The sequence below is a fragment of the Ferrimonas aestuarii genome, from assembly GCF_005116665.1.
Classification (GTDB): Bacteria; Pseudomonadota; Gammaproteobacteria; order Enterobacterales; family Shewanellaceae; genus Ferrimonas; species Ferrimonas aestuarii.
Genome location: NZ_SWCJ01000025.1, coordinates 1 through 50,868 on the forward strand (window position 1 = coordinate 1; position 50,868 = coordinate 50,868).

The following is a 50,868-nucleotide window of genomic DNA, read 5'->3' on the forward strand; positions in this document are numbered from 1 at the left end:
TACCTGTTCAACCACAGATAATTTAAAGGCCATTGGGTAATCACGCTGCGAGCGTCTGCGTCGCTTGGGCTCTACCTTTTCCATAATAGGTCTCCAATGTGTAAACCTATTTCAGGACGGGTCAGAAAGAAACAAAAAGCCCCGCACTATGGCGAGGCTTCTTTGAGGTGGTTATGCTCGGTTCGTGGGTTCGTTTTCCTGCCTACTGGCCGAGGCGGTTTTAGTATGCAGCACTAAAGCTGACCGCATACCCTGTTGCCGCAGGAATCGCCGAAGCCATCCCCCAATTTCCACCCATAGTAGCGACCTTCGGCACGTTCAGGTTGTAAGTGCTCTCCTGTGTTACAACGTCTTGCCCCAAGGCCATTACAACTTTCCCTAAGTTAGCAGAGCCTTCATTTTAGTCGCTCGCTGACTATTACTTTATGTGGCTGAAGGTGGTTCTGCTGAATGAATAGCTGCTTAAACATTAGCTAGTTATCTTAGAAGCATTGGTTATCGTTCTGTCATTTCTTTGTTTGGCGGTGTTTGTCCAGTAAGTGTCGGAAGATTGCATAAACAATGAAAATTGTCATTGATATTATTAGAGCGATGACACCTTGGAAATCTATAATTAGCACTGAAAGTCTCCACCGAATAATTATCGTGATGCTCAAACTATAGCAATTGCACAGTGGCGAGCGGTAGGTGACTTTTTCAGCATTTAATATATAACAAGTACTATAGGGGGCACTTTTGTTTTCGGAATTACAAGACTCAGAGGCTTCAGAATCGCCGCCCAACCCCAATAATCAGATGATCCCAGTTGAGGAAGCCATATTCTGCATACAGGCTCCACTGATTCTGTGAGCCAAAATCGTAGTTGATGCTAAATGCCAAGTTGTCGGTTTCCTCTTTGGCCAGGTCGATGTCGAATTTTACCTGCTCCATGATGGGTGCCAGCTGTGGCACGTCTGCGAAGCTGTAGCTGCCAGTCACTCGTTGATTGACCTTCTGGTGGTTATAGGCGAGGAACCAAGCCAATTTGTCTCCACCAACGTCAAAACGCTGCCCAATGCGCAGTGAGCCAATTTTGGTGCGTATGGTACTGTCTGTGGTGTCGGTATTGGCTTTAACCGTTGCGCCTACGGCCATCAGAATGAAAGGGTTAAGGGAATCGAAGGGCTGAACTTGACCAGCGAGCACGGTACCGATGCCATAGTTGGTGGCGGTATACTCAATGGGAATTGGCAGCACGATGCCATCAGGAACATTAATGGGCAGCCCTTCGACATTATCGAGTAAGGCTCTGATGTCTTTATTACCTTTGGTTTCACCAAATAGCAGATAGACGTTCCAGAAGGGCAGAATCCACGCGTCGATTTTAAGCTGATAGCTTTCGTCACTGCCGTCAATGCTGACGTCACTGGCAGGAATGAAGTATTGCTCAAACTCACCATCGGGTGCACACCCTCGTATGGTGCAGCCTCCTAGAAGACCACCGTCCACCTGAACAAAAAAGTCATTGTCGGCGACGTAACTGGCATCAATCTTGTTGTAAAAGAAAGTGACTCCAATGGGTAGGGGCAGCTGATGGCCTCGAGCTCGAGCTTGCTCACCAAGTAGCGGCAACCGACTCCAATGCTTAGGATCGGTTTGCTGAGCAACTACGGTGTTGATGTCATCGGCGAGAACGGGAGCCGCCCCGGTACTCGCAGCGGCGAAGAGGCTGCCAAGCAGGGTGCGAGACAGTGAAGAGGGAGATGACGTTGACAAAATTTGCCTCGAACTGGCTGATTAAATGAATAAATTGATGTCGCAACGTTAAGCGTAGGCGATCTCAGCGGTTCAGGGTAACAGGAGCAAACTGAACCCAAGCTGATTCGGATCGGAAGGGGTTAAGGGGCTTTGGTGATAGGCAGTTGCTGTAGCAGGGTTTGAACGGCTTGGTCCATTTGTTGCTGAAGCTCCTCAGGAGCTAGGCCGTCAATGGCGAAAAAGGTTTGTGCTTGCCAACGCTGGGCTCCGGAGTCAAATAGATCCAGCCTCAGGTACTGCGCCGTTACTTCATCACTTCCTACGGGAATGGAGACTCCCCCGCCAATACTTGAGTTGCTGCTGTAACTGCCGCCGCCAATGCCGATACTGAACTGGCTCTGTTTCGCCTGTTTTTGTTGCCACAGGCGCGCCACAAGCTCGATATCGCTTTCGGCTTGAGCTCGCCAGCCAATTGAAGCCAGGGTTGCTGTTAATGCGGTTTGAGCCCGTTTTGCCATGAGCGGGTGATTGTCGTGTTTTGGCTCCGGGATGCTTACGTACTCAATGGCGTCAAAGTCGTAGCTTTGGTCGAAATCCACTTGTGGCTTGGCGCCACAACCAAGCAGGAGCGCCACAGCGATAACGGCTGTGGCACCGAACTTGATTATCTTCATCGCTTAGCGCTTCTAACCTGAGGCAAACTCTCTGGTTGGCTTTGCTGTGATAGTGACACCACCTTCGCTCTGTTTAGCTGTTCAGGCCGATTGAGGTGAGTATCGAGCAATGACAGCTTCTCATGCATCATGTTGGATACTTCAATCATGGACTGATAGGGGTTGGAAGCTCGTTCAATGGTGCGGTCGATTCGATGTTGCAGGCTACGCAGTTGGTTTTGGTTACCGGAACTGGCGTTATTGATGGCGTCATTGATGGCTTGTTGCCGGATCCGCTCTAGCTGCTGTGGATCCTCTTTGGCCATCTGCATCATTTGATCGAAGTTTGGCAGTTCAGTCATGTTACCCCCAAGAGAAAGGTACACGTCCGCTGTTCCGCTTATCGATTCGTCCTGTATCGATGGGCTCAGGTGTGAGCCCTTTGAGGAGTAAGTGTTGACCTAGAATGCTGATTGCGCAAGAAATCAGCAATGGGGGCGTTGGTGATTAATTTTGTGAATCGTAGAAGTAGGTCATGCGATCCCGTGGGCTAAGGTAGCTCAGAGCCTCTGGCGACAGGTTACTGGCCAGCAGGCTGCGTTCAATTTTAATCTCTTTGCCATCGATGGCAACCGATGCGGCTTGCTGCCTTGGAACGCTGGGGTCGTAGACCAATACTTTGGGGGCCAAAAGGTTTCCTGAGTCCACTTCAGTCACCATGGCAAACTCTTTGGTCGATAGCTGCACAATGCTGCCTGGAGGGTACACCCCCATCATCTTAATGAACTGCTGAACATAGTGAGTGTTGAGCTTCTCTTTGAAGCTCTTATACATCAAGCCAAGCACAATACCGGGTGGGCGAGCCTGCTTGGGGTTATCTGGATGACATAGGGTGTCATACAGGTCGACCACGGCGATCAGCTGTGCCAGAGGTTCAATGGCGCTGCCTTTTAAGCCCCTAGGGTAACCGCTGCCATCGAGGTATTCATGGTGTTGACTGACCATGGCCGATACCGAGCGAGAGATTGACGGCTGAGCACGCAGCAGTTCGTAGCCCAAATTGGTGTGACGCTGTCGCTCTTTGCGTTCGGTTAATGTCGGCTGTTTTTTGCTGAACAGTGCCGCGGGCATCATCTGTTTGCCGCAGTCGTGGAGCATGGCACCAAGTCCAATCTCTTTGATCTGTTCCTCGGTCATGCCCACTTGCCGAGCTAACATCATCGCCAATACGGTAACGTTGAGTTGGTGATAGCTGGGATCGCCGGAAGTGACGTCGTCATTGACCAAGTGCAGGGATACCTGGCTGCCCTTGAGTAAGCTGGCGGTCATCTGATCGACCAGTGCTTTTGAGGCTTGAATCGCTTCTTTGGTGCGTGAGGGAAGTTTGTTGTTGACGGTGCGCAGTTGGCTAATTGAGTCGGCGTATTCCCGTTCGTGTTTCTTGAACGATTTTCTAAACTCTTTGAGCTCTTGAATGCCGGCCTGCTTTTCCTGTTCTAACTTTGCTGTCAGCTTGGTCAATTCATCCTGTGAGTCGGCGAGGTTAGGCACTGCTGGGGTACTGAGAATCCCTTGGGTGCTGCGTTGGGTATCCACAAGCACATGGGGCAGACGCAGTCGTTTTAGCAGGGCGATCTGTTCCTGTTTTTTAATCAGGAAGCTGTTGAACATGAAGGGATGGTCTCGCCATGAAATTGGCAGCTTGATGTAGTTACCAACTTGCAGTTGTTCTACCTTAACTTTTTGAACTCGGTTACTCACGCTTCAAATAAAATGCTAACAAGTGTTTAATCTTGTTAGCATTTTATTCTTGGGGGTCCGACCTGTCTAGAACTGATTTTCTGTATCCCACGGGGTGCGAAGGTTATGGGGCACAGGGGCTTGGTTGGCATCGGTCAATTCAAAGCTGGGCGTTCTTGCTAGATCGTCCCCATGTTGTTCGTTATGAGGATCTGGGGCATCCAGAAAGTAGCGGCTATTGCCATCGCTGGTAAATTGCAAATGGTGCGCATCCGAACGATAGAAGCAGTGACTGTCGGAGTCATGCTCTAGTAAGGCATCGTAGCGAACCATGATGGTGTGTTGGCCCTTGGGCAGGTTTAGGCTGTCTTGGTAGCTGGCGACGGGGTCGCCGTTGATGGCAAGTACTCGCACATTATCCCCAAGGTGAAGAACTTGGGCTGAAGCAGGAATGGTGAACAGTAACGCTAAGGTAGCTAAAGTTTTCATCGTATCGCTCCATAATGGGTTCTCCTATAGAGACCGGATTAAGTGCGGTTACTGTTCAGCCATGGCGAGTGGTTTGCAGAATTGTTTTATATCACGCTGATTTAAAACTGATTTTAATTTTGGCGCCCTCAAGCTCTGAGTCGGTGATTTCAATGTCGCCCTGATAGCTGGAGACGATATCATTCACCACTGCTAGGCCAATACCTTGGCCAGGATTACGCCGATCTGCCCGCACACCGCGCTGTAACACCGCTTGGCGAAGCTCTGGCTCAATGCCCGGACCGTCGTCTTCAACAATTAAGGTGAGGCCATCGTGCTCATTTAGGCTGGCATGAACCACCACGGTACTGATGGCAAATCGATAGGCGTTCTCCAGCAAATTGCCTAGCATCTCCATCAGGTCGTCACGGTTTCCTGGAAACATCACCTCTTCGGGAATATTAAGCTGCGCGTTTATTCGCTTCTCCATGTAGACCTTGCTCAGCATGGTGGTGAGCTTGTCCGTTACTTCATGAATAGGGGTGTGCTCACGAGTTAATCCTTGACGGCCAACCATGGCGCGGCGCAGTTGATATTGAATGATCTGATCCATCTGGTTCAGTTGCGCCAGCATCTGTTGGTTACGCTCTTTTTGCTCTATGCCTGGTTCATCCATGATGGCATTGGTGGCTGCCAGTCGGGTTTTGAGGCTGTGTGCTAAGTCTTTCATGGCGTCCTGATAGGTTTGCCGCTGGTGCTTCTCTTTGCTTAGCAGTTCGTTGAGGGCTGAGGCTACGTTGGACAGCTCCACCGGGTAATCTTCGGAGACTTTGCTGGACTTGCCTTTGATGATGTTGCGCACTTCATCAGAGAGCTGTCTTAACGGCCTCAGCCCCCAAAAGCTTGCACCAACGAGCAGCAGCCCTGACAGGGGAATAAACAGCCCGACACGGACGTAGGTTTGACGATAACTGGTGGCCAATTGCTGCTGTACATCCTCAGCGTCGCTCAGCACCAAAATCTCGAACTCTTGCTGATTGATGGTAAGGGGAACCACCACTACGGAGTAACTCTTGCCATCCGCCAGAGACACCACATCGGGGCCGTTATTTTGTTGGCCGAGCTGACGCACACGTTCGCAACTGTCCTGCAGGCCGAGTCGTTTTGCAGCCTCCGAAGAGGAGTAGTGGTCACGCAAGTTATTGGTGCAGGTGATCAGCAGGTAGCCGGATTCATCCTGAACGGGAACTGGTGTGTCGGTCAAAATATGCTGGGGCAGCATGCCTTCCAAGCGCAATTCGGCAGCGATGCTTGGCAAGCGAGCGAGAAGATCATTGGTTTGAGTGACGTGCAGATCTTTGGCTTTTTGCTGGTTGAGGGCCTCTGCCAGTGCCAATGAGGTCAGGGTGATGATCACCAGTGAGGTGAGCATCAATCGTCGCTGCAATCTAGGGCGTTGCCTTAGGAGTCTTTTCATTAACCACACACCAGATTAAATCGATAACCTTGCCCACGAATGGTGACGATGGGGTTGTCTAGCCCGCCTTGGCTGAGCTTTTTTCTTAACCTAGAGATCATCACCTCAACGGTATTGGGGTCGCCTTCGCGGTCTTGATAGAGGATGTCTAACAGACGTTGTTTGGAGATGACCTGCTGATGATGTCGCATCAGGTACTCCAAAATTTGGTATTCGAATGCGGTCAGTTCCAGAGTTTCTTCGCCTAGGGTGGCAGACTTAGCGCCCATGTCCAGCTTAAGGTGCTCGCATTCGATAATGGGCTTAACAAAGCCGGCACTGCGGCGAACCAGCGCGTTGAGCCTGGCGACTAACTCTTCAATTTGAAAGGGTTTTATTAGGTAATCATCGGCGCCGGCATTGAGTCCTTCCACTTTGTCTTGCCAATGATCGCGCGCCGTGAGGATCAGAATTGGTTTACGAAAGCCGTTTTCTCTGAGCTGACGAATCAGGTCAATGCCATCTTGATCCGGCAGTCCAAGGTCCACCACCGCAATGTCGATGGGGTAGTTTTGAGCCAAATACTGCCCTTCACTGGCGGTTTCTGAGTCGAGCACCTGATTGCCCATCTCGGTCAGGCGCACGTTTAAGTGATGGCGCAGCAGCGCATCGTCTTCAATAACCAGTATTTTCATCATTTCCCCAAAGCACGGTTGGCCAATGTGGAGAGTAGCATAATCGACCCCTCCTGAATCCTGCCTGAATCGATTTTTACCGCGGGGTTACTCTATTGGACTCGAGACAAATATGATGTGCATCAATCACTCGCGCAAAACAACTGTATTTATATACATGGTTTGTTATGCTGTACATAAGTTCAACAAACTCTAGGGAGCCGAAATGGCAGTTATTGTTAAGTACGTGGTCGAACGAAATGGAGAAGAGAAGATGACCTTTGCCAGCAAATCCGAAGCCGACGCCTATGACAAAATGCTGGATGTCGCAGACGAGCTTGAGGTGATGCTAAAAGGCAGTGGGTTGTTGGAGAACGATGACAATCGCGAAGCGGTAGCCATGTTCCTAGCAGAGAACAAAGATGACTTACTGCAAGCACTGAAAGGCAAAAAGAAAGCCCCGGTGGTAAAACCTGCGCCTAAGGCAGCCGCGAAGAAAAGTGTGAAGGCCGCATAGAAAAAAACCGGCTCTGTGAGCCGGCTTGCAAAATCTATTGCAGGAAAATAATGATGATACTCGTTAACGAGTGTGCGCATTGTATCATGCTGAGCTAAGGTGAGAAACCTGTCACAGGGTTTTGTGTGCAAATTGACAGGTTTTCATCGGCCTAATTAGCCATGCAACCAATAAGTTAAAGCAGATCATGGTGCTCATGATGGCAATCATGCGCAGATATGGCTGTTCCTGAGCGAGCCGTTGTTGGGCGATCTCCCAGGTGGTAGGTATCCAGATTATCAGCGCTCCTAACACCAAGCCTAATTGAAGTGCTTGGGTTAACCTGCGCTCTTTAAGCAGCAGTAAAATCGGCAACAGTGCGGTGCCCGCCGCTGCAAGCAGGTTACCGTCTCTTAGGAAGTGAGCACCTAGCACGATGTAGGCAAGGAAGGCTAATACAACACGCCACCACATAGTCTGGATTCCTCGAAATTTTTGGAGCGATTATTTTTAACCAGTTCATCGTTTGGGACTGAGAGCTGCCTCAATCTAAAACCGGTAAAATTTACTACTTTGGAGATATATTGGCAGCGGTAATGGGCTAGCTAGCTTGGTGCTCTAAAACCGTTTGGGGGTCTGGCTTAATTACGTAGTGTGCCAGCCAAGCGGTCAGCGGGATGGTCAACACAATGCCGACGCTGCCAGCAAGTGCGTGGACAATGCTGACGGCGATGACCGGCATATTCATAAATTGCGCCGCGGGCATATCGAAGCCCCACACCATCATGATGGTGGTTAATGAGCTACCGGCAAAGGCCAGAATCAGGGTGTTGGTCATGGTGCCCATGATGTCGCGACCAATATTCATGCTGGCGATCATTAGCTGTTTGGGCGACAGTTTAGGATCGGTAATCTGCAGTTCGTTGTACGCTGAGGCGATGGAGATGGCCACGTCCATCACAGCCCCTAGGGCCGATACCATAATGGCAACAAACAGCAACCAGCGGATGGGAATTGGCTGCTCCGCCAAATAGATCACATCCTCCCCTTTATCTAAGTAGATTCCCGATAAGTGCGCCATCTCCCCAAAGGCTTGAGCCATGATGCCGGCGGCGACTACCCCAAGTAGGGTTCCCCCCATGGCACAGATGCTCTTGCGGTTGTAGCCGGATACCAAGATGAAATTCACCACAATTTTAATGCCCATCAATACAATGGTGACCAGCACGGGATTCCAGCCCGCGAAGATTGAGGGTATCAATACGCCGATGATCAGTGCAGCGGTGAAGTAGAGAGATACCACAGAGTTGAGGCCCTCTTTCTTACCGAAGGAGAGCAGCAGCACCATAAAGGCTGCACACATCCAGTAGATCGCCGTTGAGCGTTTGTGATTGTAGGCCCAGTAAACCGTTCCCGATGGCGTATCGCGGATCATCATGATGAAGGTGTCGCCTTGATGAACGTAAACGTTGTGCTGGCGGCTTAAGGGGTTATCCACTTTTACCCGTTTCCCCGCTTCATTGCCCTCAAGAATTTCAGCGGTGAAGACCTGTTTGCCGGTCATAATCGAGGGAACTCGGGCGTCCGGTTGGATGTGGTTAGCGATCACCTCTACCACTTTCGCTTCGACAAACTCCTGTTTTAGAGTTTGTCCTGGACGAAAGTCGTCCCCCCACTTCGGAGAGAAGATGAAAATGAGGGTGGAGAGTAGGGCGATGAAGACCGCAAAACCGTAATCGCGAATCATAATGTTCTCTTTAAACACAGGGCTCAGCCATATTCACATGGGGTAAAATTGCCATGTGAATATGGCTCAGACCTAGGCCAAAAAAAGGCACAGCGAACAGCTGTGCCTTGAGCGTTTAATGTCTTAGTGAGCAGGGCTACAGCCCTGGTACTTCTCTAAATCGGAGGCCGCGCTGGCGTTCGGGTTAGTGAAGTAGGTGGTTGCATCATTCACGTTTACTGAGGTGACGATGGCTGGGTATTTTGGATTATCTTCGTCAATCTTGACGCAGACTTCCATGTTACGCAGCTTGTTCCACAGCGCTTCACCAGCACCGCCGTCATTACGCAGCTGAGTGATGGCACCGTCAGCTGCGTACTGAACGAACTCCCAGTTCGGGTTGGTGAAGTCCGCTGCAGCAACGCCAGCATTTTCGCCTACGTACTCGGTCAACATGTCACGAATGGCATAGGTCTGTTCGTTGACAGAATCGTAGTAAACGTCTGCATCAACGCCCCAACCATACTTCTTGATCTGAGAGCCCCAACGGTAGCTGTTCAGAGCCACTTTGTAGGTTGCATTTAGATCAAAGGCTTCGCCGTTGATTTCGGTGATGGTGATGCGCTCACCTTCGTTGGTTACCTTGTAGTCAGCATCCATCTCCAGTGCTGGCTTGGACAGATCAACGGTGTACTTAAAGTTGCCGTCGAACTGATCGTACAGGTAGGCCGGAGACCCTTTCTTGAAGGAGACGGTCAGATCGCCCGCTTTGTATTCATTGAAGTAGGTGTAAGACCACTCCATGAAGCGCTTGAGGTTCTTACCAGACATGTTAACGCCCAACAGGGTGTTGTCGTACTTGTAAAGGCTGGTAGAGGTGCCTTTGGTGTAAGACTGGCCGTCAGTCAGGTTGGAGGCATCGGAGAATAGGGAAGCCGCAGACACGGTAGCGCCACTTTTCTCGATTTGAACCTGGTTTATGAAATCCATCAGCGGCGTATCGATGACCTTAGCGGTATGGATGGTGGAGTACAGGCGACCCGCATCCTGATTGTAGTTTTGCGCAACGGCTTCATCGGCACCGCCACTGCCATCGAAGGATGGGGTGAAGTTACCGTTTACGGTGCCCAGTGGGGTACGCGCATCCGCTTTGGAAGTGTCGTCAACGTACTGGAACTCAGCAGAGAGATCCGCGTCTTGAGTTACTTCTTTGGTGGACAGGTTGGACAAGGTGGTGTCCACCATGGTCCATTTACCGTCAACTTTCTTCAGCTCAATTTCTGCCAGCGCTAGGTTCGAGCCCCACTTACCAGGCTCCATGATCTTAACGTTGTTGGCTCGAGCCGCTTCGTCGTATACACCAGAAAGGGTTTTATCTTCTACGGTGTTACCGCCACCGACGGAGATATCAGTGGAGGTGTCACTGCCTTTCTCAACGTTTTCAATGTAGGTGGCGTGTTCGTGACCCGCTAGGATGACATCGAACTTGTCTGCCATGGCGGATGCGATGTTGTATACACCGGCGCCAGCTTCGCCGCTACGGCCCAAATGCAGGGCACCTACGATGACGTCTGGCTGGAACTTCTCAATCAGCTCATCAACGGCCGCTTGAGTGGCGGCGAGCTCTTCCTCAAACTTCAGACCTTTGAAGTGGCTAGGTGCTGACGCTTCCCAGTTAGGCACGTTTGATGGGGTTAAACCAACAATGGCCACTTTGGCACCATCCACTTCAAATACCTGATAACCACGAATGTAGTTAACGTCGTTGCTCTCCCACTTAATGTTGGAGGACAGCACGGCACCGTTGAAGTGGTCAAGGTTACGATCGATAAAGGAGCGTTCGAAGTTGAATTCGTGGTTACCTGGAATCCAAGCATCAAAGCCCATGGAGTTGAGGCTTAATACCACAGGGTGGGTTGGATCGTCGTTGAACAGCTGGGCGGAGTTACCTTGAACCGTATCACCGATATCAACCAAGATGATGTTTGGGTTTTTGGTGCGCTCTTGTTTCAGCAGAGTTTCGATGCGGGTTAAGCCAGCGTCTTTGTCCTCAGAGTCCAGCGCGTAATCATAACCAAAGATACGGCCATGAAGGTCGGAGGTGGCACCCACGGTGATGGTTAGCTCATCCACCTCGTTGGCACTCTTAACGACGATGTCGTTGGTGTTGGTCAGTGTCTTACCTTCCATCACGACTGGGCTGTAGTCCGATGGAACATCAACATAGACGGTGTCATCATCTGAACATCCGCTTAATGCGGCAATAATTGACAGACACAGCAAACTGCGTTTTGTAATTTTCACAGGCGTTCCTATTTTCATCAGTTAGAAATTACGTGGCGTATTTATTATTTTGTGGCCACGGATAAATCCTATGCCTGTAAATAATTCACTTCACTATTGGCTTGTAATTGCTGTGACTCAGATCTTCAAAAAACGTGATTCATTTTCAAAAGATTAACAACCCGGTTTGAAAGCTGTTCAATCGTGAAGCCTAGCTACCATCTTAGTTAACATCCTAATTAGGCTAAGCCGTAGGGCGGGGAGCGCGCCGTGGAAACTGAATGATAATTCCAAATGTAATTTAATTACATTATCCGGCGCTTATTGGTCGATTATTCGAGGTCGAAGCTGTAATAAATATCCAGAGTATCTCGCAAGGTGCTATTTACACCTTCCAACCAAAGTCGGCTCTGTAAATAATATCTGATGGTGATCTCAGTATTGGGCTCATATATTCCAAATCCATATTTTAAGAATATTTTTTCACCCAAATAGCCGCTAATTGCGACCTGTTGATCATCTCCATCTCCCTCCGGTGCCACGTTGACATTATTAAAGCCCAGCCCCTCTCCAATGGTATTAATGATGCCGCCGGTTTGGGCTAGCCCCAGATTGAGGGCGGCCATGGTAAGCATGCTGTTGTTGTCACCGGTGCCTAGGCCTCGGCCTTGGGTGATGTAGGAGAGGATCTCCTGTTGCTCCATGGCAGGGTTGGAAAATAGGGTCAGCTGAGGCTCTGTAGCAAGCCCTGACACTCGTACGCCCGCGATGACGTTTTCGGATTTGATCTCTCGAATCGCTTCTATATCCAATGTGGGTAGGGTTGCAGGGCCCGTAAAGCCAACCCGACCTCGGCGGATGGTTAGGTTTTGGCCGAAGGCGGAGAAGCTGCCGTCATTGAGATTGATGTCACCGAATATTTGCGGTACCTGAGTTGGCTTCTGAGTTAATGACAGTTCGCCCCCAAGGCGGCCGTCAACGCCGTTGCCAGATACCAGCACATCGTCTCCCAATGCCAAAGTGAGATCCAAGGTGATCGGCGGTGGTGGTGCTTGCTCCTGTTGAGGGCGGTCGTCGATAAATTGCACATCATCACTCACGGCTACGCCGCCATCGGGCAGTTGAGCTAAGGTGATGCTAGCTTTGGGGATATCAACCCGTCCAGCCACTTTGATGCCGTCATCGTCTTTGGTGAGATGGAGGTCGGGAGAGACTTCGGCAATCACCAGAGGCGGTGCGAACACATCGAGGCGTTCGCCGACAATGGTAAAGTCTAAGGCCAGTTGCGGTTGGCTCCAGTCGAGCCAGCCACCGATCTCGGATTCACCGCCTCCCACTTGCGCATGACTTTCCAGCTCTAGGCGTTGGCCCTGGAAGTTGAGGTCGAAGCTGAGATCGTCTAGGCGCGTTGGGTTGGTGAGAAGCGCCAGATTCGCGTCACTTAAGCTGGTATCGCCGTAGACCAAAGGCACATTAAGATCGCCATCAAACTGCAAATTGGCGTTGATGATGCCGTTGAGTGCTTCCAGTTCCGGAATGGCCTTGGTAAAAGGGGCCAGATCCAGTCGATTGAGAGCCAGTTCGCCAGCGAGAGAGTAGGGCGATTCTGGGCCAAGTAGGAAGTTTGCTCGAATGAGCGGGTGATCGTTATCCAGTTCAAGCCCCACTTCAAAGCCGCTTTTGCCCATGTTGCCTATCAGATCCATCCGCTGCCACGGCAATACCATCGCTTGATCTTGGCGTTGACCAAAATAGCGAATTTCACCGGAGTCACTGTGGAACTGGCTCTGAATTTTTGGCAATTGGCCGAGGGTCCAGCTGGCATCGATGTTGGCGGATACCTGCCCTGAGATGCCGATGTCCTCAGGCAGTATCTTGGCTAACGAGTCCTCCAACTGGGCGTCTAAGCTTAAGCGGGCTGCACCACTGGTGCCTAAGTTAGCTGGGATCGGCAAACACAGGCTGGCTCCAGGACCCTGCCAGCAGTGCTGTTGCATTACAAATGCCTGTCCGGCAAAACTGAAGGTCAGAGGCGCATTCTGCTGTTGCTCCCAGGCTCCCAAGGGCGTTTGAATGACGCCATCGGTGAGCTCCCCTTGCCACCAAGCGAACTGTTCGGATAGGCGGCCATTGAAGTGAACTTCGCCGCCCCAAGGCGTGTCGTCGTCGCCGTCGGTGGCGATAAAAATGCGCTGGCTGCTAAGGTCGCCGCTGGCATTCAGGCTCAGATTGGTAAAGCCGAAGCTATCCACTTGCCAAGGTTGGCCGTCGACGCTCAGTTCAAATTCATGGTGATTCAGTGGCCGATAGCGCCCGCTTATCTTGGCTGAAGACAACGAAACCGGTTGCCAAGCGACATCGGCAACCTCCAGATCAAATTGCACTTCTGGCTGTTCGGTGTCGCCGCGCACCTTGATGTCGCCACTGAGATTCCCCTTAAGGTCGGGAAGCCATTGGCTGGCGTCCTCTACTTGAATGTGGCTATTGACTGACCAGTCAGGGCTTGCGGCTCCCGTCAGGGTCACTGTGCTGCCACGACTGCTTAGGACAAACTGCTCGCCCCACACTTGCCACCGGTGATTGACGCCCAGTTTGCCTTGTAAGGTAAAGGGTTGCTGCTCGAAACTGCCCACAACCTTGGCGTTACTGATCTCCCCATGCCAGTCGTCTGCTTGCCAATGCCCCTGAGTGGCCAGTTGACCGCTTAGGCTTAAGGGCAGGTCGGGAAGCAGGGCTGACAGATTAAGATCTTGGCTGGTGAGCTGAGCCTGCCAAGTTAGGGCATCGCCGTAGTTGAGGCTGCCGGTTACGGCGGCATTACCATGGTCGCTTTGAAGCTGCGCCTGAGTCAGTTGCAGTTGTCCGTCACCATGGCTGCCTTGGGTGGTTAGGTGGAAGCTTGGGTAATCCAGTGCGCTGATTTGGACTTCACCGTTAAAACTTTGCTGCTCTAGGCTGCCTTGGCTTTGAATATCCAGCTCACTGAATCGATATTCTGGGGTGTCGCCAAACGGCCAACCGAGGTGTTCACCGCGGATGGATACGGAGTAGGGCAGGCGTTGGTCTTTGAGGGTGATGCCACCTTCGACCACTGCCTGCTGTTGACCACTGAGCTCAAGATTAAATGCCAGATCCAACAAGCTTTGGCTGACGCTTCCCGAGAGTTTTTGCCCTTTGAGGCCAGGTGTCCAAGGAAGGTCAACTACTTCGCCAGTTAGCGTTGCCGATAGGGGCCAATCTCCTTGGAAGTCCAATTGACCGGAGAGACTCAGCGAGGCCCAGTTGTGGTCCACCTCGATCTGCTCGACTTTCAGCAAACTGTCGCGCCAGTTTGCTCTGGCCTGCAGTGAAGCGACCCGCTGAGCTAGCGTTCCCGTTGTGATTAGGGCGCGCCGCAGGGCAATATTGGGCGCGTTGATGGCGAACGGCAGAGACACCTTGGGCATGGTGGCCATGGCCCAGTCTGACGTTTGGGGAGCGGCGCTGCTCGGCTCAGCCTCGGTGTCTTGTTCATCGCTTGCGGGGATATAAACCGCAATCTGTTCGCCAATGAGGCTACCGAGGGTCAGGGTATCGCCTTTGAATTGAGCGGAGAGAGAGCTTTGTCCTAGGGCGTAGTGCATCTGGTTGACGCGTACGCGCACGCGACTGAGTTCAATATGTTTGGCTCTAATTTGCCAAGGGAGTGTGAATGGCTCCGATGGCGTCGAGCCGCTTTGTGGTTCTGTGGATTCCTCTGAGCCAGTAGAAAGTTGTTCGGTGTCGAGCTCAAACACCACGCCGCTTAGCTGCAAGCGTTCGACGCAGACTGCCTTGGAAAAGAGGCAGCTTGGGCGCCAATCAAGACTCAACCATTCCAGCTCAATGTTGATGCCGGCGATGCCCTGATAGTGGATCTGCTGCAGCAGCAAGTTGCGGTTTAGGCGACCTTGGGCGTCTTGGATTGAGAGCCCGGGCACGAGATTGGCGGCTCCGACCACCAGCTGAGTCCCCACCGGAGTACCAACGACTAAGGCGATTAGCATCAGCAGCGCCAGAAATATTAGGCCGATTCTTTTTATCATTTTCATCGTTATTACAGCCCTGAGCCGATGGTGAGGTGCAATCTAAACGGCGGATCGTCTTCGCTTATCCCGTAACCGAAATCCGCTTTAATGGGGCCGACAGGGGAGATCCAATGAAGCCCGATCCCCACGGAGTACACCGGACTAAAGTCTTGAGTATTAAAGGCGTTACCTGCATCAATAAAGGTGGCCACTCGCCAGGAGTCCGACAGGTAATATTGGTATTCGGCACTGCCAACCATTAGGTAGCGGCCGCCGACCACCAATGATACCGTCTCGCCTTGATCGTTAATGGTCTCCTCTTTAGGGCCCAATGATTGATAGCCAAAACCACGGATGCTGATGTCACCGCCGGCGAAAAAACGCATGGATGGGGGCAGATCCAGCAGCTCGGCGTTATCAACCTGGCTAGCCCCAAGATCCGCCCGCAAAACGAAGCGGTGGCCAGCAAAGGGGGTATCTATCCACTTTAGTTGGCTGCGGGCTTGAGTGATGCGGGTATCGGCGCCCCAAATGGTATCGGCATGTTCAATGCTGTAGCTCTGGCGAAAGCCGCGTCTTGGATCCAGAGGGCTGCCCCAACGTTTGGTCTTAGACCAGCTTATTCCGGGCAGAAGCAGCTGGGCATCGAAATCTTGACCAACGGCTTTCCACTGCTCCTGAATCCAGCGAAGGTAATACTCCCGGACCCAGCCGCCACCAAGGTGAGTTTGTCGGGCAACACGAAGGCCATATTGTTCACTGTCGATGTCGCCATACTGGTCTTGGTCTATCACCGCATTAAACAGCAACTGATCTTGTGTGGGGTGTTCCAGTGGTATGCGATAAACCCAGTTAAGCTGTGGATTTTTAGACAGTTCTAACGTGAGCTGTTGGCTGTGGCCTGCGCGATTGATTTTAGGGGTACGCCAGGTTGTGGTGGCTCGCGGGCCATTATCCGTGGTGTAGCCGACACCAAGATCGACGGTATGTCGGGATGCCGCGGACAGCTGAACATCGATAGGAATACGCTGCTGCTCTGCTTTGTCGACCAACGGCAGTACCCGCAGATCGCCAAAATAGCCAGACTCCAGCAGCGAGCTGTTAAAGCTGGCGATGGCGTCACTGGTGTACGCTTGACCCGGCTCAAACGGGATCAGGGCCTCAAGCAGTTCGGGCTCCAGATCAAACTCATTAAATCGAACTTCACCGAGCAGGTAACGCTCGCCGCTGTCAAATACCAGAGTTACGTCGGCCAGATTCTGGTCTCGATCAACCTCCAGTGACGATTGAACAAATTTGCCGTCAAAATAGCCCCGGACGAGAGCCTCGGAAAGAATGCTGTTTTTGAGGGTTTGGTATTGCCCATGATGTAGCGGTTTGCCCGGGGCAATGGCGCTATTTTCTAAAACCTTACCAAGCTCTGGATCGCCGCTGGCTTCCCCTTCGACCCAGATCATTACAAAGCGATAATGAACTTGGGGGCCGGGCTTCACCTCTAGGTTGATGGGCCAGATTTCAGAGTCTTGCTCAACCACGAGGCTAAGCTCGGCATTGTAGTAGCCAAGAGCTTCAAGCGCTTGTTGAGCTTGCTTTTCTAGGGTGAATACAAAGGCGCGGCGCTCCGCTGCGGTCGTGGGGAGCGGAGTCAGGTACGCTTCAATGTTGGCGGTGATTCTATCGGAAGCGCCGCGTATCGCCAGCTGAACCAAGGGCTCTGGTGCCTTTTCTCGTTTTTTAAGCAGGCGCGGGCGCTCTGAGTCTTCGGCGTGAGCCAAGTTCATGCTCAGTAGGATAAACAGAGCGGCTAACCATAGGTTGGGCTTAAGTTGGCGCCAGAAAGTCACGGAATCAGATACTCATAGGGTTGAGATTGGTAAAGCATAGACAGTTGCTGGGAGGCAAAACCTTATAGAGTTGACACCGGCTAAAGTGGCTATAGGTTGAACTGTGTACCCCAAATCAGACCATCAAGTTAACTATTTAAATTATATGAGAAATGGAACATGATGGCGAAGCATTGTTTTTGAAAAGGATTCCCATGAAGCGAAAATACTCTCTGTTGGCTGCGCTGATTTCGCCGCTGCTGTTTGGCTTTCCTGCATTCGCTGCGGACGTGGCCATTGCTATTCATGGCGGCGCAGGCGCCATCGCCAAGGAGAAGATGACTCCGGAGAAGGAAGCCTTAGTACGGCAAAAGCTGGAGCAGGCGGTGAGGGCCGGGCACCAGGTGTTAACGCAAGGGGGGGACAGCTTGAAGGCGGTGCAAGTGGCCGTGCAAGTCTTGGAAGCCAGCCCGCTTTTCAACGCCGGTGTTGGGGCGGTGTTCACCTATGAAGGCGCCCACGAATTGGACGCTTCCATCATGGATGGTCGAACTCTAGAAGCGGGCGCCGTGGCCGGTGTTAAACAGGTGAAAAGCCCCATTGAGCTTGCCTACAAGGTGATGACGGACTCGCCTCACGTCATGCTCTCAGGTGCTGGAGCGGTGGAATTTGCTCTCGAACAGGGATTGGAATTGGTGCCCAACCACTATTTTGATACCGATGCCCGCTACCAAGGGTTACTGCGAGCGAAGCAGAAGATTCTTGATAATCAAAAACACACCGACAGTTACAAAGCTGCGGTGGGTAAGCTGGACGATGGTTATAAATATGGCACCGTGGGCGCGGTGGCGGTTGATATCAACGGCAACCTCGCGGCGGCTACCTCCACAGGCGGTATGACCGCGAAGCGTTGGGGGCGAATTGGCGACTCACCGGTGATTGGAGCTGGCACCTATGCGGACAACCAAAGCTGCGCCGTGTCTGCCACTGGTCATGGGGAGTATTTTATTCGCTATAACGTCGCCGCTGACATTTGCGCCCGAGTCAAATACCAAGGGCTGAATATTGAGGAAGCGTCCTCCACCGTCATTCATGAGGTGTTACTGCCCGCAGGCGGCACCGGTGGAGTGATTGTGGTGGACGCTAAAGGCAACATCGCCATGCCCTATAACACTCAAGGGATGTATCGAGCCAGTGTCGATACGGATGGCAAGGTGACGGTGTCTATTTGGGATGAGTAATTGGCAAGGGTAATAAATCATCGACCACGGTAAGGCTGTGGTCGATGGGAGTTTAATTTATATTTAGAACTTCTTGTGGGCGAAGCCGGTCATTTCGGTTAGCCCCATCTCTTTGCCTAGAGCGGTCATAGGGTGAACGACAACTAAGCCACGCACTTTCTTCTTCAGCGCACCTTGGTCCGCTTGCTCCTCTTTTGTCAGCGGGCGCTTAAATGCCATTTTGGCAATGTCGGCGCCTTTTTTGCTGAGCTGGCGGTCGACGGTGGTTTTGGTGCTGTCGATCTTTTTGGTTAAGGCTTGAACTTCATCCATGAACTTCTCGATCATCGCCATATCACCGCGCTCATGGGCGGCATTGAGTTTACGGCGCGCCTTTTCCAGACGATTATTGAGTTGGTGAAGTTCGGTTTTTAAATTCATGAATCTACCTATCGATTGGAGCCTGTGGTGGCGATCACGCCTAGGTGCGTGAGCAATGGGGTAGTATATCAGTTTCCTTTGGCAGAAGTGGCTTAAATCACAAAGGTAGCGACTTGAGCATAGGTTTATAAACATGGACGATTACAGTCAGCACTATTCAGAGTCCTCCTTCTGGGAGAAGCTTGGCCGTTATGCGGGGCGCATTGGCCGAGAAGCGGTCGAGAAAGCCTTAGTGCTCTATTACTGCCTAATGGATCCGCAAACCCCGTCTCAGGCTAAGTTAGTGATTGTGGCGGCGCTGGGCTACCTCATTATGCCGCTGGATGTGATTCCGGATTTGATGCCGGGCACCGGTTTCAGTGACGATGTGGGCGCTTTGTCGGTGGCCATGGCCACCGTGGCAGCTCACCTGACCGACGAGCACTGGCAGCAGGCCAAAGCCAAACTGAGTCAATGGTTTGGTGAAGAGGCTCGCTGACATTTGTTTTAGATCAGTGCGTATTATCAGTGAATTCAATAGCATAAAGGCATTCCAATTGAGAAGGATGCCTCAATGTTTCAGTGCCTTTGCTCCCTGCATGTGTGTTTCTTCGGGTTAATCAACCAAGCCATTGTTAATGCTGAGTCACTCTCTTTAGACAGTCGGTTTGGCGCTGCAGAGTTGCCATCTCACGTTAAGTACTACGAAACCGACTCTCGACTTAATGTCCTGCTAAATCCCTACCTTCAGGTGGCCAGCTCGACGTGGCCAGCAACCCTTAACCCCAAGGTCAGCGCTTACGATTGGTGTATTGATGTCAGTGGTCGCCTGTTGGTGATTCAGCCAGTTGCACACCCGAAGGGGCGCTATTTTGAGTCAGACTTTGTGCGCCCAGAGGATGGTTATCATAAAGCGCAGGGGTATCAGGAGAAGTACGGCCATGTATCGGCGACAGCAGGTGCGCCGGCGCGGATCTGCGGAGAGATCATTAATACCGGAGAGGGGCAGTGGCGGGTCAACAATAAATCTGGTCGATACAGCAAAAATATTGACGACAGGACGCCAGATAAACTGATGCATGCCACCAAATTGATTCGTTCGCAGGTTGAGGTTGGCAGTATGAGCTGGGGAGCGAGTGTTTATCTGTTTGATTACGGCCCTAAGGCCAGCTTTGAGATGGCTTTATCCCATGGAGTGGTGAGCTACGGTGATCCCAAGTTGGGGTTGATGCCCTTTATGATGCTATAGAAAAAGCCGCAACGAATTGCTTCGCTGCGGCTTAATACCCTAAAGGTCTACTTTAGGCTTACGGTAACGAATGGCTTTTTCTTCTTCTTAGTGTCGAGGTATTGAATCTCTTTGCTGTCTTTAAACTGGGCTTGAGTGGCTTCGTTGCCATAGGCCAAGCGATAGCGCACTTCGCCCCAAGGCTTACCCGCAGGATCCACGGTTTGCTGGATTAGCTTAGCCACGTTGGCAAGCTGCTCTGGGGTGCGATCGATATTCTTTTTCGAGTAGCGGCCAGACTTGTTATTGATGATCCACACGCCATCTTCAAACAGGATTTCACCACCTAGGCGCGCAACGCCACCGGCAACGCCAGAGGTGTGGCCATATTTCTCTTTTGGATACTTCTTCTTACCGCCTTTTACCTTGACCTTCTTTTTACGGCCATCTTCAGGGCGCACGTAACCATTTTTGTATTTGCGTCCCATAGGGTGAGTGGCTTCTTGCACTACGGCAACCTGACCCTCGGCGTTGACAATGTAGTTGTAGACGCCAATCTCTGGATCAAGAATCGCAGGGTGGTCTTTGCTGGCCACTTGCAGGTAAGGGTTTAGCATAATCTGGTCATCAGCATTGACCTCATAATACTTAATGTAGGAAGGCAGGCTTAGGGTGCCATACAACTCATCCAATTGGCTGTCGCCTTTAGCAGGCAGGTTGGCGTATTTGTAGCCGTTGTTCTTTGAAGCTGGCCAGTAGTGCAGCTTAGGGTTGCCGTTGGCTTGCAGAGGCACCTTGTCGGCCTCGCCGGTGTGGGAGTTTTCAAAGGCTAAGATGGAGTCACCAATGAGCTGAATGGCTTGGTTACGATCCTTAAAGTCTTTGGCTTGCAGTTTGAAGTTGCCCTGTTCATCTCGCCCCTTGTAGGAAGTAAACCAAGTCTTAACTATGGTGGTGATGCCAGGGAAGTTGGTATCCAAACACTGGACATCATGGCAGACAGCTAAGGGTGAGCCATCTTGAACCATTAGGATCTTGTAATCCGCTTCACCGCCATCCACCAGATCCAGCACGGCAATAGGGCGCGCTTTGATGATGGAGCCAATAGGCTCAGCAGGACCCAGTACCAATACGTCCATTGGATCGCCATCACCGCCTTGATCTTTAGGTAGTAGCGTACGAGGGATCATGCCGTAGTTACCTGGGTAACCCAGATATTTTACAAAGCGTGGCTGACCATTTTTCTGTTCTAATTCCAGCATGCCGGTTGTTTTATTGACTTCATATTTTGCAGTTTGCCCAGCGGGAATTTCCACAACCACATTAATAGTGCCATCGAGATTGTGGGCACTATAGCCAGTTAAAAAATGCTTTTCACCTTTTAATATTGAATTATGAGGTGTGACATTGGCGCTGGCGGCAAAAGATAAACTAACAGCGGTGGCCACTAAAGTGGACATTATAATCTTCTTCATTGTAATTTCCTTAATTATACGATGAAAACTCTGTTGTTACTGCAGTTAGGATGGATCGTCATTAAAAGCAACCGTACCGTCAGGTAATGGTTTGGGTGCTTTATAAAATCGTAAGTCTGATGCTTTTAAATTTTTAAATGGAGGTATTTCTAAACCTGAATTTCTTAAAAAGCTCGCTTTTGAACCTCGCCATTTAGGGTTGTCTTTTAGGCCTAAAGTCGTATCGACGTGCTGATAGAGCTTTTGCATAAATGACTCTGCGGCAATATGAGTCGACTCCATATCGTAGTAATCTCCAGTAGGGTAACCAAAAGAGAAGTCATAAATGAGCGCTTGCTCACCGGAGTCGATAGGTAGCCAGGCTTCCATGGATATCCCGGATGGGAAAGGCAGCCCGGGCAGAACAACATAACCCGGCTTCATGCGGATGCTATAAACGCCGGTTCCGATTAGCTCTATATCGTGAGCAATGCTGAGTTCACTGAGTAGTGGCGCCAGCTCAGCAAACTCGCCAAAGGTGCTGGGGAGGCTGCTAGGGTCAGCGTCGACTTTCAGGGATTTTTCGAGATAGGTATCTAGTTGATAATTGTGAGCCGGACCCACGTTCTCCTCTAATGCGGCGTCCTCCTCATCCAGCATTGCACCAAATACCCGCTCAGGATGGTTTCGGTCGAGGTACTTCACGGTTAGAGCGGATGACGCAGGTTGGCCCTGCAGATATTTGGTGGTAATACGAACCAAATATCCTTGTTTGGCGAGTTGTTTGTCTACGGTGTCGTAATATACTTTGGTAGAATAGGTCAAACCATCGAAGTTATAAGGCTTCTCTTGAATGGTTAAATTATTGCTTTCAGCAAATGCTTTAACTTTATCCCATATTTTGTGTAAACCAATTTCTGGAGAGTAACCGACTTTATTTGGATCGAGCAGAAGCTTCATCTCTCGAGCTTCAATAATCTCTAGAGCTTCCGGATGTCGATCTATTTGCTTTTTATATGCAAAATCAGATTCGGCAGACACATTCCATGTTAAAAGCATAAGCAGAGCCGATGCCGGTAATAGACTTACCTTCATTATTTAGGTTCTCATTTGTTGGTTAGCATGTGAGAAATTAAAAATCACATTCCCAAATTCTGAACTTTATTTTTATTTCTCTTGTTTATCGAAATTTAATTTATGGGTTGAGCTGCCGTTAATCTTTGATCTAAATCAATCGCTTTTCCGAGAGTTAGGCCTTAACTGGTAAAGGGTGATACCGATCTGGTTTTTAGTTGTTCTGACATGGGTAGCGGTAAGTAGCTATTGAAATAAGCTCGTTAAGGTGGTGGTGTCATAAAAAGTTGAAACTTAAGGGCGATGATAAAACACCGAATTGACTGAATTCTTTGAATAATTAGGAAGTTATGCCAATTCAATAAGTATCTACCTGATTGAGATCTGCGATCTACCTAGTGCGATGAAGAGAAGAGAGCAATCAAGGCACAAGACTGATTGCTAGTGGCCTTAACAATCAGTCTCGCAATGAAGTTGGAACCGGTTTAAGCCAGTAATGATGACCAAGTCTTTCGTTTACTGTGTATTACAACGGCCTCGAATCGATATCCAAACTGGAAAGTGCGATAACCGCTTGGGTTCGATTGCGTACCCCTAACTTTTTGAAGATGGCGGTTGCATGGGCTTTGATGGTGGCTTCTGAGACCCCAAGATCGTAGGCAATTTGCTTGTTGAGCAAGCCCTCGGCAAACATCTGCAATACTCGATATTGCTGTGGTGTGAGCTCCGCCAGCTTGTGGCCGATGTCTGCGTGGTCTGCAGCACTGTTTTGGTCGGTGAGCGAATCAGGAAAACACAATTCCCCTTCAAGCACTTGGGTAAGGGCACTGATCAGTTGCTGTGGCTGGGCCGACTTAGGCAGAAAGCCTTGGGCACCGTAATGGGCCGCTTTAGCAATGGTTTGGCCGTCTTCATGGGCGGAGATCACCACGACTGGAGTGGCAGGGTAGTGGCTACGAAGGTGAATCAGGGTGGAGTAGCCATGGCTGCCTGGCATTTGGAGGTCCAGTAGAATCAGGTCTAGATCTGGGTGCTTTTGCAGTTGCTGCTCAATGGCATCGGCGCTGTCGGCTTCCAGCCACTGAATCGCCTCCATTCCATGAGATAGGGATTGTTTGAGCGCTTGACGAAACAGAGGGTGATCGTCGGCGATGAGAATGGTGTGTGTTGCAAGCGCCATGGCGTTGTTATCCTTGTTATGAGCCAAGTCGGGCTGAGCCTAGACTAGATTAGTAGGCTCTACTTTATGCAATCTTGGGACAAATTCAAAGGGACAGACAAACTGTCCCTTTGAATTTTAAAGGAGATTAGCCGTTGGTCTGTTTGATACGGCGAGCGCGGCTGGCGGCGGCGAGGTCGCGAAGCAGTTGCTCGCTGTCGTGCCAGTGAAGACAGGCATCGGTAATGCTCTGACCGTACTCTAGTGGTTGACCCGCAACCACTTTTTGGTTGCCCTCTTTGATAAAGCTCTCTGCCATAACGCCAGCAATCATTGGCCCATGGGCCTGAGTGAGCTGCTCCATCACATCCGCAGCCACGTCCAGTTGGCGTTTGTGGTTTTTCTGGCTGTTGCCATGGGAAAAATCCACCACCAGTCGAGGACACACTCCGGCATCGCTGAGTTTGTTGGACGCGTCCTGAACAAAATGGGCTTCGTAATTTGGCTGTTTGCCCCCACGGAGAATCAGATGGCCGAAGGGGTTACCGTGGGTACGATAAACCGACATCTGTCCAGATTTGTCTGGAGAGTAGAAGATGTGGGGCACTCGAGCCGCACGCACGGCATCGATGGCGATCTGAATCGAGCCGTCGGTACCATTTTTAAAGCCCACAGGGCAGGAAAGCGCTGAGGCCATCTCTCGGTGAACCTGGCTCTCCGTGGTGCGGGCACCAATGGCGCCCCAAGTGATGAGGTCGGCAATGTACTGGCCGTTCACCATGTCGAGAAACTCGGTGGCGATAGGCAGTTTCAGCTCGCTGATGTCAACCAACAGCTTACGGGCTAGACGCAGGCCCTTGTTGGCTTCGAAGCTGCCATCAAGATCTGGGTCGGAGATCAGGCCTTTCCAGCCAACGGTGGTGCGAGGCTTTTCAAAGTAGACTCGCATTACAATCATCAGATCTTCAGCCAACTCCTGCTGCAATACCGCCAGTTTACTGGCGTAATCTAATGCGGCATCGGCATCGTGGATGGAGCAGGGGCCGATCACCACCAACAGGCGAGAGTCTTGTCCATTGAGAATCGCCTCGACCTGACGTCGAGCACTAAGTAGGGATTCGGCAGCGTCATCGGAGAGTGGGAACTCTTCGGCCAGTTCTACAGGCGAAATCACTTTACACAACAGTGAAGTGCGTAGTTCATCGGTTTTAAATGTCATGTGTGCCTACAACAGGAAGAGCATCGCTCTTCGTTTTGCAACTAATTAGCGGGATTATAACGGAAGATGAGCGATAGGGCGACGGCCGCCGCCCTATCCGTTGTGTTTTGAACGTTCAGTTACAAGATTATCTGTGCCAATTTACAGGTTTGGCTTGTAGTCAAAGCCAGCTTGAGCCTCAGCGTCGCTGAAAGCTTTGATAGGCTGTTTCTTGTTGAACATGGCGTTGACGATGGAGCTTGGGAACATCTGAATGCCGTTGTTGAACTCTTCCACATTGCGGTTAAAGATGCGGATAGCGGCGCCCACTTGCTCCTGTTGCTCAGAGATCTCTGCCATTACCTTAAGGTAGGTGTCAGAGGCTTTTAGATCAGGGTAGGCTTCCACGGCCACGCGCAGCCCTTGCAGCAAGCTGGCGGTGTGCTTCTCAGTGGCGACCAGTTTGCTGGCATCCACTTGGCTGTCGCCCAGTTCGCTGATGGCGTTACGCAGCTTGGTGACCTCGGTCAGCACAGAGGCTTCATGAAGTTTGTACTGCTCAACCATCTTCTCAACATGAGGAATGATTTTGTTTTTCTGGCGCTCTTGGGTCAGCACCGATGCCCAGGCACGGTCGACGGCGTTATAGCGGCCAACGATGCCGTTGTACATCAAGATGACGGCAATCACGATTACCGCGATGACGGCGAAGATGATTAGGGTTGGTTCACTCATATCAGTTTCTCTTTTGTTAGGTATTGAGGCCTTGGATACCAATGGAATTGGTGTGAGGCTCTCGGTTAAGCAAAATTATTGTCAGATAGACGCATTAGGTTATGGATGGTTGCCAGCAGTGCGTCGAGTTTCTCCAGTTTGGCGTGGCCGGCAATCTCCTCTTTAAAGGCATCGGGCTTATCTAATCCAAAACGACGGCGCAGGCTAAGCAGGTCTTTGTCTTCAAAGGCGATGCAAGTGTCGCTGTTGCCGATAATCTCAATCACTGGGCGCGTAAAGTCATCTCCAAACTCACTTAGGGCTTCCACCACCGCTGGGCTAAGCAGCCTTGCGGCTTGCATCTCATCTCGGGTACGCACTTTAAACATCCGGTTAAAAGCGTTGGATGCAGTGGTGTACTTTTTCCCTGGGAAGCTGATTCTCGGATCGCTATCTAAAGAGACCGACTTCGCAAACGGGAAGTTCAGTAGCACACCGTAACGATCGAAGTGATCATAGCGAGTTCGGGTTTTGGTATTGCCCTCGGAATCCTGATAGGTTTCCGTGCGTTTATCCACGTAGTGGAAGTGGTACAACTGAAACGCAAACTGATGCACCTCCCCTTGATACTCGCCTGAATACATCGCCTGAATCTCCCGGCGGTGATTGCCTCGGTCAAACTCACGGAATTTAGATTCCAGTTCACGGGCTTTACTCTCAGGTTTGACCTTCTGTTCGGTCAAATTGTTGTTGAGCAAAATATCACGCATGTGGATGCGGTCAGACACTGGATTACGCCAGTATTTGCGTTTACGTAGCCAGTAATAGAGTAGCGCGGCCAATATCAGGGTCACAGCCGTAATTTCAAGGGGATAGTAAAACTGCCCCTGATTGGTGATCATGATCGTTAGGTTAGCCACGAGGAACCAGTAGCCTTGGAACCACATGGGAACAAACGCCAGTAACCCCACTGCAACACCAATCATTGCTGGTACAACCCAAGGGCGATCCAGAGGCGGCTTCAGCATGGGTAACTTGCCCTGTTTACTGAACTTTTGGCTCACCAGGAACGCAATGCCACCGGGCACCCAAATGGCGGAGTAGTGCATGGCGTTGTACATGACCGCGCCTATCGCGCTGTAATTGCCCCCGATCATGTAGTTCATCATCATCCCCACGGCCGTAATGGCGAACAACACCCACATGAGCGCGGTGGGTAACTGGTCGTTGTAATCCAGTGGCCCAGTATGATGTTGAACGGAGTCGATGACATTCATCAGATGATCTTGGGAGGTGGCGGCTTCCACATCGGCTTTGATCTGCTCGATGTTGGCCTTTACTTGGCTATTGTGGCTCATGAAACCTCTTATGAGTCTTAATTCTCTACTTGAGAAAGGCGACAATATTACCTAAAAACTATTGATGTAAAAGGATAAAAGTTTATTTTTGAGAGCGAATTTCGCTATTGGCTACCCTTGGCCCCTGAGAACAGGGGCTAGGGTAAAAGCCCAGTGAATTACTGCTTTTGGGCTTGCAGGTTCCACAACACGTTTTGGTCGGCGCCCATCATGGTAGAAGGCATCTTGCCATCCCAGCTTTGGGCTCGAACGTATTCCACCAGCAGCGGACTTTTGCTGATCGCTTCGGCCTTTTTCTTCATCGCTTCCGCTTCAGCCAGACCTTTAATGCGAATCGCTTCAGATTCCGCCTGAGCTTCGGTGATGATGGCGTAGGCGTTACCGTCTGCACGAGCTTTCTCAGCATCACGTTTGGCCTCGGCGGTGTTTACCTCCCGTTGCGCTTCCAGCTTCTGACGCTCCAAACGGTGTTTTTCAGCGGCGGCGAGGTTTTTCTCAGTCTGCTTAGTTTCGATGCTTTGCAGATACTTCGCCGGTAGGCCCAGGTTTTCAATCTGAACGCTGTCCAACTTCACTGGGAATTCACTCATGGTCTGCACCACAATCTCTTCGATTTTGCCAATCACCTGTCCACGGTTTTGCACAATCTCTTCCGCTTTATAGCGAGCGATGGCGTCTTTGGCGGCGGAGCGCAGCCTTGGATCCAGAATGCGGTTCTCAAACTGTTCCAAGCCGCCGTAGTTCCGGTAAAGCTCAAAGGCTTCTGAGCGCACCACGGTCCAGTTAATTGACACGTCAATATCAACAGGCATCTGTTCGTGCGTGGCGGCTTTGAGTACCTCGACGTTTTTACGGGTTCGAATCTCAAGTTTCTCAACGGTATCCGCCATTGGCACCTTGAAGTGCAGCCCGGGGTTCACTTGCTGCTGCGCTTCACCGAAGCGCTTCACAATCCCTACGTGGCCTTCATCAATGGTGTAAAACGATGAAAACGCAAAGACAACGCCAACAAAGGTGGTGAGGCCTAGGCCGATAACGCGGCCGGGTTTTTTCACTTGAACTTTGGTTGGGTTTGGTAAAGCTGACATAATGATCTCCTTATATTTCAGCTAATTGAATCATTTACTCACTGATGATTATGATAAGAATTATTTATTTATCAATCAATTGTTATTATGAAAATATTTTATGGTATTTGTCTGTTAAATATTCGGTAATTCCGATAATTTGATTCATGGGTGATGGCAATCAAATTTGCACCTTTGCCAATAGCCGCTAGCTTCAATGAGGGAAAGCAACTGGAAAAAGGATGCAAAGATGAAGTATTGGATTTTGTTGGCGGCACTGTTGGTTCCGAGTTGGGCATGGGCGCACTGTCAGGTGCCCTGTGGCATCTATGATGATCATGCTCGGGTACAGCAGATGCTGGAAGATGCAGCCACGGTGGAGAAGGCGACCACCATGATGGCGGAACTGGCGGGCAAGAGTGACGCCCAGTCGCAAAATCAGATGGTGCGCTGGGTGATGAACAAAGAGTCCCATGCACAAAAAGTAATTGAAACCATTAGCGATTACTTTTTAACTCAGAGGGTTAAGCCATCACAGAAGGATTATGCAACTCGGCTTCAAAAGCATCATGGGGTGATTTTGGCGGCGATGAAAGCCAAACAGAATGCCGATGGCAAGTATGCGGCGGAGTTGATGGCGGCGATTTCAGGACTCAAAGGCTACTATCCAGAGCACAAACACTGAGTTAACGGCGTTTAAAGATGCAAAGGGCGTCACCCAGTGTGACGCCCTTGTTGTTTCATCGCGGTTAACCGGATGGTCGACAGAGCCTAAAACATACTCCGTTCCAGTCCAGTTTTGGACAGAATCTTAGTGGCGATCTCTTCAACCGAACTGTTGGTGGTGTTGATGAAGGGGATGCGCTCTCGTTTGAACAACATCTCTACTTCTTTGACCTCCATGCGGCATTGACGAGGTGAAGCGTATTTGGAATCGGCCAGACGAGACTGTCGAATCTCCTGTAATCGCTGTGGGTTGATGGTGAGGCCAAACAGCTTCTTCTTATAGCGCTTTAACTCTGGGGGCAGTTTCAGGTCTTCCATATCTTCGGCGATGAAGGGGTAGTTGGCGGCCTTGATGCCAAACTGCATAGATAGGTAGAGGCTCGATGGGGTTTTGCCGCAACGAGACACCCCAATCAAGATAACGTCGGCTTCCTCTAGATTTTTCATGGTAACGCCATCGTCGTTGTCCATGGCATAGTGAATCGCATCGATACGCGCATTGTAGGAATCGTTGGCGATGCTGTGGGTTCGGTGCGCTTTTGGCTCGGCTTTGATCCCTAGCTGCTGCTCAAGGGGGGCAACGAAGGTGTTAAGGAAGTCGTAATCTAAGCCTTCCGAGGAGTAGATAATGGCGCGAATTTCTGGATTAACAATGGAATGAAAGATAAGTGGCCGTTCACCCGTTGTTATAAAACTATCATTGATTAGATTTCGAACTTCTTCTGCTTTGGCCAAGGTTTCGATGAAAGGGTACGTTTTTTGTTCAAAATCAACGGGAAATTGGGACAAAACAGCATGCCCGAAGATCTCTGCAGTGATCGCTGTACCGTCGGAAATGTAGAACACTTTGCGGGTCATAATGGCCTCTTGTAGTAATAAAATTACAGAAGAAAATGAGTCTTTTACGCTTGTTTGGCGCAGTGTATGATGCCCGCACTCTCTTAGCAAAGAGTGATAAAAATAATCTGAGGTTGTGAGGACAGAACAGTGACCCAATACGTACTCTGGTACCAAGAACTTGGCATGAACGACGTCAACCGAGTTGGCGGAAAAAATGCTTCTTTAGGCGAAATGATCAGCAACCTGGCTAATGCCGGTGTTCAGGTCCCAGGTGGCTTCGCGACCACCGCAGAAGCCTATGATGAGTTTTTGGAGCAAAGTGGACTCAACGAGAAGATCCATACCGTTCTGGATACCCTAGATGTAGATGATGTAAATGCTCTGGCCAAAGCGGGCGCTGAAATCCGCCAGTGGATCATCGACACCCCATTTCAACCAGCTCTCGAAGAAGCCATCAACCAGGCTTATGGCGAACTGAACCAAGGTGGCACCGAAGATGCTTCCTTCGCTGTGCGCTCCTCTGCGACCGCAGAAGATATGCCAGACGCGTCCTTCGCGGGCCAGCAGGAAACCTTCCTGAACGTGCGCGGCATCGATGCTGTGATGGTTGCCATCAAGCACGTATTTGCTTCCCTATTTAATGACCGCGCCATCTCTTACCGTGTGCACCAAGGTTACGACCATCGTGGTGTGGCTTTGTCTGCAGGCATCCAGCGTATGGTGCGCTCCGACAAAGCTTCCTCCGGTGTGATGTTCTCCATCGACACCGAGTCCGGCCACGAAGACGTGGTATTTGTGACCTCCGCCTATGGTCTGGGTGAGATGGTGGTACAGGGTGCGGTTAACCCTGATGAATTTTACGTTCACAAGCCAACTTTGAAATCGGGTCACAAGGCGGTTCTGCGTCGCAACCTAGGCTCTAAGCTGGTTCAGATGATCTACTCTGCCGATGAGTCTCACGGTAAGCAGGTTGAGATTGTTGATGTGGACGCCGATCTGCAAAAGCAGTTCTCCGTTACCGATGAAGAGGTACTGGAACTGGCCAAGCAAGCGGTGATCATTGAGCAGCACTACGGCCGTCCAATGGACATCGAGTGGGCTAAAGATGGCATCGACGGCAAGCTGTACATCGTACAGGCTCGCCCTGAAACCGTACGCTCTAACGAAGACGCTCAGGTAATGGAGCGCTTCACCCTAGAGGGTAAGAGCGACGTGGTTTGTGAAGGCCGCGCCATTGGTCACAAGGTGGGTGCAGGTACTGCGAAAGTACTGGATTCCATCGAAGACATGGACAAGATCCAGCCAGGTGATGTACTGGTTACCGACATGACTGACCCAGATTGGGAACCAATCATGAAGCGTGCCAGCGCCATTGTTACCAACCGTGGCGGTCGTACCTGTCACGCGGCGATTATCGCTCGTGAACTGGGCATTCCAGCCGTCGTTGGTTGTGGCGATGCTACCGCTAAGATCAGCAATGGTCAGGAAGTAACAGTTTCCTGTGCCGAAGGTGACACCGGTTACATCTACGAAGGCAAGCTTGAGTTCTCTGTAACTTCGTCTCGCGTTGATGACCTGCCTGAACTGCCGATGAAGATCATGATGAACGTGGGTAACCCGGATCGTGCCTTTGACTTCGGCCGTCTGCCGAATGCCGGCATCGGCTTGGCTCGCCTTGAGTTCATTATCAACCGCATGATTGGTGTGCACCCTAAAGCGTTGCTGAATTACGACGATCAAGATGCCGACGTGAAGGCGGAGATCGACGAGATGATGGCCGGTTACGCCAACCCAGTTGAGTTCTACATTGCTCGTCTGGCTGAAGGTGTGGCTTCCATTGCCGCTTCTGTATACCCACAGCGCGTTATCGTACGTCTGTCTGACTTTAAGTCTAACGAATACGCCAACTTGGTGGGTGGTGAGCGCTACGAGCCGGAAGAAGAGAACCCAATGTTGGGCTTCCGCGGTGCGTCCCGTTACATCGATGACAGCTTCCGTGATTGCTTCGCCCTTGAGTGTGAAGCCATTAAGCGAGTTCGCGGTGAGATGGGCCTGACCAACGTCGAAATCATGATTCCATTCGTTCGTACTTTGGGCGAAGCGGAAGGTGTGATTGCCGAGCTGGGTAAAAACGGCCTGAAGCGTGGCGAAGACGGCCTGAAAGTACAGATGATGTGCGAGCTGCCTTCCAACGCCCTGCTGGCGGATCAGTTCTTGGATCACTTCGATGGCTTCTCCATCGGCTCTAACGACATGACTCAGTTGGGTCTGGGTCTGGACCGTGACTCTGGCATCATCAGCCACCTGTTCGACGAGCGTGACCCAGCGGTTAAGAAGCTGCTGTCCATGGCGATTCAAGCGGCTAAGGCTCGCGGCAAGTACGTTGGTATCTGTGGTCAGGGTCCATCCGACCACGAAGATTTCGCCGCATGGCTGGCAGAAGAGGGCATCGATTCGGTATCTCTGAACCCAGACACCGTGATTGAAACCTGGCTGTATCTGGGCAAAACCCTGCCTAAGAAGTAAATTGTCGGGCTGATAACCTCAGTCAATTTGAAGATAATCCCAAGGGCCGCTGCGAAAGCGGCCCTTTTTTTATATGATGCAAGGATAATAAATCAGGGACAGGGTGTTAGATGATCCCAGCACTTATAACGACGCAAGGATTAGATGCGTCTTACAGCAGCTACTTAGCGCAGCTCAAGCAACAGGGTTTTCACGGCGACATCGACGCCAGCTATAGCGGTCGTCTGGCGATGGCGGTGGACAACAGCGTCTATCAATTTATGCCTCAGGCGGTGGTATTCCCCAAACATCAGCAGGATCTGCAGCTAGTGATGCAGCTGGCCAAAGCGGCCGAGCATCGCCAGATCCAGTTTGCTCCTCGAGGCGGTGGCACCGGTACCAATGGCCAGAGCCTTAACTTTGGCATCATCATCGATACCAGTCGTTACTTTACCGGCATCGGTCAAGTGGACAGCGCCAATCGTCAGGTTGAGGTTGAGGTTGGGGTGGTTAAAGATGCCCTGAACGATGCCCTGCGTCCGTATGAATTGTTCTTCTCACCGGATCTTTCTACCTCGAATCGCGCCACCGTTGGCGGTATGATAAGCACCGATGCCTCCGGTGCCGGCTCGTTGGTGTATGGCAAAACCTCAGATCACGTTCTGGGGATCACCTGTGTGCTGGACGACGGCACGGTATTGACCACTGGCCCTTGGGATGAGGCCGCTCGTAGCCAGCTTTGTGGCCGAGCTAAGCAGTTGGCGGATGCGGTGCTTGAGATCTGTCAGTCTAAGCAGCAGCAGATCTGCGATACCTTCCCCGAACTGAACCGATTTTTGACCGGTTACGATCTTAAACACGCCTATGATCCTGAAACCGATATTCTGGATCTGACCCGAGTACTTTGTGGCAGTGAGGGCACCTTGGCCACCTTGGTGTCGGCACGGCTGGATCTGACCCCAATTCCGAACCAACGTCAACTGGTCAATATCAGCTATGACAGCTTTGACTCGGCGCTGCGTCACGCCCCCATTTTGGTTGAGGCCAATGCCACCGTGGTGGAGACCATCGATTCCACCGTGCTTGGGCTGGCCAAAGAGGATGTCATCTGGCACTCCGTTGGAGAGCTGGTGCCCAATGCCTTTGATGAGGCGATGGCCGGCATCAACATGGTGGAGTTTGCCGGCGAGACCGATGAGGTGCAGGCCAAAGCCAAGGCGCTGATAGAGCGCCTTGAGCAGGGCGGCCATGGCGTGCTTGGCTACCGGCTTTGTGAGGACGGCGCCAGCATCGCTCGGGTTTATCAGATGCGTAAAAAGGCGGTGGGGCTGCTGGGTAACGCCAAAGGGCCACGTAAGCCGCTGCCCTTTGCTGAGGATACGGCGGTACCACCTGAGAAGCTGGCGGATTTCATTGTCGAGTTTCGTGCCTTGCTGGATAAACGTGAGCTTAAATACGGCATGTTTGGCCATGTGGATGCTGGAGTGCTGCATGTGCGCCCTGCGCTGGACATGTGCGATGAGGCCGATGAAGCCCTGTTGCATGATCTCTCCGATGAGGTGGCGGCACTCACCCTCAAATATGGCGGTTTGATGTGGGGCGAGCATGGCCGCGGCGTGCGCTCTGAATATGGCCCAGAGGTGTTCGGTGAGCTATTCGATGAGCTACGCCGAGTCAAGGGTGCCTTTGATCCCAACAATAAACTCAATCCAGGTAAGATCTGCACTCCGCTGGAGTCCGATGCCAAGCTGATGCCGATTCAAGCGCAAAAGCGGGGCTGGTTGGATCGCCAGATCCCAGTTAACACTCGAGCGCAGTTTGATAAGGTGATCAGCTGTAACGGCAATGGTCTGTGCTTTAACTACGATACCAACAGTGCCATGTGCCCCTCCTATAAGGTCAGTGGCAATCGGGTGTGGTCGCCGAAAGGTCGAGCCACCTTGATGCGCGAGTGGCTCAGGCTGCTTGCCAATCAAGGGGTGGACACCAACAACCTTAAAGACCTGCCGATGGCGTCGTTAAAGGAGAGAATTCAAGCCACCTTATCGAGTCACAAACAGCAGGATTTCTCTACCGAACTCTATGGCGCCATGCAAACCTGTTTGGCGTGTAAGGCCTGCTCTGGGGGCTGCCCAGTTAAGGTGGATGTGCCAACCTTCCGTGCTGAGTTTCTCTACGCCTATCACAAGCGCTATTTGCGCCCGGCTAAGGATCATCTGGTTGCTGGCATTGAATCGGCACTGGGCTGGATGGCCAAAGCGCCAAGGCTGGTGAATGCCATTACCCAAAATGGGGTGTCGAGTTATCTGGCCAAACGCTGTTTTGGTTATGTGGACACGCCGAGCCTTTCTTATCCCACTTTGGCGCAGACGCTGCCATCAAGCTGGTGGCTGGATGAGGCTGAGCTTAGTCAACTGACCCCTGACCAATGTGCCAATACGGTGGTATTGGTGCAGGACCCATTCACCAGTTATTACAACGCCGAAGTGCTGAGCCAAGCGGCGCAACTGGTGGACGCGTTGGGCTATCGAGTCCGAGTGTTGCCGTTTTTGCCAAACGGCAAGCCGCAGCACATCAAAGGTTTTTTGGATCGCTTTACTCTAACCGCGGCTAAGGCGGCGGCCAAACTCAATCGCATTGGGCAATATGGGGTTAATCTCGTTGGGGTTGATCCGGCGTTAGTGCTGACCTATCGAGATGAGTATCAGCAGGTACTGGGAGACAATCGTGGTCAGTTTGAGGTGCTGTTGCTCAATGAGTTTTTGGCCTCACAACTCAATCGCTGGCCCAAAGCGAGCTCTGGGGAGCGAGTTTATCGCTTGATGAGCCACTGTACCGAAAATAGCTTACGCCCTGGCGCCGTGGCCGAATGGCAAAGTCTGTTTAATCATTTCGGCGCCACGTTGGAATACAAAGCCAGCGGCTGCTGTGGCATGGCCGGTACCTTTGGTCATGAGCAGGGCAATCTGGAGATGAGCAAAGCGCTATATCAAACCAGCTGGCAGCCATTGATTGAAAGCTCTGGCGTGGAAGTGCTGGCGTCGGGGTACTCTTGCCGCTCTCAGGTAAAACGGATGCAACACCGTCAGCTTCGCCATCCACTGCAAGCTTTGCTTGAACTGGTACGGGCACAGCGCTAAAAGTGTGAAGTTGATCGATTTGAAAATGAGTAAGATTAATCTGAATCACATTTTGGAATGTGAGACGATTAATCTTATTCGGAGTGACGTTAAATCCGGATGGACCTTAGCCACAAAGGGGATGATAAGAGGACGCTGGGGCACTCCATTGCCAACATAGCGCTCTGACAAGCTGGTAAGACCTGTCTATCGACCGAGATCTTCGGTGCTAACTCGAACGACTCGGTGTGAGCCTGATCTCGCTGTCGATGAAATTATAGTACGGTTACTTGCGTCCCCCCACCAGCGAATTAATATTATCCTCGAATTAACGGCATTAATCCGAGGTGAGTATGCTAAACGGCGCTATTTTGTCTTCTCTGCACTGTTTTGAGTGTGCGGCCCGCCACTTGAGTTTTACCAAGGCGGCACAGGAGTTGTACCTGACTCAGTCCGCAGTGAGTCACCGCATTAAGAAGTTAGAGGAGCAGCTTGGCTTTAAGCTGTTTCTGCGATTTAACCGCCGTTTGCAGTTGACCGAGCAGGGGGCTGGGTTGTTGGCTGAGTTGGGACAATCTTTAGGTGGTTTGGAGATTGCTATCCGCGATCTGCGTCAGCAGGATTTCTCTTCCACCCTCAGTGTTGCGGTGCCCCATAGTTTCGCCCGGTGCTGGTTGGCTGAGCGTCTGGGAGATTTACACAGCAAATACCCCAGATTAACCCTGCAGGTTCGTGCTCGCTCGCGCATCACCGACTTTCAGCATGAGTCGGTGGACATCGCCGTTTACTATTCCGATGAGATGCCCACAGGCCTTCATGGCATGCCGTTGATGGATGAATCCTTGGTGCCGGTGTGTTCGCAGGAGTATGCGGATAGCCACGACCTTTGGGACAACCCGGAGAAGTTTGCTGAATGCCTGCTGCTTCACGATGAAACTGCGTGGCAGGGTAGCGGCTTTTATACCGAATGGCAGCACTGGGCTCGAGAGGTGGAGATGCCAAATCTGGACGTTTCCCGTGGCTTTGTATTCAACCGTGCTGATCTGGCTTATCGAGCGGCGATGTCCGGGCAGGGCGTGGCCATGGGACGCTGGAACATGGTGGCGCCTCAGGTGGAAGCGGGCAATTTGGTGGTGCCCATTGAACGTTTCGCTTCTGCGGGTCAGCATTACTACATGGTGTGCCATCCCGACCGTAAAGAGACTCCGGGAGTTAAAGCGATGTTTGAGTGGATGCAGGAGCAAGCCGAGCAGCGCTTGTCTCTCAATGAGGCCAGCAAAGCCAAGTTGAAAGAGTTGGCGCACCACCGAGCGTTCTAAAGCTGAATCAAATCGAGATGTTTAGGCCACCGCAACCCTGTTACGGTGGCCTTTTTGTTGGAAGGGGCTGTGATTGCTGGAGAAGGCAATGGCCCGCTTTGAGGCGGAAGCGCTAAAAATACTGTGTCCATCCACCTCGGCGGCGGTGTTTGTAGTGTGAAAATGCCTTGGTTGGCCAGTAGAGCACAGCGGCGAGCACTGCGGTCATCAGCCAGATCTGCCATAGGTGATCAAAGCCGAAATATTGCCCCTTATTGGCGCCATAGAGCCCATGAAATACCGTGTACAACAGCAGTAGCAGGTACAGGTGAGCGATGTAGAAAAACATCGGCGCCGAGCCAAAGGTTGCTAGAATCGCGGTGAGTCTAGACTGCGTTCGCTCAAAGTAAACCATCAGGCCAAAACCGATCCCCAGAGTCAGTAAAATGAAGTCCAATGACGGCGGGTATTTGGTGAAGTTCACCATGTCCATGAAGGTGGTTAAGGCGTCGGCTTGGATCTGCCAAGCTAGGGTTTCCCCATACAGATTCCCTCCTCGAAGCAGCGCAAGAAGTGCCAATAGGGCAAAACTGAGCTGAATGAGACGACGTTGCCGGCGCTGTGGCTCTTGGTTTTGTGCAAACAGTGGACCGGTTACATAACCCAGTAAGATCACCCCAATCCATGGCAGCACTGGATAGGACGCCTTAATTTTCACTAAGCCTTGCTCTATCAGGTAGCCCCGGTCGTGCAAGATAGTCCATAGGCTGTAGCCCCACTCACCGGGTTGAAACTCAATGAATGACAGGGCGTTATGGCCTGCGACTATGGCGACTCCTAGGGTAAAAATGGCAACGCGAGGTAATGCTGAGACCAGTGCTAGGGCAATCATGCTGATGCCGATGGCCCAGATAACCTGCAGGTAGAGCGTGTGATAGGCGCCAAACCAAGAAAAGTTGACCAAGGTGGCTTCCAGCAAGATCAGAATGAGGCCCCGTTTGAGCAGAAATGGGCTGGGATCCCGAGGGGCTCGGTTGATGGGGTTGGCGTACAACCACGCCGATAGACCAGTTAAGAAGACAAACACTGGGGCGCACAAGTGGGCTGCCAAACGACTGAAAAACAGCGGCGCGGAGGTGGTATCCAGATCCATTGGATCTGAGACCTGATGGTGCAAGAAAAAACGCTCTCTGACGTGATCCAGCAGCATAATAACCATTACTAGGCCGCGCAGTATGTCGATGGATTGAATGCGTTGTTTGATTTGCGTTTGGGTCATTGGGCTACCAAGCAAGGAGGTTGAGTGATGCCGCCGCTGTCTTGATAGCCTGTTGTGGTGTTTAGGCAAGGAGCAGTCGACGCGGACGGTGATGTTACAATGTCACTCACTTGCAGTAAACCGCAATAGGGCCTGTTGATCGATTACTGGGGATTTGCGCCGATTTTGATGGTGAGGCTAGACCTTATTTTGACAGTCGGCGCAAAGGCCAGAGAGTTCCAGTTGGGGAGCCAGCAGTTTGAAATCAGAGTCAGCAACGGCTTGTTGCAGTTGCGTCATCAACTGAGGATCGATGTTGATCTCTTGAGTGGTACCGCAGTTTTCACACACCACAAAGTGCTGAGCGTCATGGTGGTGGTGACAGCCGATGTGAGCACAAGCCACGTATTTGTTCGCCGAATTCAGTTTGTGGGCCAACTGCATCTCCACGAGAAAATCCAGCATGCGATAGGCCGACATCGGTTGAATCTTGGTATCGGATTCTCGGTTAAGCAGTTCAAGCAGTTCGTAAGCAGACAGCGGTTTATTCGCCATCAACAGGGTTTTGAGCACATTGGCTCGTTTGGGGGTAAGTCTGCCTCCGGCGGCATGACATTTCTGCTGGGCTTGCTCTAATAGGGCGTCAAACTGCATTGGTGAACTAAAACCTGAACAAAATTGATAACGCTGTACTGTATCACAACTGGCAATAGACGCACTTTAGCTTATTTGATTTCAGTGACTTTTTTCTCAGAGTTGCTGTAACTGGTGAGTTTATTGTTATCGCTGATGGTGATCGGCTTTAACAGTACGAGTTACTGGTGAGTGGCGTAGGGCAAATTTTTTTTGATTTCAATTAGAACTTTCAATTGGATTTTCCGATTGGCAACTGTGCGGACTAACCGAGGAATCGCCGTTAAAACGGGCTCCGGGTGCGTGTCAACCTAGGTTGGCAGGGTAAGCATTCTATTCCAATCCCTAAGAAACTCGCCATAGACTCGTGTGTAGAATCAATGAGTTAAATAGGGTAGTCTGGTTTTGTAGGCTAAGTTGTAAGCAATAAAACACAGACTTTCGAGTTGGGAATCATCGACACCCATGTTGAAGCTGAGCGACACCAATGCCATCAAAGTGATTCGCCTGTTACCCGTGATTTTGGTGACGGTGTTTCTGGTGATCGCCATTCCCATCGGTTTCACTCAGATCAATTACCGCCTAGAAAATCTCGAACAGAACATCTATCAAACCCATCACTATCGCCAAAAGCAGCAGATGCGCCACCAAGTGGACTCGGCGATGAAGCAGATCCAATACGAGCATGGATTGATTCGAGGGCAGTTGCAGCAACAACTGAAATCACGCATCGATGAAGCATACGCCATTGCTGAAAACATCCATCTTAACAATCCGCAGCTGTCAAAAGCAGAGCTGGCCAGCCGCATTATTACCGCTTTACGCCCCATACGTTTCAATCAATCAAGAGGTTATTACTTTATTTATCAGATGGATGGCGTTGCGGTGATGCATCCATTGCAGCCTCAGATTGAAGGCAAGCAGATGATTGATAGAGAGGATCTGCACGGCACTCGCATTCTGGATGAGCACATCAAACTCATTCGTCAGTCCGATGACGGAGGGGCTTTTTATAACTGGTGGTTTGAAAAGCCTGATAGGCAAGGGGAGTTCGAGAAATTTGGTTATGGTCGTCAATTCAAACCACTGGATTGGTTTATCGGCACAGGGGAGTACCTAGAGGACATCAATCAGGATGTGCGGGAGAAGTTGCTCAAGTGGTTGTCCCATTTCAAATTTGATGAGAATGGCTATGTCTTTGTTCTGAGCGGTAATGGCACTATTTTGGCACACCTCGACAACCAGTTAGTTGGCACCTCGGTGGCCACACTGACGCAGGCGATTCGGCAGTTGAGTAGAGGAGGGGGGCAAGAGGAGTTCATTCGCTATCAATTCTATAATCCCGAGGCCGATTTCAAGCTGGACTCTAAGATTGGCTATGTGCGGCTGATGCCCGAATGGCAGTGGTGGGTTGGCGCAGGCTTTTTCCAGAGCGAACTGGCAGATCGGATTGAACAGGATCTGGTTAAGGCCCGCAAAGAGCACAATCACTCTTTGATTCAGCTCTCCTTTTTGTTGTTGGTGACCGGTTTTTTAGCGGTGCTCCCGTGCATGAAGTTGTCTAACGCCATCGAACGGCGCGTTAGCCAATATCAAGCGCGCATATTGCAGGATCTGAATCTGCTCACAGAGCATCGCAGCCAACTCAAACATCAAGCGGAACACGATGCGTTAACGGAGCTGCCAAACCGGCCACGCATCCGGTTTGAGATTGAGCGTGCCATTGTCGATGCTCGAAATGGCCACCATCAGATGGCGTTGGTGTTTCTGGATGTCGATAACTTTAAACGCATTAACGACAACTATGGCTACGACGTGGGCGATCAACTGCTGCGTTATTTTGCTCAGCTGTTAACTCGGCACATCGGTTACACTGGCATTGCCGGGCGATTTGGTGGGGATGAGTTCGTAATCTGCATTCCCCACTTTCAAGATAAGTCTGCGTTAAGTCAGCTAATTAACGAGCTTTGCAGTGAATCGGTACAAACTACCGAGATAAACGGCCATAGCATCAACAGCGGACTGACTGCCGCCATCGCCATCTACCCTGATGATGGGGCCATGGCGGAGGAGCTGCTATCGAAAACGGATCTGCTGCTTTCTGATGCCAAAATCAGAACCAACGATCGGGTGCATTTTGTGGATGCAGCCTTAAGTGCTCAGTATCAAGAACAGCTGTTGCTGGAGAGCGAAATGCAGCTGGCGCTAGCAGAGCAGCAGATAGAGATTTTCTATCAGCCTCAGGTCGATGGGGCGACTCATCATATGACCTCAGTGGAGGCGTTGTGCCGTTGGAACAATCCACGGCTTGGCTACATTCCTCCCGATGTGTTCATTGCCATTGCCGAGAAGACCGGCGGCATTCATGCATTGGGTGATTATGTGCTAAGTCAGGCGTGTTCGGAAATACATTGTCTTAATCGTTCGTTGCAACAGCCGCTGATGTTGTCGGTGAATATCTCTCCGGTGCAGTTGATGCAGCCCGATTTTGTTGAGCGAATTGCTCAGATAGTGACACAGTCGCAGTTGCCTGCCGAGCTGCTTACTCTCGAGGTAACGGAAAATGTACTGATAGACGATACCGATAAAGTGCGGCAAACCTTAAATGAACTGAAAGCCCTGAAGCTCCATATCTCACTGGACGATTTTGGCACCGGATTTTCATCGTTGCGTTACATCAACAGCCTGCCCATTGATGAGATTAAAATCGACCGCGCCTTTATCAATGACATGCTGCAAAATCCTCACAGCATGAACGTTACCCGTACCATCATCGCCATGGGACAGTTTAATCAGATGAAGGTGGTTGCCGAAGGGGTTGAGACCGACGAACAGCAAGCATGGCTGACCGAAATGGGCTGCCAGCTGCTGCAGGGGTACTTCTTCTCAAGACCGGTTCCGCTGGATAAGCTCAAGCCGATGTTGACCCTCAAGCAGACCACCCACTCCACTTAACTGCGCGACTTTCGGCGATAACCGACTAAACCCAGTATCGCCAGTAGCCCCCATAAGGGCAGGCTACCGCTGTGGTGGTGATGCTCTTCATAGCCGGGATCATCGTAGTCGTAGCTCTCCAGTGGCAAAGCGTACAGTGAATTACTGTCGAAGCTGCTGATGGTGGCGACGATGTCGCTGTAACCAACCTCATACAGATCAATCAACACGTCATAGTGATCGGTGCCATAGCCTTGCTCTAATGAGGTCAGTACTTCAAAGCGGTCTTCGGTAGTCGAGCCATACAGAGTAAAGATATCGGTGCTGTAGTAATGCTCCCAAGGTCCGCCGTTACGGCTTAGGTAGAGTTCGGCGTAAACGTCCGCCACCGCCGCCCCGTTTGGGTTGTAGACATCGGCATCAAAGGAGACGCTGAAGCTGTGGTAAAAGCCATCGTAGTCCAGATCGTCAAACAGAAAGCTGCCCACATCAAAGAAACTGAACTCATTGTAAAACGAGTGGGCAATGGCGGCTTGACCCGAGGTGGGGTTCAGCTGTTTCTGACGGGAGGTGATGCGCTGTTGCCGGGTTTGGGTCATGCTCGGTGATGTTAACGGTTGCAGTTTTAGCTCCGCCAGAGCCTGTTGGCGTTCACCGAGAGACTGGGCAACGCCACCGATGGATTTGTGTTTGATTTGGGCAGTCTCGGCGACGGCCATGTGGCTGGCGGCCAGCAGCAGTGCCAGAGACAGCGCTGGTTTAAAGAAGGTTGTTGTCGCGTAAGTCATAGACGCCTCACTGCAGTTACTAAGAGTAAGTTCATTAGAGGCCAGTGAAAATGAACATGGGCTGAATGCCATAAAAATCATTCGTTTGAGAAATAAATAGCCCAAGTTTGCGTTCAGGCTACGGTCATTTTTCCTTGGTTATAACGGATCTGGTGGGAGTGTTGAGGGAGCGTCAATGGCTGGGTAAGATGCCGCCATTGTTTACGTGCTTAACTTTAAAATAGGTTTGCTCTGATGTTGGGCTGCAGTCTTGGGAATCTCCTCTGCCGTTTTGCACCAGATTCAGGTAACGTAACGGCAGAGACGAACTAAACCAACCGACGGAATTGATTCATGAAACCTGGCTTTTTGCATTGTGCCGCGTTACTGGTGTTGATGACATGCCTGCTGCTTCCCAGTGAATCGGCATGGGCGGCCATGGCCCCCAAACATCAGCAATCGGTGAAGGCCGAAAAGCCCCGCAAAGCCGATAAGATTCAGTCGGAACAGCAGGCGGTCAGAGCGGCGAAAAGTAAGTATCCGGGCAAACTCCTTAAAGTGAACGCCAGTGGTAAGGGCTATCGAGTCAAACTGCTGTCCAGTAATGGCACCGTATTCAGTGTCTATGTGGATGCCCGAACTGGGCAGGTTCGCAAGAATTAAACGCCAACTGAGGAGAAGGTATGCGACTGCTGTTGGTAGAGGACGATCTCAGTCTTCAACAGAACTTAAAACAACATCTTGAACGGGAGCGCTACAGCGTCGATCTGGCATCAGACGGTGAAGAGGGGGCGTTTTTAGGTCGAGAGTATAACTACGATGCCGCCATCATCGACGTTGGTTTGCCAAAACTGGATGGCATCGCGCTCATCACCCAATTGCGTCAGTCCAATATCGATTTTCCAATCTTAGTGTTAACGGCTCGCTCTCGCTGGCAGGATAAAGTGGCGGGGCTGGATGCGGGGGCCGATGACTACCTAACTAAGCCGTTTCAACCGGAAGAGTTGGTTGCCAGATTAAAAGCGTTGATTCGCCGCTCGGCGGGAAAAGCCAGCCCGATCATCAATAATGGCCCCTATCGCCTGAATACCAGCAGTTTAGAGGTGCATTGTCACGGCAAGCGAATTAACTTGAGCAGCTCGGAATACAAGTTGTTTGAATACTTAATGCTGCACCCCGGAGAGGTGAAATCCAAAACCGTGTTGACCGAACACCTCTATGATCAAGATTTTGATCTGGACTCTAATGTCATCGAGGTGTTTATTCGCCGTCTTCGCAAGAAGCTGGATCCGGAAAACCGCTATGGGTTGATTGAAACGCTTCGGGGCCAGGGCTATCGGGTGGCGCCTCTGCCTGAGAGCGGTGATGATCAAGGTTAACTCTCTTAAATCTCGCTTGGTGATCAGCGCGCTACTGATGGTGGTGGTGTTGCTGCCTCTTGTTGGATTTGCGTTGTTTGATGCCTTCTCCCAACAGGTGAAACGCTCCGCAGAAAATGAGCTAAAAGCCTATCTGTATTCCATCTTGGCGGTTGCTGAGGTGGAGCAGGGGCAGTTGTGGATGCCGGAAGTACTGCCCGAGCCTAGGTTTAATCTGCCGGAATCGGGGCTGTATGCTTGGATTGCCGCTCGTGGGAATAACCAGACTTCCGAGCCATTGTGGCACTCTGGATCTTATCTGTTTGAGCAGCCACCACGTCTTAACGGCGAGCCGCAATTGGGGCAAGGGCACTATCAATGGCTTGAGCTTGAGCAAGTTCCACACCTTGTTTATCGCTACACTGCGGCGTTTGAATCTGCTGGTCAATCCCTTGACGTCACCTTAAATATTGCCGTGGCCTGGCAAGGTTATCAGCAGCAACTGGATACCTTTGCCGAGCGCCTGATTCGTTGGATAGGGGTGTTGATACTGGTGCTGTTGTTGGTGCAATTGGCCTGGTTAAACTGGACCTTAAAGCCGCTGGCACAGTTTCGGCGACAGCTGGCGCAGGTTGAAAGTGGTGAGCTAAATCAGTTAAGCACTAGGTATCCTAAGGAGCTCAGTGTGGTGGCCAGTCAGCTCAACGCACTGTTAACCGCCGAGCAGCAACAGCGAAATCGATATCGAAACTCCCTGTCGGATCTGGCTCACAGCATGAAAACACCGCTGGCGGTGATACGCAGCCAATCCAATTTGGATAGTGCCATCGCCGAGCAGGTACAACGTCTTCACGAGATCATCGACCATCAGTGTGCCCGAGCACAAACCGCAGGAGCCAGTGCTTGGCATCAAGGTGTTGAACTCAGTCAGGTCATTGCGCCGCTGCAGCGCAGCTTGGAAAAGATTCATGCTGGCAGTGGCAAAACATTAACACTGGAGCTGGACCCAAAGCTTAAGTTTCGAGGCGACGACGGGGATTTGATGGAGCTACTGGGCAATCTGTTGGACAACGCCTTCAAAGCCGCCAACACCCAGGTGAGACTAAGCGCCAAGGCGACTGCCAATCAGCTAACCATCACCGTTGAGGACGATGGGCCAGGGATCACCGAATCCCGCAGAGAGGAGATCTTTGCTCGAGGCAAGCGTGCCGATACCTATCAACAGGGCCATGGCATCGGCTTGGCCATCGTTCGCGATCTGGTGGAGGATTACCAAGGCCAGTTGGTGGTTGAGCGTTCGAGTGCCTTAGGCGGCGCCAGCTTTACCCTGAATTTCCCGCTCTAACATGGCGCTGTTATCCCCGTGCAGACGCTGCTGGGGTTTTGCTGAGCACCTCCAGTAGCTTGTACTGATAGCGGCTGGCATCCGCTGGAATTTGGCCGTCAGTGAACGCTTCAATTCGCTGTATGCGCAGCTTGTATTCAAACCCTGGCTCAAACTCAAAGCCGATGATGGGCTCGTAGAACAGTTGGTCATCGACCACTAGGCACTGCATGGGGCCAACGCCAACGCAGTGAGTTTTCTGTGGGGCGACGTTAACCACATAACCCGGCTTAGGAGCAGCTGTGCACCCTGTTACCAGAGCCAAAACAAGTGCTGAAAGCAGCATTCGCATCCCATGATTCCTTAACTTGATTTTTCCTCACCGAGTGTACTCTTTTTTAGGATTCGTCGCCGAGACAAAAATCTGGCGAACTCGCTTTTGTTTTTTTCTCAATCATCAACTTAGAGCATTCACCAGTGATTTACCCAGCCAATGGACAATGGCCTTCAATGTTCATTGGAGGATCAACTATGAGTCGTCGCTGGTTATGTTACCCACTGCTGTTTCTTTGCCATACGGGAGCTTATGCCCAAGGTGATCCCTTTGGCGATGAATCAGAAGGGTTAGGGAAAGGGGGGTTTAGTGGAGAGCTGGGGTTGTTGGTGGGTTATGGCGAAGGCGTCGATGAGGATCGCAGCGTTAAGAGCGGTCCACTGAACAGCAAAGCGGATACTAAGTCGGCAGCCATCGTTATGCCCCTTGGGCAGCTTCGTTATACCTTGGGGGAGCACAACGATGAGCAGTTTTTTTTCGGCATGTCTCCGGGAGATCTGGTGGAGGGGGTTGTGGCGTTGGAGTTAGGCTACGCCTTTCAGTACGGCCAAGGCTCAAGCCTGGCGTTTTCTTACCTTCCCACTGTGGTTAAGGGAGAGGTGTGGGCGGATCCATTTATCGTTGGTGAGGCGCGTAAAAAGACCGACGTGTCTGGTAACGCTTTTCGTATGCAGGCCGAGAATCTGTTTGACATCGGCTTGTCCGCTGAGCTGGCTTATTACGATCAAAATGTCGTGGATGAACGTTCAGGGATGCATCAGGGGGGCGACACTGAATTGCTCAGCCGCGATGCCACAGGATACTACGTTAGCGTTTCTCAAGAGGTGCCTTTGAGTGAGCGGCAGATGCTGGGGGTGTCTCTGGATTATCGAGTTCACGATGCCGATGGTAAGGCGCAGGCGTTTGATAGCTATGGCGCATCGCTGATGTATATGGCTATGGTCGGTCAGCATCGGCTGTCTTTAAATATTGAGTACAGCAAACGGGATTACGATGCGCAAAATCCGGTTTTTTCTCTAACGCGAGACGACTCCGAGTATGGAGCCACCTTAGTTTACGGTTACGACAAGATCATGGGATGGGAAGACTGGAGCTTTAATGCGGTTGCTGGCTACTCCAATCTCGACTCTAATATTAATTTTTATGATGTGTCTGACTACTTGTTTGGGGTAGGGCTCAGTTATCATTTTTAGCCGTTCTGGAAGAGGGCGTTTGCGTTTTAACACCGAGCCTTCGGCAATGTAAGGGATGGAAAACCAATGGGCTTTTTAGGTGCCAGATAGGATCGAGAAACATGGTAAGAGAGATGAATTCAGAAGCAACCGCCAGCGTACTGTTGGTGGAGGACGATCGCGATCTGGCGGCCTCGGTGTCGGAGTATTTGACTCTTGGAGGGGTTAATTGCGATCACGCCTACAACGGTGACAGTGGCTACCAACTGGCCAAGCTGAACTATTACGACGTTATCTTACTGGACCTTATGTTGCCGAAACTGGCTGGCCTCAGTGTGTGTAACAAGTTACGAACTGAAGGCATCGATACCCCGATATTGATGTTAACCGCAAAGGACACTCTGTTGGACAAGGAAGCAGGGTTTGAATCTGGAACCGACGATTACTTAGTTAAACCCTTTGCGCTGAAAGAGCTGCTGCTTCGAGTTCGGGCCCTAGCTAAGCGACGCAGCAGTCAAACTAAAAAACTGACCGTAGGGGATCTTGAGTTTGATCTGCAACATCAGGCGGTGTTCCGAGCTGGGGAGAAGCTGACGCTCACTCCGCTGAACATGAAGCTGTTAGAGCTATTGATGCGCCGCAGCCCTCAGGTGGTTAGCCGCCGTGAGATTGAGGAGTTTATGTGGCCGAATGACGTACCGGAGAGCAACAATCTTAAAGTTCAGTTGTACCAATTAAGGCAGAAGGTGGACAAACCCTATCAGGTTAAGCTTATTGAGACCGTGGTTTCCCACGGCATCAGGCTGGGCTGAGTATGAGTGACGCTTTGGTTCGGTTGCCGATTCGTCAGCATCTGGTGACCTTCTTTATGTCGGTTTCCATCTTATCGGTGCTGCTGTTTGGCTATCTTCTCGGTCAACATTTTGTCTTTGGACTGGAAGATTCGGTGCGATTACGATTGCTGGCGGAGTGGCGAAGCTATCAAGAGATCCATCAAGACGATCCGAATGCGCCGCTGCCTAAATCCTATGTGGTCTCCTTCCATCGGGAACAACTGCCGGAAATCAACATTGATGGTATCGATGTGCTGGCAGGGCTGTCGCTTAAGGATGATCAGTTTGTGATGGTGTTCATTGATGAGCAGGTCACCGACAGCTTTCACAAAGAGGGCATTATCGGTGTGTCTCGTTTCCGGCTGAACGCACAGCAGGTGGTCTATGGCATCGCTCGATTTGAGCACCGACTGATCAGTGATGTGGCGGATAGTTGGTTTGAGAGCCGCGCTCAGGTGATAATTTTAATCGGTGTTGTCTATATCCTCGCGGTGTTGCTGGTGCTGTGGGGCTACAACCACAGGCTAAGAAGGAAAACCGAGAAACTGGTTGATTGGTCCGAGTGGGTATCGAGTCGCTCATCCACTGAGACGCCGCCAGATTTTGGCTTCGATGAATACAACCGAGTTGCTCAATGTCTGTCAACGTCGATTCGCAAAAACACTGAGCTGTTGCAACGGGAGCAGAAATTTCTATCTCATGCCAGTCATGAGTTAAGAACTCCGGTTGCCATAATCAGCGCCAATCTGGAAATTCTGGAGCTGACAGCAACCAGTGCCAGCCAGCATGCACCGCTGGCGCGAATTACCCGTGCCAGCGATAACATGAAACGCATCATTGAAACCATGTTGTGGCTGGTACGAAAAAGCGACACTCCGCCGATGCAAGCTGAGGTTGCGATACCGGCCCTGCTGGATGGCCTGCTGGAGGACCACGGTTATCTGCTCAGTGACCGTGATGTTAGCGTCATCAAGGAGTATGACGTTGCGCCAACGCTGCGTTTACCCGTAACGCCGTTTCGGGTGGTGGTCAGTAACTTGGTTCGTAACGCCTTTCAATACAGCTATTCGGGAACCGTGACCATTGGTTATTACACAGAGTGTGTGGTGGTGGAAAATCGTAACCTAGAGCCTTTGGATACCCAGCTTCGAGAGGGGTTCGGCTTTGGCCATGATTTAACGGCCAAAATCTGTCGGCGGTTTGGTTGGCGCCTTGATACCCAAGAAACGGACGTCGGTTACATCGCTAGGCTGTCGCTTTGCAACATCTCTTCTGATTAAAAACGGGTTATCGGCTTGCTGACCTTTATCTGAAAATCGTTGTTGAGCGTGCCGGCTCTCTTGTTGTGAGGGGCGTAGCCACTTTCAGGTTGTGTTCATTTTGGTTTCTTCATACTGACCCTGAGATAAATGCCATCGAGGGAAGTGTTATGAACTGGAATAAGCGAAAGCAGAACTGGCGACGTCTAGTCAGCATGTTGGCGCTGGTGTGCACCCTGGGTATCAGTGGCGCGCTAACAAGCTCTATCGCCAACGCTGCCAGCTTTAGCGCCGGGGAGCGGGCGCAGATTTTGGCCCCAATAGCCCTGTATCCTGATAGCTTATTAAGCCACATTCTTATCGCTTCAACCTATCCTCTTGAAGTGGTGCAGGCTTGTCGTTTGCAGTTGGCCCATCCGAACTGGTCAGTGGAGCAGCTGATGGCGTCCCCAAAGGCATTGGAGTGGGATCCCAGCGTGGTGGCCCTGTTGGCGTTCCCTACGGTGCTGGATAAGCTCAGTAGCGATCTGGAGTGGACGCAGCGTCTTGGGGATGCGTTCTTAGACGATGAAGTTCAGGTGATGGCCAGCATTCAGAGTCTGCGTCAGCAAGCCTACGAGGCAGACAGCTTCGATGACATGGCGCACATGAAGGTGACTCGGGTACAGCAGCAGATCATCATCGAGCCGGTTAACCCACAGATAGTTTACGTTCCCTACTACAGCACTCGAGTGGTGTACGGGCATTGGCACTGGGCTCATTATCCGCCGGTGTATTGGCGTCCTCATCCGCATTATTACTGGGGCCATCATGGACATTGGCGCTGGAACGCCGGTGTCAGCATTCATTTCAACTACTTCTTCACCGCGTTTCATTGGGGGCATCACAGCCATCATTTAGTGGTAACGCACCACCACCGTTCTCATCATTACAAGCATCACCGTAAGATAGCGGTGAGCAAGGGAGCTCAGCGTTGGCAGCATAAGCCTCACCATCGTCGGGGAGTGGGGTACAAAAGTCGCTCGGTGGCCACCCGTTACGGTATGCACAGCAAAGCGCATCGAGCCTATGGCGGCAAGACGGCTCATCGCTCGGTATCGGTGACTCAATCGACTCGCTCCTCCTCTAAAGCGATGGCTTCGTCTGGCAACCGAGCGACGGCGAGTCAGCCTCAGGCGAGGGTTCACAGGGTTAAGCCGCCAAAGAAACCTTATGGAGGCAAGAGTCATCAGATGGTTCGATCGCAGCCATCCAAAGCCGTTAACGCTAAGGCCAGCCAGAAAAAGTCGTACGCAGCAACGTCAACTCGTCAAACTAAGGCATCACGGTCTCAAGTGCATCGCCAACATCAGGGCAAAAACCGGGCGCAATCTCATGGGAAAAAGCACAGCCAAAGCGCACGGAGCAAAGCCTCTGCACCCAAGCGCTCTCAGCGTCAGGTACGGCCTTAAACTGGCTGGGCAGGTCACTGGTCTGTCCATGCTAACGAATAATCTCGGTATGCTAGTGAGTCCTATCGTGTTTAAGCTCTAATTTGAGGACTGGCTGTGCTGCAATACTCTGCTCAACAAATACCAACCACTATTCCGTTATTGGCTAAGGCCATTCTAAAGCGAGGTGAAACAGCAGAGCTGCCTGAAAAGTCCATCCACATTAAGGACTTCTATTTCGACAAGAGCAAACTGGCCAGTTACAACGGCTTCTGTGGTTTCGCGGAAACGAGCCTACCTCTGAGCTATCTGTTTGTGGCAACCCAGCCGGTACAATTGATGCTGCTGACCCAACCGGACGTGCCTGTTAAGCCACTGGGCATGATTCATCTGGGGGTGGAGTTCGAGCTGCATCAACCGATGTCGGTGGAGACTCGTTACGACTTTTGCCTGTCCGTTGGTGAGCAGCAGCACACCATTAAGGGGCTGGAATTTGAACTGATCGGAGAGTTTCGCCAGGGGGATGATCTGGTTGCTCGTTACGTAAGTCGCTGTTTGCTTAAGGTGTCAGGTCCTCGTAAACGTGGCCGACCCGCCCGTGAGCCTAAGATTGCTTATGAGTGGAAGCCGGTAACGCCCCTGAACTTGGTGGAAAACGACGCTCGCCGTTATGCCAAATTGTCTGGCGACTACAACCCCATTCATCTGCACCGCCTGACGGCCAAGCCGTTTGGCTTTGAGGCCCCAATTGCCCATGGCATGTACATGGTGGCCAAGATGCTGGCCAGTGTGAATGAGCCGGTGACTAAGGCGAAATTTACCTTCCAGCGACCAGTGCTGATGCCATGTCAGACCACCATTGAGCGTGATGGTGAAGGGCTACGCTTGGTCAATGACGCCAACAAAGCCTTGGTGTCGGCGACAGTATCCTAGCGCCACTGATTGACAGCCAACGCTTGTGTCGTCCTGAAATGCGTTGACACTTTTCAGTTAGAGCCAGTTGCATCAGCAACTGGCTTTTCCATGCACCTCGTTTGGGGTTTTCATTCCCAGGCTAAGGTGCGGTCTCAAGTTGTTATAGGTC

At 51.3% G+C, this 50,868-nt stretch carries 42 protein-coding genes; 17 read left to right on the top strand and 25 right to left on the bottom strand.

Annotated features, from left to right (window positions below; translation table 11 throughout):
- Positions 1-765 precede the first annotated feature (765 nt).
- The 7 genes from FCL42_RS20060 to FCL42_RS20090 form a co-directional block, all read right to left on the bottom strand.
- On the bottom strand, positions 766-1,755 hold the full coding sequence (locus tag FCL42_RS20060) for a hypothetical protein (protein WP_136865215.1): 990 nt from the start codon (positions 1,753-1,755) through the stop codon (positions 766-768).
- Positions 1,756-1,877: 122 nt separating this feature from the next.
- Positions 1,878-2,411, bottom strand: coding sequence for a DUF4136 domain-containing protein (locus tag FCL42_RS20065; RefSeq protein WP_136865216.1), 534 nt, complete (start codon positions 2,409-2,411; stop codon positions 1,878-1,880).
- Entirely contained in the window at positions 2,408-2,752 is a 345-nt protein-coding gene (locus tag FCL42_RS20070; RefSeq protein WP_136865217.1) for a DUF3135 domain-containing protein, read from the bottom strand. Before FCL42_RS20070 ends, FCL42_RS20065 begins: the two co-directional genes overlap by 4 nt.
- Positions 2,753-2,897: 145 nt before the next feature.
- Positions 2,898-4,151, bottom strand: a complete 1,254-nt coding sequence (locus tag FCL42_RS20075) for an HD-GYP domain-containing protein (RefSeq protein WP_136865218.1) — start codon at positions 4,149-4,151, stop codon at positions 2,898-2,900.
- Positions 4,152-4,217: 66 nt separating this feature from the next.
- Entirely contained in the window at positions 4,218-4,619 is a 402-nt protein-coding gene (locus FCL42_RS20080; RefSeq protein ID WP_136865219.1) for a DUF2057 family protein, read from the bottom strand.
- A 91-nt stretch (positions 4,620-4,710) separates the two neighbouring features.
- Positions 4,711-6,075, bottom strand: a complete 1,365-nt coding sequence (locus tag FCL42_RS20085) for an ATP-binding protein (protein ID WP_136865220.1) — start codon at positions 6,073-6,075, stop codon at positions 4,711-4,713.
- Entirely contained in the window at positions 6,075-6,749 is a 675-nt protein-coding gene (locus FCL42_RS20090; RefSeq protein WP_136865221.1) for a response regulator, read from the bottom strand. Before FCL42_RS20090 ends, FCL42_RS20085 begins: the two co-directional genes overlap by 1 nt.
- Positions 6,750-6,954: 205 nt before the next feature.
- On the opposite strand from FCL42_RS20090, the gene FCL42_RS20095 reads away from it, so the two are divergent.
- Positions 6,955-7,245: a YebG family protein gene (locus FCL42_RS20095; protein WP_136865222.1), complete on the top strand. Its 291-nt coding sequence runs from the start codon at positions 6,955-6,957 to the stop codon at positions 7,243-7,245.
- A 111-nt stretch (positions 7,246-7,356) separates the two neighbouring features.
- Here the strand turns inward: FCL42_RS20095 and FCL42_RS20100 are convergent, their stop codons facing one another.
- From FCL42_RS20100 to FCL42_RS20120, 5 genes are all read right to left on the bottom strand, one after another.
- A complete protein-coding gene (locus FCL42_RS20100; RefSeq protein ID WP_136865223.1) occupies positions 7,357-7,698 on the bottom strand; it encodes a hypothetical protein in 342 nt (113 codons plus the stop codon).
- Between the two features lie 127 nt (positions 7,699-7,825).
- On the bottom strand, positions 7,826-8,971 hold the full coding sequence (locus FCL42_RS20105; protein ID WP_136865224.1) for a YibE/F family protein: 1,146 nt from the start codon (positions 8,969-8,971) through the stop codon (positions 7,826-7,828).
- A gap of 123 nt (positions 8,972-9,094) precedes the next feature.
- Positions 9,095-11,254, bottom strand: coding sequence for a bifunctional metallophosphatase/5'-nucleotidase (locus FCL42_RS20110; RefSeq protein WP_136865225.1), 2,160 nt, complete (start codon positions 11,252-11,254; stop codon positions 9,095-9,097).
- Positions 11,255-11,565: 311 nt separating this feature from the next.
- Positions 11,566-15,303 (bottom strand): autotransporter assembly complex protein TamB, encoded by a 3,738-nt coding sequence (tamB, locus tag FCL42_RS20115; RefSeq protein WP_136865226.1) that lies wholly within the window; start codon positions 15,301-15,303, stop codon positions 11,566-11,568.
- Between the two features lie 5 nt (positions 15,304-15,308).
- Entirely contained in the window at positions 15,309-17,123 is a 1,815-nt protein-coding gene (locus FCL42_RS20120) for an autotransporter assembly complex protein TamA (protein ID WP_136865227.1), read from the bottom strand.
- A gap of 194 nt (positions 17,124-17,317) precedes the next feature.
- On the opposite strand from FCL42_RS20120, the gene FCL42_RS20125 reads away from it, so the two are divergent.
- Positions 17,318-18,343 (top strand): isoaspartyl peptidase/L-asparaginase family protein, encoded by a 1,026-nt coding sequence (locus tag FCL42_RS20125; protein WP_136865228.1) that lies wholly within the window; start codon positions 17,318-17,320, stop codon positions 18,341-18,343.
- Positions 18,344-18,406: 63 nt separating this feature from the next.
- On the opposite strand, the gene FCL42_RS20130 is transcribed toward FCL42_RS20125, so the two are convergent.
- Positions 18,407-18,763, bottom strand: a complete 357-nt coding sequence (locus FCL42_RS20130; RefSeq protein WP_136865229.1) for a YibL family ribosome-associated protein — start codon at positions 18,761-18,763, stop codon at positions 18,407-18,409.
- Between the two features lie 133 nt (positions 18,764-18,896).
- Here FCL42_RS20130 and FCL42_RS20135 point away from each other — a divergent pair, with 133 nt between their 5' ends.
- Both FCL42_RS20135 and FCL42_RS20140 read left to right on the top strand, forming a co-directional pair.
- Positions 18,897-19,241 carry a YkvA family protein gene (locus FCL42_RS20135; RefSeq protein ID WP_136865230.1) on the top strand — a complete coding sequence of 115 codons (345 nt, stop codon included), beginning with the start codon at positions 18,897-18,899 and terminating at the stop codon, positions 19,239-19,241.
- A 75-nt stretch (positions 19,242-19,316) separates the two neighbouring features.
- Complete coding sequence (locus FCL42_RS20140; protein WP_136865231.1) at positions 19,317-19,991, top strand: hypothetical protein; 675 nt, start codon at positions 19,317-19,319, stop codon at positions 19,989-19,991.
- A 47-nt stretch (positions 19,992-20,038) separates the two neighbouring features.
- Here the strand turns inward: FCL42_RS20140 and FCL42_RS20145 are convergent, their stop codons facing one another.
- From FCL42_RS20145 to FCL42_RS20175, 7 genes are all read right to left on the bottom strand, one after another.
- Positions 20,039-21,445: an inorganic diphosphatase gene (locus FCL42_RS20145; RefSeq protein WP_136865232.1), complete on the bottom strand. Its 1,407-nt coding sequence runs from the start codon at positions 21,443-21,445 to the stop codon at positions 20,039-20,041.
- A 45-nt stretch (positions 21,446-21,490) separates the two neighbouring features.
- Positions 21,491-22,519 (bottom strand): hypothetical protein, encoded by a 1,029-nt coding sequence (locus FCL42_RS20150; RefSeq protein ID WP_136865233.1) that lies wholly within the window; start codon positions 22,517-22,519, stop codon positions 21,491-21,493.
- A 505-nt stretch (positions 22,520-23,024) separates the two neighbouring features.
- The gene (locus FCL42_RS20155; protein WP_136865234.1) at positions 23,025-23,678 is read right to left on the bottom strand and encodes a response regulator; all 654 of its coding nucleotides are present in this window, start codon (positions 23,676-23,678) and stop codon (positions 23,025-23,027) included.
- A gap of 127 nt (positions 23,679-23,805) precedes the next feature.
- A complete protein-coding gene (locus tag FCL42_RS20160) occupies positions 23,806-24,876 on the bottom strand; it encodes a 3-deoxy-7-phosphoheptulonate synthase (protein ID WP_136865235.1) in 1,071 nt (356 codons plus the stop codon).
- 141 nt (positions 24,877-25,017) lie between these two features.
- Positions 25,018-25,590: a LemA family protein gene (locus FCL42_RS20165; RefSeq protein WP_136865236.1), complete on the bottom strand. Its 573-nt coding sequence runs from the start codon at positions 25,588-25,590 to the stop codon at positions 25,018-25,020.
- Positions 25,591-25,655: 65 nt separating this feature from the next.
- Positions 25,656-26,927 carry a DUF3137 domain-containing protein gene (locus FCL42_RS20170; protein ID WP_136865237.1) on the bottom strand — a complete coding sequence of 424 codons (1,272 nt, stop codon included), beginning with the start codon at positions 26,925-26,927 and terminating at the stop codon, positions 25,656-25,658.
- Between the two features lie 158 nt (positions 26,928-27,085).
- Positions 27,086-28,015, bottom strand: coding sequence for an SPFH domain-containing protein (locus FCL42_RS20175; protein ID WP_136865238.1), 930 nt, complete (start codon positions 28,013-28,015; stop codon positions 27,086-27,088).
- Positions 28,016-28,244: 229 nt separating this feature from the next.
- Between FCL42_RS20175 and FCL42_RS20180 the strand changes: the two genes are divergently transcribed.
- The gene (locus FCL42_RS20180; RefSeq protein WP_136865239.1) at positions 28,245-28,679 is read left to right on the top strand and encodes a superoxide dismutase, Ni; all 435 of its coding nucleotides are present in this window, start codon (positions 28,245-28,247) and stop codon (positions 28,677-28,679) included.
- A gap of 86 nt (positions 28,680-28,765) precedes the next feature.
- Here the strand turns inward: FCL42_RS20180 and ppsR are convergent, their stop codons facing one another.
- A complete protein-coding gene (gene ppsR / locus FCL42_RS20185; protein WP_136865240.1) occupies positions 28,766-29,578 on the bottom strand; it encodes a posphoenolpyruvate synthetase regulatory kinase/phosphorylase PpsR in 813 nt (270 codons plus the stop codon).
- A 129-nt stretch (positions 29,579-29,707) separates the two neighbouring features.
- On the opposite strand from ppsR, the gene ppsA reads away from it, so the two are divergent.
- The 3 genes from ppsA to dsdC all read left to right on the top strand — a co-directional run bounded on the left by ppsA (position 29,708) and on the right by dsdC (position 36,503).
- A complete protein-coding gene (gene ppsA / locus FCL42_RS20190) occupies positions 29,708-32,086 on the top strand; it encodes a phosphoenolpyruvate synthase (RefSeq protein WP_136865241.1) in 2,379 nt (792 codons plus the stop codon).
- A 110-nt stretch (positions 32,087-32,196) separates the two neighbouring features.
- A complete protein-coding gene (gene ydiJ, locus FCL42_RS20195; RefSeq protein ID WP_136865242.1) occupies positions 32,197-35,205 on the top strand; it encodes a D-2-hydroxyglutarate dehydrogenase YdiJ in 3,009 nt (1,002 codons plus the stop codon).
- 332 nt (positions 35,206-35,537) lie between these two features.
- Positions 35,538-36,503, top strand: coding sequence for a DNA-binding transcriptional regulator DsdC (dsdC, locus tag FCL42_RS20200; RefSeq protein ID WP_136865243.1), 966 nt, complete (start codon positions 35,538-35,540; stop codon positions 36,501-36,503).
- Positions 36,504-36,615: 112 nt separating this feature from the next.
- Here the strand turns inward: dsdC and FCL42_RS20205 are convergent, their stop codons facing one another.
- Positions 36,616-37,761, bottom strand: coding sequence for a DUF1624 domain-containing protein (locus tag FCL42_RS20205; RefSeq protein ID WP_136865244.1), 1,146 nt, complete (start codon positions 37,759-37,761; stop codon positions 36,616-36,618).
- Positions 37,762-37,938: 177 nt separating this feature from the next.
- Complete coding sequence (locus tag FCL42_RS20210; RefSeq protein ID WP_136865245.1) at positions 37,939-38,394, bottom strand: Fur family transcriptional regulator; 456 nt, start codon at positions 38,392-38,394, stop codon at positions 37,939-37,941.
- Positions 38,395-38,838: 444 nt separating this feature from the next.
- Between FCL42_RS20210 and FCL42_RS20215 the strand changes: the two genes are divergently transcribed.
- Positions 38,839-41,328 carry a bifunctional diguanylate cyclase/phosphodiesterase gene (locus FCL42_RS20215; protein WP_136865246.1) on the top strand — a complete coding sequence of 830 codons (2,490 nt, stop codon included), beginning with the start codon at positions 38,839-38,841 and terminating at the stop codon, positions 41,326-41,328.
- Here the strand turns inward: FCL42_RS20215 and FCL42_RS20220 are convergent.
- Entirely contained in the window at positions 41,325-42,095 is a 771-nt protein-coding gene (locus FCL42_RS20220) for a choice-of-anchor H family protein (protein WP_136865247.1), read from the bottom strand. The genes FCL42_RS20215 and FCL42_RS20220 overlap by 4 nt on opposite strands.
- A 333-nt stretch (positions 42,096-42,428) precedes the next feature.
- Between FCL42_RS20220 and FCL42_RS20225 the strand changes: the two genes are divergently transcribed.
- From FCL42_RS20225 to FCL42_RS20235, 3 genes are read left to right on the top strand one after another with little or no spacing between them, the layout of a single operon-like run.
- Entirely contained in the window at positions 42,429-42,737 is a 309-nt protein-coding gene (locus tag FCL42_RS20225) for a PepSY domain-containing protein (protein WP_229359920.1), read from the top strand.
- A 20-nt stretch (positions 42,738-42,757) separates the two neighbouring features.
- Entirely contained in the window at positions 42,758-43,453 is a 696-nt protein-coding gene (locus tag FCL42_RS20230; RefSeq protein WP_136865248.1) for a response regulator transcription factor, read from the top strand.
- Positions 43,440-44,777 carry an ATP-binding protein gene (locus FCL42_RS20235; protein WP_136865249.1) on the top strand — a complete coding sequence of 446 codons (1,338 nt, stop codon included), beginning with the start codon at positions 43,440-43,442 and terminating at the stop codon, positions 44,775-44,777. The genes FCL42_RS20230 and FCL42_RS20235 overlap by 14 nt, the downstream gene beginning before the upstream one ends.
- Before the next feature lie 10 nt (positions 44,778-44,787).
- Here FCL42_RS20235 and FCL42_RS20240 read toward each other — a convergent pair whose 3' ends face one another.
- Positions 44,788-45,108, bottom strand: a complete 321-nt coding sequence (locus FCL42_RS20240) for a DUF4377 domain-containing protein (RefSeq protein ID WP_136865250.1) — start codon at positions 45,106-45,108, stop codon at positions 44,788-44,790.
- Between the two features lie 179 nt (positions 45,109-45,287).
- Between FCL42_RS20240 and FCL42_RS20245 the strand changes: the two genes are divergently transcribed.
- From FCL42_RS20245 to FCL42_RS20265, 5 genes are all read left to right on the top strand, one after another.
- Positions 45,288-46,283 (top strand): DUF2860 domain-containing protein, encoded by a 996-nt coding sequence (locus FCL42_RS20245; RefSeq protein ID WP_136865251.1) that lies wholly within the window; start codon positions 45,288-45,290, stop codon positions 46,281-46,283.
- Positions 46,284-46,396: 113 nt separating this feature from the next.
- Entirely contained in the window at positions 46,397-47,074 is a 678-nt protein-coding gene (locus FCL42_RS20250; protein WP_136865252.1) for a response regulator transcription factor, read from the top strand.
- Positions 47,075-47,076: 2 nt separating this feature from the next.
- Positions 47,077-48,375 carry a sensor histidine kinase gene (locus FCL42_RS20255; RefSeq protein WP_136865253.1) on the top strand — a complete coding sequence of 433 codons (1,299 nt, stop codon included), beginning with the start codon at positions 47,077-47,079 and terminating at the stop codon, positions 48,373-48,375.
- 149 nt (positions 48,376-48,524) lie between these two features.
- Positions 48,525-49,805, top strand: coding sequence for a DUF3300 domain-containing protein (locus tag FCL42_RS20260; protein WP_136865254.1), 1,281 nt, complete (start codon positions 48,525-48,527; stop codon positions 49,803-49,805).
- Between the two features lie 96 nt (positions 49,806-49,901).
- Entirely contained in the window at positions 49,902-50,717 is an 816-nt protein-coding gene (locus FCL42_RS20265) for a MaoC family dehydratase (RefSeq protein ID WP_136865255.1), read from the top strand.
- The last annotated feature ends 151 nt before the right edge of the window (positions 50,718-50,868 follow it).

What these genes read in the sequence shown, in the direction of transcription:
- FCL42_RS20080 (WP_136865219.1), bottom strand. Translation starts at nt 4,619, where the DNA reads ATGAAAACTTTAGCTACCTTAGCGTTACTGTTCACCATTCCTGCTTCA.
- tamB (WP_136865226.1), bottom strand. Translation starts at nt 15,303, where the DNA reads ATGAAAATGATAAAAAGAATCGGCCTAATATTTCTGGCGCTGCTGATG.
- FCL42_RS20175 (WP_136865238.1), bottom strand. Translation starts at nt 28,015, where the DNA reads ATGTCAGCTTTACCAAACCCAACCAAAGTTCAAGTGAAAAAACCCGGC.
- FCL42_RS20145 (WP_136865232.1), bottom strand. Translation starts at nt 21,445, where the DNA reads ATGAAGAAGATTATAATGTCCACTTTAGTGGCCACCGCTGTTAGTTTA.
- FCL42_RS20150 (WP_136865233.1), bottom strand. Translation starts at nt 22,519, where the DNA reads ATGAAGGTAAGTCTATTACCGGCATCGGCTCTGCTTATGCTTTTAACA.
- FCL42_RS20090 (WP_136865221.1), bottom strand. Translation starts at nt 6,749, where the DNA reads ATGAAAATACTGGTTATTGAAGACGATGCGCTGCTGCGCCATCACTTA.
- FCL42_RS20065 (WP_136865216.1), bottom strand. Translation starts at nt 2,411, where the DNA reads ATGAAGATAATCAAGTTCGGTGCCACAGCCGTTATCGCTGTGGCGCTC.
- FCL42_RS20135 (WP_136865230.1), top strand. Translation starts at nt 18,897, where the DNA reads ATGGACGATTACAGTCAGCACTATTCAGAGTCCTCCTTCTGGGAGAAG.
- FCL42_RS20245 (WP_136865251.1), top strand. Translation starts at nt 45,288, where the DNA reads ATGAGTCGTCGCTGGTTATGTTACCCACTGCTGTTTCTTTGCCATACG.
- FCL42_RS20260 (WP_136865254.1), top strand. Translation starts at nt 48,525, where the DNA reads ATGAACTGGAATAAGCGAAAGCAGAACTGGCGACGTCTAGTCAGCATG.
- FCL42_RS20250 (WP_136865252.1), top strand. Translation starts at nt 46,397, where the DNA reads ATGAATTCAGAAGCAACCGCCAGCGTACTGTTGGTGGAGGACGATCGC.
- FCL42_RS20155 (WP_136865234.1), bottom strand. Translation starts at nt 23,678, where the DNA reads ATGGCGCTTGCAACACACACCATTCTCATCGCCGACGATCACCCTCTG.
- FCL42_RS20085 (WP_136865220.1), bottom strand. Translation starts at nt 6,075, where the DNA reads ATGAAAAGACTCCTAAGGCAACGCCCTAGATTGCAGCGACGATTGATG.
- dsdC (WP_136865243.1), top strand. Translation starts at nt 35,538, where the DNA reads ATGCTAAACGGCGCTATTTTGTCTTCTCTGCACTGTTTTGAGTGTGCG.
- FCL42_RS20095 (WP_136865222.1), top strand. Translation starts at nt 6,955, where the DNA reads ATGGCAGTTATTGTTAAGTACGTGGTCGAACGAAATGGAGAAGAGAAG.
- ydiJ (WP_136865242.1), top strand. Translation starts at nt 32,197, where the DNA reads ATGATCCCAGCACTTATAACGACGCAAGGATTAGATGCGTCTTACAGC.
- FCL42_RS20165 (WP_136865236.1), bottom strand. Translation starts at nt 25,590, where the DNA reads ATGAGTGAACCAACCCTAATCATCTTCGCCGTCATCGCGGTAATCGTG.
- FCL42_RS20215 (WP_136865246.1), top strand. Translation starts at nt 38,839, where the DNA reads ATGTTGAAGCTGAGCGACACCAATGCCATCAAAGTGATTCGCCTGTTA.
- FCL42_RS20105 (WP_136865224.1), bottom strand. Translation starts at nt 8,971, where the DNA reads ATGATTCGCGATTACGGTTTTGCGGTCTTCATCGCCCTACTCTCCACC.
- FCL42_RS20125 (WP_136865228.1), top strand. Translation starts at nt 17,318, where the DNA reads ATGAAGCGAAAATACTCTCTGTTGGCTGCGCTGATTTCGCCGCTGCTG.
- FCL42_RS20205 (WP_136865244.1), bottom strand. Translation starts at nt 37,761, where the DNA reads ATGACCCAAACGCAAATCAAACAACGCATTCAATCCATCGACATACTG.
- FCL42_RS20220 (WP_136865247.1), bottom strand. Translation starts at nt 42,095, where the DNA reads ATGACTTACGCGACAACAACCTTCTTTAAACCAGCGCTGTCTCTGGCA.
- ppsR (WP_136865240.1), bottom strand. Translation starts at nt 29,578, where the DNA reads ATGACCCGCAAAGTGTTCTACATTTCCGACGGTACAGCGATCACTGCA.
- FCL42_RS20235 (WP_136865249.1), top strand. Translation starts at nt 43,440, where the DNA reads ATGATCAAGGTTAACTCTCTTAAATCTCGCTTGGTGATCAGCGCGCTA.
- FCL42_RS20130 (WP_136865229.1), bottom strand. Translation starts at nt 18,763, where the DNA reads ATGAATTTAAAAACCGAACTTCACCAACTCAATAATCGTCTGGAAAAG.
- FCL42_RS20170 (WP_136865237.1), bottom strand. Translation starts at nt 26,927, where the DNA reads ATGAGCCACAATAGCCAAGTAAAGGCCAACATCGAGCAGATCAAAGCC.
- FCL42_RS20225 (WP_229359920.1), top strand. Translation starts at nt 42,429, where the DNA reads ATGAAACCTGGCTTTTTGCATTGTGCCGCGTTACTGGTGTTGATGACA.
- FCL42_RS20180 (WP_136865239.1), top strand. Translation starts at nt 28,245, where the DNA reads ATGAAGTATTGGATTTTGTTGGCGGCACTGTTGGTTCCGAGTTGGGCA.
- FCL42_RS20140 (WP_136865231.1), top strand. Translation starts at nt 19,317, where the DNA reads ATGTTTCAGTGCCTTTGCTCCCTGCATGTGTGTTTCTTCGGGTTAATC.
- FCL42_RS20230 (WP_136865248.1), top strand. Translation starts at nt 42,758, where the DNA reads ATGCGACTGCTGTTGGTAGAGGACGATCTCAGTCTTCAACAGAACTTA.
- FCL42_RS20210 (WP_136865245.1), bottom strand. Translation starts at nt 38,394, where the DNA reads ATGCAGTTTGACGCCCTATTAGAGCAAGCCCAGCAGAAATGTCATGCC.
- FCL42_RS20240 (WP_136865250.1), bottom strand. Translation starts at nt 45,108, where the DNA reads ATGCGAATGCTGCTTTCAGCACTTGTTTTGGCTCTGGTAACAGGGTGC.
- FCL42_RS20100 (WP_136865223.1), bottom strand. Translation starts at nt 7,698, where the DNA reads ATGTGGTGGCGTGTTGTATTAGCCTTCCTTGCCTACATCGTGCTAGGT.
- FCL42_RS20160 (WP_136865235.1), bottom strand. Translation starts at nt 24,876, where the DNA reads ATGACATTTAAAACCGATGAACTACGCACTTCACTGTTGTGTAAAGTG.
- FCL42_RS20070 (WP_136865217.1), bottom strand. Translation starts at nt 2,752, where the DNA reads ATGACTGAACTGCCAAACTTCGATCAAATGATGCAGATGGCCAAAGAG.
- FCL42_RS20255 (WP_136865253.1), top strand. Translation starts at nt 47,077, where the DNA reads ATGAGTGACGCTTTGGTTCGGTTGCCGATTCGTCAGCATCTGGTGACC.